Raw genomic sequence first — 48,341 nt, 5'->3', positions numbered from 1 at the left:
TGTGCTAACCTCGTCAGGCGTTGAGCTTCCCGGCCGGTGATCCGTGCAGTCCGATGACAACAGGGAGGAACAGCGCGTCCTGCTCTGGTCGATCGCCGTCACCGTCGTCGACGCCGCCATCGGGATCACGGTCGGCCTCCTGATCAATTCCGGCGCGATCGTGTTCGACGGCGTCTATTCCGTGGTCGACGCGGTGATGACGGCCATGGCGCTCGGGGTCTCGGCGCTCCTGGCCAGGGGCAGCACCCGGCATTTCCAGTTCGGCTTCTGGCATCTCGAGCCGATGCTGGTGCTCCTCAACAGCGTCGCCCTGTCGCTCTCCTGCGGTTACGCCTTCCTCGGCGCCCTGAACGACCTCTTCAGCACGGGGCGGCAGGTCTCGTTCGGACCGGGCGCGCTCTATGCCCTGGGCGCCGGGCTCCTGGCCCTCGCCGCCGCCGTCCTGGTGGGGCGGGAGGGCCGCCGGCTCGGCTCCGAGCTGATCGCGGTCGATGCCCGGAACTGGCTCGTCTCCGGCCTCCTCAGCGTCTCCCTCGGCATCGGCTTCCTGATGGCGGGGGTGATGCGCGGCACGCGCTACGATCATCTCGTGCCCTATCTCGACCCGACGGTCCTGGCGGCGCTCAGCCTCGCCATGCTGCCCCTGCCGCTCGCGGCTTCCTGGCGGGCGGCGAAGGACGTCTTCCTCGTGGCCCCGGGCGATCTCGACGAGGAGGTGCGCCTTCTCGCCCGGGACATCCAGCAGCGCTACGGCTTTCAGGATTTCAGCAGCTACGTCTCGAAAACGGGCCGGGCGCGCTTCGTGGACCTGACCTTCCTCGCCCCGCCGGGATTCGGCCCCCATCCGGTCGGCTTCTTCGACGCCATCCGCGACGAAATCGCCGCGAGCCTCGAAGCCGCCCCGCCCAGCCATTGGCTGAACATCGAATTCACCAGCGATCCGCGCTGGCTGTAGATCCTCCCGGCGCTCACGCCGGCTTCAGCACCATCCGCCGCACGGTGGCGTCCTCGACCGCTGCGCGGGAATAGACGAGCGGATGATAGCCGCCCTTCGACCAGATGGCGGCGAGATCGTCGTAATGGGGAGAGCGGGGATCGCCCGACTGGCCCGGAGCGTTGATGAACCGGCTTGCATCCCAGTTGCCGACATCGATCACGGTGCGGAAGGAGGCGCCGGTGATCGCCCGGTAGTCGTCCGGCCGATAGCGGGACATCATCACGGTCGAAACCGAGCCGCCCTTCGGCAAGGGCCCGACATCGCGCAATCCGGCCTTCGGAAAAGCCCGGTTCAGCGGATGCTCGAAATAGCCGTGGTGCAGGCGCCCCCAGCGCCAGCTCGCCGGATCCTCGCCGAGCAATGCTCCGCAATGCGCGAAGGCCGCCGCGAGCGTCTCGGCGAGGCAGGCATCGCGCGCGCGCTCCGTCGCGAGCCAGGGCGCCGATCCGGGCTTCTCCAGCGCACCGATCAGGGTCTCGTGGTCGCCCGGCGCCAGGAGAGCGGCGAGGGCGGCATCTCCCCCGGCCGCCTTCATCAGCAGGGCGGGCTTCAGATGATGCGTCCACCAGACCTCGAACAAAGCCGCCGCCGCGCTGTCCTCCAGGAGCCGGAAATCCCAATTCTGGAGGAGCGCCGAAGCCCGGCCGCCATCCTCCTTCAGGAGCGCCACGATGCGCCGCGCCGGGAGCGAGAGGGCGTCCGTCTGAAGGGCCGTCGCGGCCTCGACCGAATGGGCCGCATCGGCACCCAGCACCTCCGCGATGCGGTCGGCGCGCGAAGGCTCGAGGAATTCGAAGCCGAGCCTGCGCTCCTCGTAGGGATAGCCGGCGGGGATGTTGTTCTGGTTGGAGGTGGCGACCCATCCGCGCGCCGGGTCGAGCGAACGCGGCAATTCGCCGGGACCGAAGAACCCGTCCCATTCGTGGCGTCCGTCGCCGGGAACCGGCAGCAGGCCGTCCCAGCTCCCGCGCCTCGGCACCTTGGCGGCGACGAACCAGGCGATGCGCCCCGCCGCATCGGCATAGACGTGGTTCGCCCCCGGCGCCCCCCAGCCGCGAAGCGCCTCGCCATAGGCTTCGGGCGTCCTCGCCTCCATGGCCGCAAGGCTCGCGAGATAAGCCGCCGTGCCCGGCTCGAGCCAGACGGTGCGGACCGCGACCGCACGGCGGCGCGCCGCGTCCCGGGCGATCACCGGCCCGTGTCGCGTGAAGGCGAGCGCAACCTGCTGGTCGGGCGCGCCCTTGACCCTGATCGTTTCGGTGACGATCCGCATCGCCTCCCATCCCTCGCTGTAGCGATAGCGCATCGGATCGGCGGGATCGGTCTCGTAGACGTAGAGATCCTCCTGGTCGGCCGGGAAAATGGTCATGGCGAAAGCGGCATGGCCGTTATGGCCGAAGGAAATGCCGGGGAGCGCCGGCTCGCCGGTCCCTACGACGTCGAGGCCGGGGCAGGAGAGATGGACGACGTAGCGCAGCGAGGGCATGGCGTAGGCGCGATGGGGATCGCTCGCGAGCAGGGCGCGGCCGGTCGCCGTCCGGGCGGGGGCGACGGCCCAGTTGTTGGAGCCATCGGTGATCCGCGCCTCGTAGACCTCGCCCAGGGCGTTCACGCGCCGCCAGTTCCCCGCCTCGGCAAGGGTCGCGGCCAGGCGCTCCGGCGGAAAATCGACCGGCGCGGTCGCGAGCTGGAGCAGGTCGAGGGTGCCGGCGGGCAGGTCGGCCGGATCGAAGCCCTCGGGCACCTGCAATTCGTGCGGCGGATCGATCGAGCGCCGGACGAGGTCCGTGTCGGGCCCGGCCTTGGCCAGGACCTGCGCCCGCAATCCCTCCGACAGTACGTTGTGGACGAGCGCGTGGCTGCGAATGCGCAGGACGTCCTCGGGCGCCCATCTGGCGGGGCGCGTCCCCGTCGCGGCGAATTCCGGCGGCAGCGCCTCGGGATCGCGCAGCGCAAGGTCGATATGGGCGTTCAGGCCGCCCACGAAGGCGGTCACGATCTCTTCCAGGCCCTCGACGCCGTAGGCCGCCCATTCGGCCGCCATCTCGCCCCGGTAGAGAAAGAGACGCGCGGCCCGATCCTGCTCCAGGTAGCCGGGCCCGAAATCCTCGGCCAGAAGGCCCAGGCCGCGCTTGCGCCAGATGTCGAGCTGCCAGAGGCGGTCGCGGGCGGCGTTGAATCCCTGCACGAAGAACAGGTCGCGCCGGCTTCCCGCCCGGATATGCGGCACGCCCCAGCGATCGACGCGGATCTCCGCCTCCCCGGCGAGGCCCGGCACGGCGATCTCGATCGTCTCAACCCCTTCTGACGTCACGCGAAACCTTCCTCGATACAGTGAAACGATCTGGCGGTCCCATGCAGACCATGTGCTCTTTGCGTCAGAATAGCATCTGAACATCACCGCAGACGGAAATCGCCTGCCCGGAGATCGTCCTCCCGCGTGGCGAGCACAGGAACAGGATCGCATCGGCAATCTGCTGGGACGTGACGGTCGTCTTCATCGACACATAGGAGACGAACTCCGCTTCCGCTTCGGCGAAGGTGACGCCGCGACTTCTGGCATTCGCGTCGATCACGCGCCGCAGGCGGTCGCCCTCCACGAGACCGGGCAATACAGAGTTGACCCTGATGCCTTCGGGGCCGAGTTCGACCGAGAGCGATTTGGTGAATCCGATCACTGCCCATTTCGACGCGCAATAGGGGCTGCGGCGCGCCATTCCCAATCGGCCTGCGATCGAGGACAGATTGACAATCGACGGGTTCTTGCTCCCGCGCAGATGCGGGACGGCCAGCCGCGCGCAATTGAACTGCCCCGTGATGTTGATCGCGATAGTTCGATCCCAATCATCGGGCTCGATTGAATCGACCCTGCCGGTGGGGCCGGCTATCCCTGCGTTATTGATCAGCGCATCCAGCCCTCCAAGCCGACTGAGGGCGGTTTCAAAGAGCCTGCCGACCTGCTGGCGATCGGACACGTCCGCTCTGCTCGACGTGATCCCAGGACGCGCGACGGCGAGGTCGGCGAGAGCCTTGTCGTCGACATCGCAGACGTGAACCTTCGCGCCTTCACTCTCGAACGCCCTGGCGATGCTGAGCCCGATGCCATTGGCCCCGGCGGTGACGAGGACTCTCAGCCCTTCGATTCCCAGATCCATGGCATCCTCCTTCCCCGTCGTTCCCCGGCGAGTATAGGAAGCCTTTCGGGCTTTAAGAAACATCGCACCATGCGGAGTTCCGAAACCTGTCCTGGCTGCATCGGGAGGGGATCATGGCAGATTCAGCAGAGCTTCTCGGCACATGGAAAATGCTTTCCTGGACACGCACGTCCATCGCCACCGGAGAGGTCCAGGACGCGCTCGGCCCCGATCCTGTCGGCTACATTGCGTATCATGCCGACGGCCGGATGATGGCATTCGTCCAGCGACGGGACAGGCCAATCCCGGACGGCCCGCTTACCCAAAAGCAAAAGGCGGATTTGTTCGATTCGATGCTGGCATATACTGCTTCTTATACCATCGAAGACGAGACGGTGATTCATACCGTCGATGGAAGCTGGAACCCGGTCTGGGGCCGTGAGCCACTGGTCAGGCCGTTCAAGCTCGCCGGCAATAAGCTTGTGATCAGCGGAGCCCCCGGCCGGGACCCGGTGACCGGGGACGACGTGATTTACCGGATGATTTTCGAGCGCGTGCGAGGCGCGCCATCATCTTGACCACAGTGGAACATTTGCGATCCCTCCCAAGGAAACATGACCACCGGGATCATGCTCTAGAAAAAGCTCATCGGATCGACATCCACCGCGACGCGGACCGAGCCGCGCGGCTTGCCGGCGCGGGCGAGCCAGGCGCGCAGATAAGCCTGGATGTTCACCTCCCGCTCCGTCTTCACCAGCAGGCGGAAGCGGTAGCGCCCGCGGATCAGCGCGAGCGGCGCCTCCGCCGGGCCGAGCACCATGATGCCGGACGGCGGCTCGGCGCAGCGGGCGAGCATCCGGCCATGGGCCTCGGCGGCGGCCCTGTCCTCGCCCGAGACGACGAGGGCCGCAAGGCGCCCGAAGGGGGGCAGGCCCGCCGCCTCGCGGGCGGCGGTCTCCTCCGCGTAGAACCGCTCCGCCTCGCCCGAGACGAGGGCGGCGATGACGGGATGGTCCGGCTGGTAGGTCTGGACGAAGGCCCGGCCGGGCTTCGCGCCCCGCCCCGCCCGGCCCGTGACCTGCTGGAGAAGCTGGAAGGTGCGCTCGGACGCTCGTGGATCTCCCGAGGTCAGGCCGATATCGGCGTCGAGCACGCCGACCAGCGTCATGGCGGGGAAATTGTGGCCCTTGGCCACGAGCTGGGTGCCGATGACGATGTCGACCTCCCCTGCCGCCACCGATTCCAGCTCCGTCCGCAGCCTCTCCGTGCCGCCGGGAAAATCGCTCGACAGGACGATCCGCCGCGCCTGCGGCAGGAGCCGCGCCACCTCCTCGGCGATGCGCTCGACCCCCGGCCCGCAGGGCACGAGCGATCCGACCGTGCCGCAGGCCACGCAGGCTTCCGGCACCCGCTCCGTGTGGCCGCAATGATGGCAGACGAGCGCGCGCCGGAACCTGTGCTCGACGAGCCAGGCCGAGCAGTTCGGGCAGGAGGAGCGGTAGCCGCAGGCCCGGCACAGCGTCAGGGGCGCGAAGCCCCGCCGGTTGAGGAAGAGCAGGGCCTGCTCGCCCGCCGCGAGGGCCTGCTCGATCTCCCGGACCAGCCGCGGCGACAAGAAGCGGCCGGGCGGCGGGGGATCGCGCCGCATGTCGAGCGGCGTGATAGAGGGGAGCGTCCGGCCGCCGAAGCGCTCGGGCAGGACGAGGCGGGCATAGCGCCCCCGGCTCGCATTGACCCGCGTCTCGATCGAGGGCGTCGCCGAGGCGAGGATCACGGGCGCGCCTTCCAGGCGCCCGCGCATGATCGCCATGTCGCGGCTGTGATAGGCGACACCGTCCTCCTGCTTGTAGGCCTGCTCGTGCTCCTCGTCGACGACGAGGAGGCCGAGATCCCGGAAGGGCAGGAACAGGGCCGAGCGGGCGCCTGCCACCACCGCGACCTCCCCTTCCTCGACGCCCGCGAGGATGCGCTCGCGCCGCCGCGCCCCCACGGCCGAATGCCAGGCCGCCGGCCTCGTCCCGAAGCGCGCGGCGAAGCGCTCCAGGAAGGCGCCGGTGAGCGCGATCTCCGGCATCAGGATCAGCGCCTGGCGCCCGCGCCGGATGCATTCGGCAACCGCCTCGAAATAGACCTCCGTCTTGCCCGATCCCGTGACGCCGTCGAGGAGGATCACGGGGGGCGGTCCGCCCTCCCCTTCGGCGGCCGTCGCGACGGCTGCGGCCAGAACCTCCGCCGCCGCGCGCTGGCGCTGGGAGAGATCGGGCGCGGCGAAGGCGGGATCGGGCGGCTCGGCGACGGGTGCCGCCGCCAGCGCCAGGGTCTCCAGCGTGCCGGCATCGACGAGGCCGTCGATGACGCCCATGCTCACATCGGCGAGCTTGGCGAGATCGCCCTTGCCATGGACGAGCCCCCCCGCGGCAGCCTCGACGACGCGGCGGCGGGCCGGCGTCATGCGCTCCGGCAGGGGGCCGGCGAGGCGCACCCCGAGACGTACGGTTTCGGGCGCCCCGCCCGGAAGGCGCAGGGCGAGGGCGAGCGCCGATCCCCTCGGCGCGAGGGTGTAGCGGGCGATGAAATCGACGAGCTTGCGCAAAGCGGGCCGCATCGGGGGCGCCTCGATCCGCCCCTCGACCGCCTTGAGATTGCCGCTGCCCCCCGCGCGCGTCTCCCAGACCACGCCGACGCGGCTGCGCGGCCCGAGCGGCACCGCGACGACATCGCCGGGCGCGAGCGCCATCTCGGCAGGAATCGCGTAGCTGTAGGTCTGGTCGAGGGCGAGCGGAATCAGCACCTCGGCGACGCGCGCCGTCATTGTCGAAACACTAACCTCGAAGGCCCAGATTGGGGCAAGGTTCGATCATGATTCCCCCGGGCGGCGCCACCTCGCGGATCGGAGCATGCGAGCCCGGCCCCGGGCAGCGTCCGAAAGGTCCGGGGCGGATCGCAAAGGCGGGGACGAGGCCGGAAAATGGTGAGTTCGCGATGAGCGCGCAAGCGGGGAGATCCCCCGCCCCGCCCCGCCCGGGCCGTGCCGCGGCGCGCCTGTCCGGGACCGGGCCGGCGCCGGTTGCCGGCGGGGAAGCCCCCGCCGGGCTCTTCGGCACGGCCTCGCTGCGCGAGGCGACCTCCTCCTGGCTCACGGTGCTCGCCTCCGAGCGGCGCCTCTCGCCGAAGACCGTGGAAGCCTATGGGCGCGACCTGCGCCAGTTCGTGACGTTCCTCGCCGGCCATCTGGGCGAGGCGCCCTCCCCTGCCCTGGTCGTCGGTCTGAAGCCGCTCGACATCCGCGCCTTCCTGTCCGCCCGGCGGCGCGAGGGAATCGAAAGCCGGTCGCTGATGCGCCAGCTCGCGGCCTTGCGCTCCTTCGCGCGCCATCTCGAGCGCGAGGGCCACGGCACGCCGGCCGCCTTCTCGGCCGTCCGGGGCCCGCGCCTGTCGAAATCCCTGCCGAAGCCGGTGGCGGCGAGCGCCGCCCTCGCCATGACGGAGGAAACGACGCGGGCGGGCGAGGAGCGCGAGCGCTGGGTGCTCGCGCGCGACGCGGCCGTCCTCTCGCTTCTCTATGGCTGCGGGCTGCGCATTTCCGAGGCTTTGGGCCTCCTGCGCCGCGACGCCCCGACCGGAGAGACGGACAGCGTGCGGGTGCTCGGCAAAGGCGGGAAGACGCGCGCCGTGCCGGTGATCCGGCCCGTCCGGGACGCCGTCGAGGCGTATCTCGCAGCCTGCCCCTACCCCCTGCCGCCGGAGGGGCCGCTTTTCGTCGGCCAGAGGGGAGGACCGCTCTCGCCGCGAATCATCCAGCTCGCGGTGGCGCGGCTGCGCGGCGCGCTCGGCCTGCCCGACAGCGCGACCCCGCATGCGCTCCGCCATTCCTTCGCGACCCATCTCCTTGCGCGCGGGGGCGAGTTGCGGGCGATCCAGGAACTCCTCGGCCACGCCTCGCTCTCGACGACCCAGATCTACACGCAGGTCGATTCCTCCCGCCTCCTCGCCGCCTACCAATCGGCGCATCCGCGGGCACGAATGGCCGGCTAGCGACATCCGCGCCCGCTTGACCTCGCCGGCCGGAGCGGGAATGTCGACCTTCCCGGATCTCGCGACGACCCCGCCATGCCCGTCACCATCCTCCGCCTCGCCGTCGCCTGGGCGAGCGTCGCCGCCTTCATCTTCGCGGGCAAGCCCCTTCTCGCGCAGATGGAGGTCCCGTTCTCCTCGTTCCTGATCTTCGACTGGCTCCTCGTCGTGATCGTGTGGTCCGCCTTCGGCGTCGTGCACGAGGCGGAGGAACTCGCCCACCGGCTCGGCGAGCCCTACGGCACCCTGATCCTGACCCTCGCCATCGTGATCATCGAGGTCGCGCTGATCTCGGCGGTGATGCTGGGCGCGCACGGCTCGCCGACGCTCGGGCGGGACACGATGTTCGCCGTGCTGATGATCGTGCTGAACGGCGTCGTCGGGTTCGGGCTCATGCTGGGCGGGATCAAGCATTTCTCCCAGCGCTACAACCTGAAGGGCGCCTCGTCCTATCTCGCGGTGATCATTCCGCTCTCGGTCATCCCCCTGATCCTTCCCAATTTCACGACCTCGACCGCCGGCGGCACGCTGACCCAGACGCAATCGATCAGCTTCTCGCTCTTCACCGTCCTGCTCTACGGGGCCTTCCTCGCTCTCCAGACGGGGCGGCACAGCGAGTTCTACCGCGAGCCGCCGGACGAGGGACAGGCCGGGCCGGGCGCGGCGGCCGCCCATTCTCCCGAGGGGACGGAGGCGGAGAAGCAGAAGGCGTCCATCCTGCCGCATGTCATCCTGCTCCTGGCGAACATCCTGCCGATCGTCATCCTGTCGAAGAGCCTCGCCAAGGTGCTGGATTACGGCATCACCCGCCTGGGCGCGCCGCCGGCCCTCGGCGGCATCCTGATCGCGATGGTGGTCTTCACGCCCGAATGCATCACCGCGCTGCGGGCGATCACGGCGAACCAGCTCCAGCGCGCCATCAACCTGTGCCTCGGCGCCGCCGCCTCGACGCTGGGGCTCACGGTGCCGGCCGTGATCGGCATCGGGCTTCTCACCGGGCAGCAGGTCGTGCTCGGCCTGTCGCCGACCAACATGGTCCTGCTCGCCATGACCCTGATGCTCTCGACGCTCACGTTCACCGGCACGCGCACCACCATGCTCGAAGGCGCGGTGCATCTGGGCGTGTTCTTCGTCTTCCTGACCCTGGTCTTCAGTCCCTGACGCCCCTCCTTCGGTCGCGCTGGACTCGCGGCCCGGAACGCGCTGAAAAAGACGCGGCAGGGAAAGGAAATTCATGTTTCTCGAGCTGCGTCACCTCGATTTCGAGGACCTGTCGATCGGACTCGTCGAGACCCTCGAGAAGAAGATCGAATCTTCCGACGTCGTCGGCTTCGCCGAGGTGACGGGCGACCGCAACCCCATCCATCTCTCGGAGCATTTCGCGGCGAGGACGCCTTTCGGCGGCCGCATCGCGCACGGCCTCTACACGGCGAGCCTGATCTCGGCCGTCCTCGGGACGCGCCTGCCGGGCCCCGGCGCGATCTATATCTCGCAGACGCTGAACTTCCGCGCGCCCGTCCGCATCGGCGACACCGTCAAGGTCGAGGTCGCGGTGGCCGAGCTGATCCCGGAGAAGCACCGGGCACGCCTCCACTGCACCTGCACGGTGGACGGCGAAACGGTGCTCGAAGGCGAAGCCTGGGTGAAGGTGCCGAGCCGGGTTCCCAGGGCTCGCACCGTCGTCGAATCGGCAAGCGCCAAGCCGGGCTAGGCCCGCTTCCCGCCCGTCATCCGATCGGGGCTCTGTTCCAGCGAACCGGAACCGGAGGCCGAGGCCCCTCAGGCCGCCTGGAGATCGGCGATCTCTTTCTTCAGGCGGCGGGCCTTGAGCGACAGCTCGCCGTCGGCCGCCTTGGCGAGATAGGCGTCGAGCCCGCCGCGATGCTCGACCGAGCGCAGGGCGTGGGCGGTGATGCGCAGGCGCACCGAGCGGCCGAGCTTCTCCGACTGCAAGGTGACGTTGACGAGGTTCGGCAGGAAGCGCGTCTTCGTCTTGCGGTTGGAGTGGCTGACGAGGTTGCCGACGAGCACGGCCTTACCGGACAGTTCGCAGCGGCGGGACATGATGGTGTTCCTGATCTCGCGGCCGGGAGCGCGGGCGGTCAAGCCGCCGCGTCCGTCCGGCCGGGGCGCGTTCGTGAAGGGCTTGCCTATAGGGGAAGGAAGAGGCGCGCGTCAACCTCGGGCGGGAACGATCCCCGCCTGTTCAAGACCCTCCCAGCAGCGAGGCGCCGATATTGATGGCGAGCGCGAGGACAGCCGTGTTGAACAGGAACGAGACGATCGTATGGGCGAGCACGAAGCGCCGCATGCGCGGCGATTCCACCTGCACGTCTGAGGTCTGGGCGGCGGCGCCCAGGTTGAAGGAGAAATAGAGGAAGTCCCAGTAATCGGGCGGAGCCCTGCCCGGAAATTTCAGCCCCTTCCGATCCTGCTTCCCGGCATAATAGTCGTGGGCGTAATGGATCGCGAACATCGTATGCGCGAACAGCCACGAGAGCAGGATCGTGGCGCCGGCGAGAACACCGTTGCCGAGGGCGAGAGCGCCGGCATCGGCCCGGACGTTCCGAAGCTCGACCGCGATCGCCCCGAGGCTCGCCAGCGCCGCCAGGGCGAAGAAGGCGAGGACCAGAGCGGCGCCCGCCTCCTCGCGGGCCGCCCGGCTTTGGAGGTCGTCCTCGTCCGCCCGCACCATCATCGCCGCGACGAGGAGGAGATGGACGAGGATTCCGCAATCCCAGCCGACCAGGAGCCGCGTCGTCGCGCCACCCGGAAAGAGGATGCCGGCCACGAGGCCCGCCGCGACCCCGGCGAGCAGGCGCGGCCGGCTCGCGAGCGCGCGAAGGGGCAGGACCACGGATCGCTCAGGCCGGGAAGGCGCCCTCGAAGGCGGTCTCCGCGAGCGGCCTGCGATCGTTCGGCGCCTCGCGGGCCCGCAGGGGCTCGGAGAGCTTGGCCGGATCGTCGCGCCGCCCGATGGCGAAGGCCATGTCCAGGTGGAAATTCTCCGGCACCCCCAGCACCTCGGCGGCGGTCTCGAAATCGACCCCGATCATGCCGTGCGTATGCCAGCCCAGGGCGTGGGCCTGCATCGACACGGCCATCCAGGCCGCCCCCGCATCGAAGGAATGGGTGCGGGAGGGCACGGGCTCGTCCTTGCCCGCGACCGTCATCGTCTTCGAGGAGGCCACGAAGACGAGGGCCGAGGCATCCTTGCACCAGGCCTGGTTGCCCGGCAGCAGCAGCTTCATGAAGACGTCGAAGGCCGGCGTGCCGCGCCGCGCCCAGATGAAGCGCCAGGGCTGCGAATTGTAGGAGGAGGGGGCCCAGCGTCCCGCCTCCAGGATGCTCATGAGGGTTCCGACCGGGATGTCCTCCCCGGTGAAGGAGCGCGGAGACCAGCGCTCGGTGAAGATCGGCTCGATCGGATGAGCGGCCTTGCGGGGATTGGCGATCGGCTGGGCCATGCATTCCTCTGTCAGATGGTGAGCGTGCCGGCCTTCGCGGCCGCGTAGCGCTCGGCGATCCTGGACCAATCCACCACGTTCCACCACGCCGCAAGATAGTCGGGGCGCCGGTTCTGGTATTTCAGGTAATAGGCGTGCTCCCAGACGTCGTTGCCGAAGAGGACGCGCTTGCCCTCCATGAGCGGCGTGTCCTGGTTGGGCCGCGCCGTCAGCGCGAGCTTGCCGTCCCTGTCGACGGTGACGAAGACCCAGCCCGATCCGAAGACCCGCGCCCCGGCGCCGTTGAAATCCGTCTTGAGCTTCGCGAAGCCGCCGAGGTCGCGCTCGATCGCGGCCGCCACCTCGCCCGCAGGCTCGCCGCCCTTGCCGCCCATCACCTGCCAGAACATCGAATGGTTGGCATGGCCGCCGCCATTGTTCCGAATCGCGGTGCGGACCGATTCGGGAACCTTGTCGAGCCCCGCCAGGAGCTGCTCGAGCGGCAATTTGGCCAGCTCTCCCTGGTCCTTCAGCGCCGCGTTCAGGTTGGTCACATAGGCTTGGTGGTGCTTGCCGTGATGGATCTCCATCGTGCGCGCGTCGATATGCGGCTCGTTGGCATCGGCCGCATAGGGGAGCGGCGGCAGGGAATAGGGCCCCGCCTGCGCGGCCGCGCCCCGCGCGGAGCCCGCGAGGGCAAGGGCCGCGAAGCCCGTGAGGACGGAACGGCGATGAAGACGGGCATGCATGGCTTTTCTCCGGTGGATGCCTGCGCTAACGCGCAAGGCCCCTCCGGGGTCGGCGGAAATTGCGACGAAGGAAAGTCATGACCGGGCCGGACAAGGAGCGCGAAGGGAAGACGGAGCGCAGGCAGGCGGGCCGCCGGGGTCGCATTGCACTTGCTCTCGGCGCCTTCGCGCTCGGGGCGGCCGGTTTCGGGCTGGGCTGGGCGCTGCGGCCGGCGCCGCATATCAGCGCCGTCGTCTATGGCAACGAGCGCCTCTTCGCGATCAACGCCCATCTTGCGGATGCGCCCCCCGGCTATGTCTTCCTCGCCGGCGATTCCTATATGGAACTCTATTCGCCCGAGCCCCTTCCCTGCGGCCGCGAGATCGTCAATGGCGGCGTCGGCGGGGCAAAGGCGGGCGACTACCTGCGCTTCCTCGATTCGATCAGGTTCCGGTCGCCGCCCTCCGCGGTGCTGCTCTCGGTCGGGCTCAACAACCTCCTGAAGAAGCCGAATCCCGGCGGCCCCGCCTCGCTCGCCGCCCTCCGCGCCTCCGCCGTGGCGCTCATCCCCCGCCCCGGCGAGACCGGGGCGCCGGTCGTGGTCGTCGCCGTGCCGCCCGTGCCGCTTCAGACGGCCAAGTATTTCGACGTCGATTCGATCGAGACCTATACGCAGGTCCTGCGCGACATCTGCGCCGCGCAAGGCTGCACGGTGAAGGACGTCTTCGCCGAGGCTCGCGACGGGGCGTTCTGGCAGGCCAAGGCCGGCCTCTCGGCGGACGGCCTGCACCTCTCGAACCTGCGCCGGTACTATCGGGGTGCCTATGAGGAGCTGTGCCGGTAGGGCTGCGGGAGTTCAGCGCGACCTGCGCTTCTCCCCCGGCTCCTCGTCGATGAGGATCCGCTCGGCGGCGCCGTCCATGTCCTCGTACTGGCCGCTCCTCAGCGCCCAGAGGAAAGCGCCGAGACCGCCGAAGCCGAGGAGCAGGGCGGCCGGCAGGAGATAGACGAGAACGCTCATGCCTCGACCTCTCGCGATGCGGGGCCCATGGCCGGGGCGGTGTCGGCCGCGCCGGAAGCCCCCTCCCGCATTCCGAGCAGCCGCAAGGCATTGCCGATGACCAGAAGCGACGAAGTCGACATCGCGATCGCGGCGATCAGGGGCGTGACATAGCCCAGAATGGCGATGGGAACCGCTATCACATTATAGAGAATGGCGAGAGCGATATTCTGGCGGATCAGCCCCGCGGCCCGCCTGGAGATCCCGGCGGCGAAGGGAACCACGTCGAGGCTGTCGCGCAGGAACACGAAATCGGCGGCGTTGCGGCCGATATCGGCGGCGGTCGCGGGCGCCATCGAGACATGGGCGGCGCCGAGCGCGGGCGCGTCGTTCAGCCCGTCCCCGACCATGAGCGCCTTGCGGCCGCCTTCCGCGATCTCGGCGATGCGCGCCACCTTCCCGGACGGAACCAGGGCGGCGGCGTAGCGGGGAATGCCGAGGCTTTCGGCGACCTGGCGGCAATTCGCCTCGATATCCCCGGACAGCATCTCGACCGACTTGCCCGCCTGCCGCAGCGCCTGGACGGCGAAGGCCGCGCCCGGCCTCGGCGCGTCCTCGAATCGGAACCGCGCGCAAAGCCGGCCGTCGCGCGCGAGCACCGTGCCGGACAGATCCGAGGCCGCGGGATCGCCGTCCGGACCCAGCGCCCAATCGGCCCGGCCGAGCCGCCAGAGCGAGCCCTCCGCCCGGCCTTCCATGCCGAAGCCGGGAACTTCGCGGATCTCGTCGAAATCGCGGATACCGGCCCGCCCGCCTGCGGCCTGCGCGATCGCCTGCGAGAGCGGATGACGCGAATGGGCGCCGAGGCTCGCGGCAAAGGACAGCATGTCGGGCGCGATCTCCGCCCCGTTGACCAGCCAGGGGCGCCCCATCGTCAGGGTGCCGGTCTTGTCGAAGGCGACCGTGTCGATGTCCGACAGCCGCTCCATGGCCGAGCCGTCCCGCACCATCACGCCGCGCTCGAACAGGCGGCGGGCGGCCACCACCTGGACGATCGGCACCGCGAGCCCGAGAGCGCAGGGGCAGGTGATGATCAGCACCGCGATGGCGATGGTCAGCGCCTTGTGCCAGTCGCCGTCGACCGCCATCCAGCCGAGGAAGGTCAGGAGCGCCGTCAGGTGGACCACCGGCGCGTAATAGGCCGAGACCCGGTCGGCGATGCGCCTGTAGCGCGAGCGCCCGCCTTCGGCCGCCTCCATCAGGCGCACCATCTCCGCGAGGAAGGAATCCTCGGCGCGGGCCGCAGCCTCCAGCAGCAGCGGGCCAGTGAGGTTGAGCGTCCCGGCCCGCACGAGCCCGCCCGGCTCGATGCGCTGGGGCCGGCTTTCGCCGCTGATCAGCGAGCAGTCGAGGTCGGAGATGCCGCTCTCCACCCGGGCATCGACCGGAATGCGCTCGCCGGCGGCCACCAGGAGGCGCATGCCCGGCGCGATCTCGCGAACCTCCCGGTATTCGCGGCTGCCATCGGCGGCCATCACCACCGCCCCGCGCGGGGCGAGGCGGGCCAGCCCCTGCACGGCCGAGCGCGCCCTGTCGCGCATCATGTGGTCGAGCGTGCGGCCGATCAGGAGGAAGAACAGGAGCGAGACGGCCGCGTCGAAATAGGCGTGCTCGCCGTGGTGGACGGTCTCGTAGAGGCTCATCGCATAGGCGAGCGTCACGCCGATGGCGATGGGCACGTCCATGTTCATGCGCCCGTGGCGCAGCGCGCTCCAGGCCGAGCGGTAGAAGACGCCGCCCGCATAGGCCAGGGCCGGCAGGGCGATCAGCGCGGAGATCCAATGGAACAGGTCCCGCGTCGCCGCCTCCGCCCCGGACCAGACCGAGACCGACAGGAGCATGATGTTGCCGGCGGCGAAGCCGGCCACGGCCACGGCCCGCACCAGCTCCTTCAGCGTCCGGTCGCTTTCGAGGGCGCTGTCGTCGAAGAGGTGAGGCGGATAGCCGAGCCGGGTCAGCGTCTCGGACAAGGGCGGCGGCGCCTCCTCCTCGAAACGGACCGAAACCCGCCGGGTCGACAGGTTCACGCGGGCGCTGACCACGCCGTGGAGCCGTGACAGCTCCTGTTCCACGGCATGGATGCAGGCGCCGCAATGCACGGCCGGCACCGACAGCTCGACCTGGGCGGTTCCGTCCCCGAGGCTGCGCGCGGCGTGGCGCAGCTCCTCGGAGGACAGAATGCCGGCGCCCGGATCGGCCGCCGGCGCGCAGCAGCTCATGAGGCGGCACCGTTGCGCAGGACGAGCCGCCGCCGGTCGCGATAGGGCTTGGCGAGGCCGGCATCGGCATGGATCTCGATGATCCACACGCCGTCGTGCAACTCGACGGGCGCGGATAGCGATCCGTCCGGCTGGCGGGCCAGGAACGCGTCCCGGTCGTCCACCACGGTCGCCGGCCGGCGCAGGCTCGCGGTCGCGCGCGCCACCTTCACCATGGCGCCCCGTCGGTCCCTCAGCCGATAGGTGATCTTGCCGTCGGCGATGGCCAGCTCCGATGTCCAGCCGAGCGCCGCCTGGGTGCGGTCCTCCTCCGCCCGGTCGTTGAACTCCCGGCTCGCCACATAGACGTTCTCGACGACGAAACCCGTCCAGCTCGCGCGGGCCAGATAGGCCATCGTCAGGTTGACGGCGATGACGACCGAAAAGAAGGCGACCAGGATCGCCAGCACATGCCGGCCGGTCAGTTCCCGGCCTCCGTCCGCGGCTCTCATTTGCTGATCTCCGGTGCCTCGAATGTGGCGTCGTAGCGGTCGCTTTCGGACCCGGCCTTGTCCTCGACCACGAAGCGGAAATGCTGCGCCCGGCCGGCGACGTTCTCGCGCGGCTGGCGCACGAAGACCTTCAGCGTCTTCAGCCTGTCCGGCTCCACCTCGACCGAGAAGGAGCGGCCCGGCGGATGGTCCATGCCCAGAACGCTCATTTCCGCGCCTTCCAGGCCCTGGAGGCTCACCTCGAGCGTGCGCAATTCCGGGATCATGTTGAGCAGCTTGACCGTGAAGCCGTTGCGGATCGAGCCGTCCGAGAGGACCACGTATTGCGGATTGCGGTCGGCCAGGACGTTCACCTGGAGCCGCTCGCGCGTCATCAGCGCGACGAGCAGGCCGAGCCCCACCGCCAACCACGCCCCGAGATAGGCGAGCGCGCGCGGCCTCAGCAGCTTGCGCAAATGGAAGGTGCTGATCTTCTCCGACAGCTTGCCGTCCGCGTCGTGCACCCTCCTCGGATCGACGGGAGAGGTTCCGCCCGCGGTCGCCAGCGCCATGTTGGAATCGTATTCCGCGAGCGTCGCGTAGGCGATGAGCCCCCGGCTTCGGCCGAGCTTGTCCATCACGCCGTCGCAGGCATCGATGCAGAGCGCGCAGGTGATGCATTCGAGCTGCTGCCCGTCCCGGATGTCGATGCCCATGGGACAGACCGCGACGCAGGCGTTGCAATCGACGCAGTCGCCCACCGCCTGCCCCGCCGCGGCGGCCTTCTTCGCATGGCGCGAGCGCGGCTCGCCCCGCCAGTCGTTATAGGTGACGGTCAGCGAATTCTCGTCGAGCATCGCCGCCTGGATGCGCGGCCAGGGGCACATATAGGTGCAGACCTGCTCGCGCATCAGGCCGCCGAACACGTAGGTGGTCCCGGTCAGGATCATCACCGTGATATAGGCCACGGCGGCGGCCTGCCCGGTCACGAGCTGGCGCAGCAAGGTCGGCGCATCGGCGAAATAGAAGATCCAGGCGCCGCCCGTCGCCACCGCGATGGCGAGCCAGATCGCATGCTTGGACACCCGCTTGACCACCTTGTCGCGCGTCCAGGGACCGTGATCGAGCTTGATGCGCGCATTGCGGTCGCCCTCGATGGCGCGCTCGACTACGAGGAAGAGATCGACCCAAACGGTTTGCGGGCACGTATAGCCGCACCATGCCCGCCCGATCGTCGATGTCAGGAGGAAAAGCCCGAAGCCGGCCATGATCAGGAGGCCGGCCACGTAGTACAATTCCTGCGGCCAGATCTCGATCGGGAAGAAATAGAAGCGCCGGTTCGCGAGGTCGACCAGGACGGCCTGGTTGGGGGCATAGGGGCCGCGGTCCCAGCGGATCCAGGGCACCAGATAATAGATGCCCAGGGTCACCGCCATCACGATCCACTTGAAGCGCCGGAAGCGGCCTTCGGCGCGCTTCGGAAAGATCTTCTTTCGCGGAGCATAGAGCGGCTGGCGCACTTTCGCGGCATTCACCGCCGTCGCATCAAACGTCTCGACTTCCGACGTTTTGAGCATGTCATGGTCTCCTAACCGCGCCCCGGTGAGGCGCCGGCTATTCTTCCATGCGTCTCCCGCCATCCCTGATCGTCACGAGCCTCGCCCGTGGCGCCGTCGAACCCGCCTTCTTCCGGCGGACCGAAATCCCGGCGCCGCAGGACCTATGCCTTCAGTCCCACAACCGGCCTATTGACCTCCTCCGAGCGAATGAACATAGGCTGCCAGTTCCTTGACGGTGGTCGGGCCGAGGCGCGCGCCCCAGGCCGGCATAACGCCGTGCCTCGGCGACCTCACTTGTGCGGCGATGGCGTCCACCGTCGAGCCGTAGAACCAGATCGCATCCGTCAGGTTGGGAGCGCCGAATTCGTGGTTGCCCTTGCCCTCGGGGCCGTGGCAGGCGGCGCAGTTCTCCGCGAAAATCGTCTTGCCCGCGGCAAGATCCTCGGGCTTCACGCTGTCGGCCTTGTTCGACAGCGAATGCACGAAGGCGGCGACCTGCTTGACCTGCTGCGGCTGGAGAATGCTGCCGAAGGCCGGCATGTCCACCGCCCTGGTTTCGGGATCCTCCGCGTAGCGGATGCCGTGCGTGATGGTCTGAAGGATGTCCTGCGGACGGCCGCCCCACAGCCAATCGTCGTCGTTGAGGTTCGGATAGCCGGGAGACCCCTGCGCGCCGGAGCCGTGGCACTGCACGCAATTGACCTTGAAGGCGGCGGCGCCCGCCGCGACGGCGAAGGTCCGCAGCTTCTCGTCGGCGAGGATCTCGTCGATCGACTTGGAGGCGATCGCCGCGGTGTAGCCCGCCTTGGCCGCCTTCGCCGCCTCCAGCTCCGTCGAGATCTCCTTGCGGCTGGAATAGCCGAGCAGGCCCGTAGTCGCCGTGCGGATGAGCGGCCAGGCCGGATAGGCGAACATGTAGAGGACGGCCCAGACGACGGTCGCGTAGTAGACGATGAGCCACCAGCGCGGCATCGGATTGTCGAGTTCCCTGATGCCGTCCCACACGTGGCCTGTCGTGGAGACCCCGGAAAGCTCGTCGACGTCCTTCTCGCTCATGTCAGTCGTCCTTGAAAGGAATGCGGGCGGCCTCGTCGGCGAGGGAGCGGCTGCCGGGACGGAACGCGAAGATCACGGCACCGACGAAGAACAGGGTCATGCAGAGCAGGCCCCAGACATCCGCGAAATGCCGCATGGCGGTGTAGGCTTCCATCGGCGCCTCCTCAGCGGTAGCCGGAGGTTTCGTTATAGGTCGAGAAATCGACCAGCGTGCCGAGCATCTGGAGATAGGCGACCAGCGCGTCCATTTCCGTCAGGACCTGCTTCTTCCCGTCGAAATTGGCCGCCTTGGCCTTGGGATAGCGCGATTCCAGCCCGGAGAGGTCCCCGTCGGGATCGGCCTGCGCCCTCATATCCGCCTCGGCATTGGCGATCATCTCGTCCGTATAGGGAACGCCGACCCGCCGGTTGGCGACGAGATGGGCCTTGATCCCGTCCACGACGAGCGGCGTCTCCTGGAGGAAGGCATAGCTCGGCATCACCGATTCCGGCACGACCGCGCGCGGCTCGATCAGATGCTGGACATGCCACTCGTTCGAGTAGCGCTGGCCGACGCGGGCGAGATCGGGGCCCGTGCGCTTGGAGCCCCATTGGAAGGAGTGATCGTACATCGACTCCGCCGCGAGGCTGTAGTGCCCGTAGCGCTCGACCTCGTCGCGGAACGGCCGGATCATCTGCGAATGGCAGGCATAGCAGCCCTCGCGGACATAAATGTTGCGCCCGGCGAGTTCGAGCGGGGTGTAGGGGCGCATGCCCTCCACCTTCTCGATCGTGTTCTGCAGATAGAAGAGCGGCGCGATCTCCACCATGCCGCCCACGGTGACCACCGCGAGCGAGGCGATCAGCAGCAGGGTCGCGTTCTTCTCGAGCGCCGTGTGTTTTTTCAGGATGGACATGTGGCGTTCCTCACTCCGCAGGCTGCACGGCCATGCCGTCCGGCGTCGGCTGCGCCTTGCCCATGGGCGTCTCGTCGCGCACCCGGCCCGCGATCGTCTGGAAGACGTTCCACGCCATCAGGATGCCTCCGGACAGGTAGAACAGCCCGCCCGTCACGCGCATCACGTAATAGGGATGCATGGCGGCGACGGTTTCGGCGAAGGAATAGACCAGGAAGCCCTGCGAATCGTATTCCCGCCACATCAGGCCCTGCATGATGCCGGACACCCACATGGCCGACGCGTAGAGGACGATCCCGAGCGTCGCCAGCCAGAAATGCCAGTTGACCATGCGCACGGAATACATGCGCTCGCGGCCCCAGAGCTTCGGCGTCAGGAAATAGACCGCGGCGAAGGTGATCATGCCGTTCCAGCCGAGCGCGCCGGCATGGACGTGGGCGATGGTCCAGTCGGTATAATGCGAGAGCGCATTGACCGACTTGATCGACAGCATCGGGCCCTCGAAGGTCGCCATGCCGTAGAAGGCCATGGCTCCCACCATCAGGCGCACGATCGGGTCGGTCCGGATCAGGTCCCAGCGGCCCGACAGCGTCATCAGGCCGTTGATCATGCCGCCCCAGGAAGGCATCCACAGCATGATGGAGAACACCATGCCGAGCGTCTGAGCCCAGTCGGGAACCGCCGTGTAGTGCAGGTGATGCGGGCCCGCCCAGATGTAGAGGAAGATGATCGACCAGAAATGTACGATGGACAGCCGGTAGGAATAGATCGGCCGGTTCACCTGCTTCGGCACGAAGTAATACATCATGGCGAGGAACGGGATCGTCAGGAAGAACGCCACCGCGTTATGGCCGTACCACCATTGCGTGACGGCGTCCGGCACGCCCGCGAAGGCGGAATAGCTCTTCGAGCCGACGAACGACACCGGCATCGCCAGGTTGTTGATCACGTGCAACATGGCGATCGTGATGATGAAGGACATATAGAACCAGTTCGCCACATAGATATGCGGCTCTTTCCGGCGAAAGACGGTTCCCATGAACACGACGAGATAGGCGACCCAGACGATCGTGAGCCACAGGTCGACATACCATTCGGGCTCGGCATATTCGCGCGACTGGGTGATGCCGAGCAGATAGCCCGTCGCGGCCATGACGATGAAGAACTGGTAGCCCCAGAAGACGAACCAGGCGAGATCTCCGCCGAAGAGCCTTGCGCGGCACGTCCGCTGGACCACGTAGAACGAGGTTGCGATCAGCGCATTGCCGCCGAAGGCGAAGATGACGGCCGAGGTATGCAGCGGGCGGACCCGGCCGAAATTCAGGAACGGCTCGAGATTGAGGCTGGGAAAGGCGAGCTGCGCGGCAACCACCACGCCCACCAGAAAACCGACGACGCCCCAGAAGACCGTGGCGATCACGCCGTAGCGGATCGGCGCGTCCATGTAAGTGCCTTCATCATCCGAGGCAGACGAAGCGGCATGCGGCATGCGGATCAGGAGGATGGCGAAGGCCAGGAGCACGAAAACCGCGATCCCCATATGCTGCCGGAACGCCTCGTCGACTGCGAATGCAGCGGCTAAAAGAGCGATGAAAGCCAGCGCTACGGTGAGGACGACCCCTGTCCCGTGCTGCATCGAAGTAATCTCCCCTCTTCGACCCGGCGTATAGTCGCTCTGCGCCTATACGGAATCGCCGCTTCGAGCGTTACGTTCACTTATTCCAAAGAACAAACACCGGACGGCCGTCAAGCTCGTTCCGAACGACGTCCGGCTTCGCCGGCAGCCAATGCCGCCGGCGGCGAATCGCGGGCGGGAGCGCGGCAATCGGTGCAGCCGCATGAACTTGCCGGGACGGCGCATCGGAACGCACGACAGTCGCGAGCTTCATGTTCGGCCTTTTCCGCGGCGTGCAAAATCGCATCCGGCAGGGCCTTGTTAGAGTGGCCCCCGGGGGATTGCTTTGCGCTGGCGCAATCTGGCTGTTCGCGGTTCCAAAACGGCGGGACGGCCGCGGGAAAAGCGGGAGCGCGGCAGAGGCACCCGGGACCCCATCGCCGCTCTGCGCCTCTATCTCATTGCTTGCGCAGGATCTTTCCGAAGGGAGCCCGCTTCGGCGAAAGCCGCCTCTCCTCTTTCTGGATCATGCCCTAATCGAGCGCGGACACGGTGTAGCCCGCCTTCTGGAGCCGGGCGATGAGCCCGTCCGATCCGGGCAAGTGGGCGATCCCGATCGCGACGACCGCATTGCCGCGCTCGAGATAGGGCTGAAGACGTTCGGCCATGCGCGCCGTCCGCACGTCGAGCAGGCGTTCGAGAAATTCGGGCGGCGTGCGCGAGTCGGGCGTCTCGGGATTCGGGCCGATCCGCATGAGCGCGACGATGCCTCCGGCATCCCGCGCGAGGAAGCGCCCGATCTGGCTCTCGACGACGCTCGCGCCGAAGGAGGCCTGCCGCAGCACCGAGACGAGGAGCGCGCGCTCGCTCTCCGGCGACAGGCCGTCGAAGACGCCGAATTGCTCGGCGAGCGTTTCCAGTCCCACGATCTCGACTCCGTGGCGGCGGGCGAGCTGCACGACCAGGGAATCGAGATAAGGTTGCTTCCCGGCCGTCGCGCAGGGGGGAAGATCGAGCAGGAGCGCGAGCACCGGAGCCTTCCAGAACCGCGCCGCGGCGGGCGGCAATCCGCGTTCCTCGGCAAGCTGCTCCAGTGCCTCGTAGTCGGAAGGGTCGAGCAGGGTGCCGGCGCGCCGGCCGTTCGGGGCCCGGATCGAAGCCTGAAGCTCCCTGCGGGCCTGCTGGCCCAGGCGTCCGGCGCCGAGCGAGGACACCTCGGTGGTTTCCACGGCAAGGATGGAGGCGTCCCGAATGCGCTCGGCGACGTCCGGGGGAATCGAGGCCAAGCGCGGATCCGAGAGGTGGAGCGTGCCGAACACGTAGGACGGCGCCCCCGTTCCCCCGGAGATCTTCCAGAACCGGCCCTCGCGATGAGGCAGGGAGGCGGCGCTGCGGCGCAACTCCTCTCCCCAGTTCCAGCCCTTTTCGCGCACCGCGAAGAGGTCGTCGCCGAGGCATCCGGGCCAGGCAGCCTCACGCCCGGCGATCCAGAAGCACAACGACAGGCAAAGGCAGGCTGCGAGCTTGAACGAACCGGGCATCGTACGCTCCGATGCCGCCGGAGCCGCGTTCCGGCCGGGAGAAGTCCCGGCCGGAAGCCCGGGACGCGGCAGGCCGCCGACGGCGGGAGGAGCCCGGACTCAACCGGCCGCGCCTCCCGCCTTCATCCCATATAGTGTCTTACCACTGGTAGCGGATCCCCCCCTTGCCGCCGGCACCGAAGAGGTCCTTGCCGCCCCGGACGTCGCCCTGGACGAAGGCCGTCCAGCCGCTGCCGAGATCGGCAACCACCGTCAGGATGCCCTGGCCGCGCAGCAGGCCCTGCTGGCGGATGTTGATCACCGAGGAGCCGGCCACGCCGATCTGGGAGGTCGTCGCTCCGAAAGCCCCGTTCGGCGCGAAATCGACGAAGCCGCCCGTCACCGTCACGTCGCTATAGGCGAGGCCCGTGAGGATCGGCGTGATCCGCATGCCGGCATATTCGAATTCCCAGCCGAGGCGCGCGCCGCCCTGGACGCGGAGGAGATGGCCGTTGGCGAGGCCCAGAGCCGAGGCGCTGGAGGAGTAGTCGGTCCAGCGGGCCTGGATGCCGGCCGTCGGCTCGATCCAGAAGCTGTCCCACAGCGGCACCCGATAGTTGATGTTCGCGACGAGGCTGTGGTTCACCAGCGACGTCTTGCCCTGGCCGGCGACGAGCGCATTCTGCGGGGCATTCTGCGTCAGCGCGCCGTTATAGTCGAAGGTCGCGCTATAGGCCTGATTGTCGGTGAAGCGTTCCGTGAGGTTGAGGAAATCCGCCTTGTACAGGACGTCGAGCGACACAGGCCCGTTGAAATAGGTCGCGAAGCCGCCAACCGAGCCGCCCGACGCGTGGGCGCTCAAGGAGCTCGAGCCGCCATTGGCCAGCGACGCGTCGAAAGACAGGATCTGCGACGAGATCTTGACATTGCTCTGGAGGAAGCCGCCGAGCACGCCGACGATCAGGCCGTCGTCCTGGCTGAAGATGCCGCGGGTGGTATGGTCGATCCCGCCGATCGCGCCGAAGGATGTCGCGTTGCTCTTGCTCACGATCTGCAGCGGCACGACGAGGGTGGGGCCTTGGCCCGGATCTCCGAGCGGGCCAGGCATGACGTACCGCAGCGAGGATCCGGAGGTACCGTTGCGCTCCTCGTAGTCACCGAAACCCTGTCCGAAAACGCCGAAGCTCGGCGCCAGCTCGGCCTGGACGAAAGCGGGAACGGCGACAAGACCGCTATCGACCGGCTCCTCGGCGACGGGCGTCCGCACGCGAACCATCCTATTGCCGCGCTTGACGACGCGGGTCTCCATCCGCTTCCGGGCGCGGGCCGGGCCGGCCTCGCTGCGGGCGCGCACGGAGTCCGGGATCCGGGTGCGGGCCGGAAGCTGGGAATCCCCGCGGGACTGCGCTCTCGGGGGCGCCTGGCACTGCCCTCCGATTCGCACCGTTCCAGCCGGGCAGGCGAACTGCGCCCCCTGGCGGCGCTCGGTGACCATCCCGCTCGCGGCGCGATTCGTGGATTCGGTGCTGCCCGAGGCGAGGTCGCTGAGGCTCTGGCTCCCGAGCGCTGCTCCCGAAAAGGCGCCCGTGCCGTTGTCGCCGTTGGTGCAGCGGCCGGTGGCCATGGCGAAGGCGGCCCCGCTGCCCCCAGGCGGCACGCCGGGATTCGCCGGGCAGAACAGGGATTGGGCATGCGCCTCGCCCCCGGCGAATGACCCGGCCAAGAGCCCCGCCGCCACGAGCAAGGCCTGCCCGCTTCCTCGCCCCAACTTCGCCATCTCGCCGCCCCCGCGTTCCTTGAGTCGCCACCTCCATAGCCGAGTTCCGCCACATTTGGCGTCATCCGCATGCAACACTGCCGAAGCAATCGTGCGGTATAGGGCAGACGGGAACGTTGGAGGCGCGGAAGCCGGACGCGATCGACCAGTTGTCGTCTGCCCATTCCAGACACCTCGTGAGGCAGCCGCCAGGATCGCCCCGACCGGCCCGACGGGCCGCCGCCACGGGGGCCGACCGGTGATCTGCCGCGCCGGGTCGGATACGGGAACTAAACTGGCGCCGGCGGGTTGACGCGGCGGAATTCGCCCGCAGAAGGTTCATCACAGCCTCTAAGGCGGAAGGCCATGATACCCTGGTTTTCGATCGGCGCCCTCCGGTCTGTGTGCGGATGGCCTTCCCGGTGCGGCTCGGCCCTTCGCGGGATCGCCGCCGCGGCGACGCTTGCGGGACTCGTGGCGTTGCCGGAAATTGTCGTGCCGCCGGCCCTTGCGGCAAGCCCGGCGAGCGACGAGGCGGCCCTTTGCGCGCGAGCCGTCGCCGACCCGGATGTGGGAATCCCGGCCTGCACCCACCTGATCGACAATCCACCTCCGGGCACGCCCCTCGCCGACCTCTATCTGCGGCGTGGAGGCGGATGGTTCGCCAAGGGTGATTTCGCCGCGGCGATCCGCGACTACGACCAGGTCGTCCAGCGCGCGCCGAATTCCTATATCGGCTACCAGAACCGGGGCCTGGCCCGCCACCGGCTCCGGCAGTTCGACGGCGCCCTGGAGGATTTCAACCGGGCGCTGCGGCTCGCGACCGTCAAGGCACCGCTCTACAACGCCCGCGGCGCCGTCCTCAACGACCAGAGCGAGTTCGACCAGGCGATCCTCGACTTCAACCGGGCCATCGCGGCCGATCCGAAATTCGTCCGCGCCTATCTGAACCGGGGCTGGGCCTATCACCGCAAGCGCCAGCTCGACCGCGCGCTCGACGATTACGGGAGAGCCGTCGAACTCGCCCCGAAGGAGACGCGCGGCTACATCAACCGCGCGGGCGTGCGCATCGACAAGGGGCAATTCGAGGAGGCCGTGGCGGATTGCAGCACGGCGCTCGAGATCGATCCGTCCTCGGCCGAGGCGCTCACCTGCCGGGGCGAAGCCTACCGCCTCATGGGCTCCTACGACCGCGCGCTGGCCGATCACACCAAGGCCATCGAACTCGATCCCGACGGATCGAGCGCCTACAACAATCGCGGCCTCGTCTATCGCGACAAGGGAGACCTCGAGCACGCGTCGGAGGATTTCGGCGCGGCGCTCCTGCGGGACCCGCGCGACGACCGCGCCTATGCCAATCGCGGCGAGATCTGGCGGCTCCGGGGCGATCTCAACCGCTCGCTCGCCGATCTCGTCAAGGCGGTCGGCATCAACGGCGCCTCGCCCGTCTCGCTGACCTTGCGCGGCGACACCTATCGCGAGCGCGGCGAGTTCGACCGCGCCTTCGCCGACTACAACGCCGCCATCCAGCTCGTCGGCGACTATGTGGCCGCCTATACGGGGCGCGGGCTCACCTACGAGGCGAAGGGCGATCTCGCCAAGGCACGGGCCGATTTCCAGAAGGCTCTCTCCTTCCCCTCCAATATCGATGCCGAAAAGGCGAAGCCGGCCCAGACGGTCGCCCGCGCCCGCCTCGAGGCCATCGCCAAGGCCGAGGCCGAGCAGGCCGAGGCCGCCAAGCTCGAGGCGGCGAACCGGGAGGCCGCGCGCGCCCAGGAGGCCCGCAAGGCCGCCGAGGCGAAGGCCGCGCAGGCCCGCGAGCGGGAGGCGAGCCTCTCCCGCCGCAAGGCCACCAAGTCGGAGATCGAGGCCGCGCGCCGTCAGGCGAAGGAGGAAGCGGAGCGGGCGATCGCGGCCGCCAAGGAGGAGGCCAAGAAGGCCAGCGAGGCCCAGATCGCCGCCTACCGGGCGGAGGCCGCCAAGCGCGAGGCCGAGCTGAAGGCGGAATACGCCCGCATCCTGGCCGCCCAGGCCGGGGCCGGCGCCAAGAGGCGGGCCGCTCCGCGCGACCCGGGCCGGCGCGTGGCGCTCGTCATCGGCAACTCGAACTATGCGCAGTTCAACCCGCTGCCCAATCCCGGACGCGACGCCCGAGCCATCGCGGCGGCCCTCAAGAAGGTCGGCTTCCAGAGCGTGAAGCTGGTCGAGAACGTGGGCCGCGAGGCCATGCTGAACGCGCTCAAGGATTTCGAGGACGAGGCCGAGAAGGCGGATTGGGCCGTCATCTACTTCGCCGGCCACGGCATCCAGATCGGCGGCGACAACTACCTCATTCCCATCGACGCCAAGCTGAAGGCCGATCGCGACGTGCAGGACGAGGCCGTCTCCCTCGACCGCATGCTCTCGACGGTGGCGCAGGCCCGCAAGCTGCGCATCGTCATGCTCGACGCCTGCCGGGACAATCCCTTCGCCACCCAGATGCGCCGGACCCTCGCCTCGCGCTCGATCACGCGCGGGCTCGCCATGATCAACGAGCCGCCGGGCGGCACGCTGATCGCCTATTCGGCCAAGGCCGGGCAGACGGCCCTCGACGGAACGGGGGCGAACAGCCCCTTCGCCGAAGCGCTCCTGCGGCGCATGGCGGAGCCCGACCTCGAGATCAACATGCTGTTCCGGCAGGTGCGCGACGACGTCATGCGGGCCACCGACATGCGCCAGGAGCCCTTCGTCTACGGCTCGCTTCCGGGAGAGGATTTCTACTTCCGGGTCAATTGAGCCGGAGCCGTCCCTACCGGCTCTCGACCGACCGGATCGGGGCGGGGATCGGCGCGACGCGATCGCCCTCGCGCAGGAAAGGCCCGGCCCGCTGGACGACCTGGTCGGAGGCCGTGAGCCCCGACCGGATCTCGACCTCGTTGGCCGAGGACGAGCCGGTCACCACTTGGCGCGCCTCGATGACGTCGTTCACCGCGACATAGACCACCGTCGCCTCGCCGTCATGCATCACCGCGGCGGTCGGGACCGCGAGGCCGCAGCTCTCTCCCACCTGCACGGTGCCGCGTCCGAACAGGCCCCATTGCAGGTCCGGGTTGCGGCCGACGCCGATGGTCGCGCGGCCGAGCTGGCTCGCGATCTCGACCGATCTCGAAATGAGCGCCACCTTGCCGGAGACCGCCGTGCCGCCCAGGGGCTTGATCTCGGCCGGCTGGCCCACTTTCAGCCTGTCGAGCCCCTCGGCCGGGATATCGGCGGCGAAGTCCATCTTTCCGTCGGCGATGATCGTGAAAAGGGGCGGCGCCGAGATGCCGGCCGGCATGCCGACCATCGCCGTGCTCTTGCCGACGACCCCCGCCACCGGCGCGCGGATCGCCGTCGCGGCGCCCTCGCCCAGTCCGATCGGAGCCACCTTGGCCAGCGTGTCGCCGGCCCGAACCTCGGCCATCGGCTTCACGTCCACCTGCAGGACCTGCACGCCGTCCGCCTCGGGCCGGACCTCGACCTCGCGATGGGGAACGAAGCGCCCGGTGACGCGGACGACGTCGTTGAAGCAGCGCTGGGTCGGACGCGCGACCGTGATCGCGAGCGCGACCCGAGGCGGCGCCGGCACGGCATCCGCCTTCCGCTCCCGTTTCAGGAACGGGGCGATCTCGGGGAGCTTGTCGCGGTAATAGAAGGCGGCGCCCCCTCCCCCGAGCAGGAGAAGGAGGACCGCGAGGGCGAGAAGGGGCCCGCCCACGCCCCCCTCCTCGGGATCGGTGGGCAGGCGCACGCGATACACTTCCACGGGCTTGGCGATGTTCTTCAGCCGCTGGCGGCCCATGAACCGCATCCGGGAGGGAACCTTGTTCCCGACGGCATCGTGCACGGAGCGCGAGATGGAGATGCCGCCCGGCTCGGCGATGCCTTCGAGCCGCGCGGCGATATTGACGCCGTCGCCGAGGAGATCGCCGGCGCTCTGGACGACGTCTCCGACATTGATCCCCATGCGGAACTGAAGCCGCTCGGTCGGCGCCAGGCTCTCGTTGAGGGCGCGATGCGCCGTCTGCACCTCGAGCCCTGCGCGGAGCGCCGCGACGGCGCTCGGAAACTCCGCCAGGATCGCGTCCCCGGCGGTGTTGAACACCCGCCCCCTGTGCCGCTCGATCGTATCCCTGAAGATGCGGCTGTACTCGCCCATGCGACGAAGAGTGCCCTCCTCGTCATTGGCCACCATGCGCGAGAACCCGGCTATGTCCGCAGCGAGAATCGCAGTGATGGTGCGCGGCAGCGATTCGTCTTCGAGGAGGCCGGGCTGCGCGGGACCGCTCGCAGGATCAGGATCGTCATTCACGTCGGACGACACACCTTCGATAGGGCCGCAAGGCTCGAAGCCGAAGTTGAAAAGAGTTACGTCTCACGAGAGCGGCGAAGTCAATCTTCGATTGGTCTTTCCGTCTCCGTCGGGTCTCAGGGACAAAATGACACGGATCGGAGGCGCACGGTCCCCTTGCCCCCGGGGAGCACGGCTGCAAAGCTGTTGCGACCGGCGCGGTCGGAGAGCGGCTGTGAGATTTTTTGCCGTTGGCTTGGCTCTCGTTCTCTCGGCCACGACTTCTGCCGAGAGTCCGGCGCAGCCGACCGTGGAACAGCAGCGGAGGGCCTGCACGCCCGACGCGCTGCGGCTCTGTGCGCACGAGATTCCCAATCTTGCGCGCATCATTCAGTGCTTGCGCGACAACAAGCCGAACCTCAGCGCGGAATGCCGCTACATGTTCGATGTCGCGGAAAAACGTCAGCCCGCCGCGCGGCGCTCGCTGTCGAGAGCCGAGGACGGCCGGGTGTGGTGCACCCCTGCGATCCCCGGCGAGCCTCCGTCCGATGTCTGGTCCGCATGGTGCGCGGAAGCGGGCGCTGCGCGCTAGCAATCCGCGACCGAAGCTCGGAGGGGGCAAATCATTCCGCCGCGGCGGAGCCATTTCATCTCGGCCGAAAGGCGCAGCGCTCCCGGCCGCGGGCGGCGCCGCTTTCTCTCGCAAGTCGCCACTCGCGCCAAAAAAGCTTCTGGCCCTCTTCTGAGATTTCTTCTCCAAAGCTGTATAGCAGAATCCAGTGTGCGTCCCTGAAAATGGGAAACCTGCCTTCGGAAAAGACCATGATCAACTGAAAACCAGCGCCATAGTGACGATGCAACGACACGCCATCATGGCCAGAAACCCATCACGACTCTTGGGCAGAGCCCAAGAGCAGGGAGGCGATCGAGAGAAACACCGCTCCCGCGGTCTGCGTGGCCGGGCGCGCGAAGGGTTTCTTGTGGCTCGAAATCCGCTAGAGAACGTCTCGGGGCGAGAGCGCCCGCCTCGGCGGAGCGTTCCGAAACACCACCTGCCCGCACAGCGAGGCGGGATTTCGGGAGGACGAGATGACATTCACCCGGCGGCACATCCTGGCGGGCGGCCTGGCGGCTCCCGCGCTGGTCGGCGCCGCGGGCCGCGCGCAGGCGGCACGCACGCTGAAGATCTCTCACCAGTTTCCGGGCGGCACGATCGACGAGGGCGATTTCCGCGACCGCGCCTGCCGCATCTTCGCGCGCGACATCGCCAAGCGGACCGGCGGCTCCCTGACCGCGGAGGTCTTTCCGAATTCCTCGCTGATGAAGACGAACGCGCAGTTCTCCGCCATGCGCAAGGGGGCGCTCGACATGAGCCTCTACCCGATGCCCTATGCGGGCGGCGAGGTGCCGGAGCTGAATATCGGGCTCATGCCCGCGCTCGTGACCTCCTACGAGCAGGCGGCGGCCTGGAAGAAGGCGCCGGTCGGGCGGATGCTGACGAAGATCCTCGAGGACAAGGGCATCGTCATGCTGTCCTGGATCTGGCAGGCGGGGGGCGTGGCGGCACGCGAAAGGGCCATCGTCGTGCCCGACGACGCCAAGGGCCAGAAGGTCCGCGGCGGCTCGCGGGAGATGGACCTGATGTTCCAGCGCGCGGGGGCGGCGGTGCTCTCCCTGCCCTCGAACGAATCCTACGCCGCCATGCAGACCGGGGCGGCCGACGCCATCCTGACCTCCTCGACGAGCCTCATCTCCTTCCGCCTGGAGGAACTGGCGAAGCACCTGACGACGGGGCGCGGCAAGTCCTATTGGTTCATGTGCGAGCCGCTGATGATGTCGAAGGCGGTCTTCGACAGCCTGACCCCGGCCGAGAAGGAGGCCGCCATGGCGGTCGGCGAGGAGATCGAGGCGTTCGGCTTCAAGGGCGCGAAGGAGGATGACGAGCGCGTCGCGCAGGTCTTCGCCAAGGCGGGAGCCAAGACGCACGACCTCGACGCCGCCACGATCGAGAAATGGCGCGTCATCGCCCGCGAGACCGCCTGGAAGGACTACGCGGCCAGGAATGCGAGAAGCGCGGAGCTGCTCAAGCTCGCCGAAGCCATGATCTGAGGTTCCGCGCAGATGAAGGAAGCGGCCGCAGCCCCGCCCGCGGGCGAGGGGGAAGCTCTCGCCCATGTCCCGGTTCTCGCCGGCTTCGCGCGCGCCTTCGCGATCTTCGAGCGGCTGCTCGTGATCCTGTGCTCGCTCGCGCTGGTCGGGGCGAGCTGCATCCTGTCCTACAGCGTCATCGCGCGGCACTTCTTCCAGGCGGCGACCTATTGGCAGGACGAGGCGTCGGTCTTCCTCATCGTCGGCGCGACCTTCCTGTCCGCGGCCCATGTCCAGGCGCGGCGCGGGCATGTCGGGATCGAGGCGCTGGCGGAGATCCTGCCGCCGGCCGCGAACCGCATCCGCTCGTTCCTCGTCGATCTCGCGAGCTTCGCCTTCTGCGCCTTCTTCGCCTGGAAATCCTGGACCCTGTTCCACGAGGCGTGGGTGGACGGGCAGACCTCGTCCTCGACCTGGGGTCCGCCGCTCTGGGTCCCCTACAGCCTGATGGCGCTGGGCATGACGCTTCTGTCGATCCAGATCCTGCTGCAACTCGTCGCCGCTCTGCCGGGGGGAGAGAAGCGATGAGCACGCTCGCCGTCAGCCTCCTCTACGGAGGGGCGACCTTCGCCGTCATGTTCTCAGGGATGCCGATCGCCTTCGCGCTGGGCGCGGTCGCGGTCCTGTTCATGCTGTTCTTCATGCCGGGCGCCTCGCTCGATACGGTGACGCAGAACGTCTACGAGGAACTGGCTTCCATCACGCTGCTCTCGATCCCGCTCTTCATCCTGAAGGGCGCGGCGATCGGCAAGTCGCGGGCCGGGCAGGATCTCTATTCGGCCATCCATGCCTGGATGTACCGCATCCCGGGCGGACTCGGCATCGCCAATGTCTTCGCCTGCGCGCTCTTCGCCGCGATGGCAGGCTCCTCGCCCGCCACCTGCTCGGCCATCGGCTCGGCCGGCATCCCGGAAATGCGCAAGCGCGGCTATTCGGGCAGCTTCGCGGCGGGGCTGATCGCGGCGGGCGGGACGCTCGGCATCCTCCTGCCGCCCTCGATCACGATGATCCTCTACGCGGTCGCGGCGGAGCAGTCGCTGGGCCGGCTGTTCCTGGCAGGGATCGGGCCGGGCCTGCTCCTCGTCAGCCTCTTCGCGGGCTATGCGATGATCCGCTACCGCCGCGAATACGCCGCCGCGCAGGCCGTCGCCGAGGCCGGGGGAGAGCGTTCCGAAATCCTGCGCGACGAGAACCTGACCTTCCGCGAGCGGCTGGGCGCGCTGCCGCGCGTCCTGCCCTTCGTGATCCTCCTGACGGGCGTCATGGTCGCGCTCTACGGCGGCTTCGCGACCCCTTCCGAAACCGCAGGGCTCGGGGCCATCATGGCGCTCGCCCTGATCGCCATGATCTACGGCGTCTGGACACCGCGCGACCTCGCCCCGATCCTGACCTCGACCTTGCGCGAATCCACCATGCTGATGCTGATCATCGGCATGTCGCTCCTCTATTCCTATGTGATGAGCTACTTGCAGATCAGCCAGTCGGCGGCGGCCTATATCGTCTCGCTCCAGCTGTCTCCCTGGCTGCTTCTGGCGACAATCCTCGTTCTCGTCGTCGTGCTCGGCTTCTTCCTGCCGCCGGTCTCCATCATCCTGATGACGGCCCCGATCATCCTGCCGCCGCTCAAGGCGGCAGGGTTCGACCTCATCTGGTTCGGCATCGTCATGACCATCGTGATGGAGATGGGGCTGATCCATCCGCCGGTCGGACTCAACATCTTCGTCATCCGCAACATCGCGCCCGACATCCCGCTCGGCTCGGTGATGCGCGGGACGCTCCCCTTCGTCGGGCTGATGATCCTCGCCGTCCTGATCCTGTGCTTCGTGCCCGCGATCTCGACCGGCTTTCCGGACCTCGTGATGGGCCGGCCGGGACGCTGAGGGCGAGGCGGAAGCCGCCGGATGCGATAGAGCGTGACGACGATTCGACGAAGCGTCGTCACGCTCCAGAGGCAGACCATGTCGCAGCTTGCAGCCGCCACCGGGCCGGAGGCCCCGGACCGCGCGGGGACCGCAAACGTCGTCAGGCTCGCCGTGGCCCAGGCGCTCGCGGGCGCCAATTCCGTGGTCGCCTATGCGACCGGGGCGATCATCGGCAGCATGCTGGCGCCGAGCCCGGTCCTCGCGACGCTGCCCCTCTCCGTCTTCGTGGTGGGCATGGCCGCCTGCACGCTGCCGGCCGGGGCCATCGCCCGGCGCCACGGCCGCCGGGCCGCGTTCCTCGCGGGGACCGCCTGCGGCGTGATCGTCGGCCTCTTCTCCGCCCTGGCCGTTTTCATCGGCTCGTTCTGGCTGTTTTGCCTCGGCGCCTTCTTCGGCGGGGCCTATGCCGCGGTGGTCCTGTCCTTCCGCTTCGCCGCCGCCGATTGCGTCCCGCCGGAGCGGCGCCCCCGCGCGCTCTCCGCCGTCATGGCCGGAGGCGTCTTCGCCGGCGTGCTCGGCCCGCAGCTCGTCACGCACACGATGAACCTCTCGCCGCCCTACCTCTTCGCGGCCACCTTCCTGGCGCAGGCCGCCGTGGCTGCCGTCTCGGCCCTGGTCCTGCTCGGCGTCCGGCTGCCGAAGCCGACCGCCCATGAACTGGCGGGCGGGCGTCCCCTTTCGATCATCGCCCGCCAGCCCCGCTTCGTCACGGCGGTGATCTGCGGCGTCGTCTCCTACCTGCTGATGAACTTCCTGATGACGGCGGCGCCCCTCGCCATGCACCTGTGCGGCCTGTCGCAGGAGGATGCCAATCTCGGCCTCCAATGGCACGTCATCGCCATGTACGCGCCGAGCTTCTTCACGGGCCGGCTGATCACGCGGTTCGGCGCGCCGCGCGTGGTGGCGAGCGGCCTGGCCCTGACCGCCGCTTCCGCGGCCGTGGGCCTCACCGGCATCGACGTCGCGCATTTCTGGCTGACCCTGACCCTGCTCGGCCTCGGCTGGAATTTCGGCTTCGTGGGCGCCTCCGCCCTCGTCCTGGAATGCCACCGCCCCGAGGAGCGCACGCGCGTGCAGTCGCTCAACGATTTCCTGGTCTTCGGGACCATGGCGCTCGGCTCCTTCTCCTCAGGCGGCCTGCTGGCCCGCTACGGCTGGGACGCAGTGCTCTGGATCTCGTTCCTGCCGCTCCTGCTCGCCGTCGCCGCACTCGCCTGGGCGAGGACGGGACGCATATCCGAGGCCGACCCGCCGTGAAGGCCCGGCCGCGCCGGACCGTCGCGCCCGGGCCGGCAATGCATTAACGTCCCGTTCGAACCACCAGGGAGCGGACGGCCAAGCAACATGACCCACTGGCTCGATACACCGACCCGCTACGGACGCATCAGCCGCGGATTCCACTGGCTCATGGCGGTGCTTTTTGCGTGGCAATTCGCAGGCGCCCTTCTCTACGTGAGCCTCGGCGATACCCCGCTCACCCGTTTCGTCGGGGGAAGCCATTTCACGATGGGCTTTGTCCTTTTCGTCCTCGTGCTGCTCCGCGGGAGCTGGGGGCTGATGAACCTGAAGCGGCGCCCGGGGCATGAAGGTCCGCTCGGGCGGGCCGCGGCCGCCGGACATGCGGCGCTCTATGCGCTGATGATTTTCGTGCCGGGCCTCGCGCTGCTGCGCCAATATGGCTCGGGAAAGGGATTTTCACCCTTCGGCATCACGCTCATGTCCCCCCGTCCCGAGAAGATCGAGTGGCTGATGGCGCCCGCCAACCTGCTCCATTACTGGCTCGGCTTCAGCCTCATGGCGCTCATTGCCGGTCACATCGTCATGGGTTTCGTCCATCATGCGCTTCTGAAGGACGGCGTCCTGAAGCGCATGGCGTGATTGCCACTGCCGCGGCGGCGACAACCCGCGCGGGAAGGAGCGGAGAAAATATGCCGATTGCGTCCACGGGACCGATGGAATCGGAACCGATGCCGCGTGCGGGTGACCATTCGACCGACGCGGTCGCCGGCCGGAAGGAGTTCGAGCGCTTCTTCGGCAGCCTCGAGCAGAGCCTGGGCGGCCTCGCGGACGAGGTTCCAGACCTCCACGGGTCTTTTCCGTCCGCCGCGATCGACAGGCTTCGCGCGGCGGGAATTCTCAGCGCCACCCTTCCCGAGGCCGCAGGCGGCCTCGGGCTCGGAGAACCCCGCAGATCGGATCTTCTGAAACGCCTCCTCGTCCGCATCGGACGCTGCGACCAGATCCTGGGGCGTCTCTACGAGGGCCATGTGAACGCCCATCTCCTCGCGTTCCGCTTCGGCGACGAGGAGACGCGCGGGCGCGTCGCGGCGGATACGAGGGAGGGACACCTCTTCGGCGTCTGGAATACCGAACCCTCTCCGGGAGGCGTCGAAATCGATTCCGGGTCCGGGGTTCTGCGGGGACGGAAGATCTACGCCTCGGGCGCGGGCTTCGTCACGCGGCCCCTGGTGACGGCCTCGGCGAAGGGACGAGGCCAGATGCTGATCACGCCCCTCGAAGAGGGCGAGAGGGCGGATCTGAGCGGCTGGCGCGCCAGGGGCATGCGGGCGAGCGCCACAGGACAGGTCTCGTTCGACGGCTACCCGCTCGATCGGGCGATCCGGGTCGGAAAGCCCGACGATTACGTCGAGCAGCCGTTCTTTTCCGCCGGCGCCTGGCGCTTCCTGGCCGTGCATCTGGGAGGGATCGAGGCGGTTCATCTGGCGCACAAGGCTCATCTCGTCCGGCTGAGCCGTCATGAGGATCCGCATCAGCTGGTCCGGCTGGGCCAGTCGGCCATCGCGGTCGAAACCGCACGCGCCTTCGTCGGCCATGCCTGCTCCCTCGCCAACGGAACGGGATCGGCCGATGCCCGCTCGACCATCGCCTATGTCAACCTCGCCCGCGCGGCGGTAGAGCGCGCAGGACTCGACGCGATCGAGCTTGCCCAGCGCTCGGTCGGCCTCGCTTCGATGATCGAGAACCATCCGCTCGAACGCGTCACGCGCGATCTCGCGACCTATCTGAGGCAGCCGGGCCCGGATCACGCCCTCACCGAAGCGGCGCGCCACCTCTTCGAGATCGAAGGCTGCTATCTGCCGCCCGAGCGGCGGTGATCGGGCGAAATCAGATAGATCAGCCCGGCCCGTTCTCTCTCCCGGTCGTCATCAGGGCTATCGCATCTGGCGGTTTCCGCCAGATGCGATAGCCCTACGATCGTCATGGCCCGAAGCGGGATCAGGCGGAGGCGCGCACGACGTCGATGACCGTGCCGTCGCGGTATTCGACCACGGCGACGATCCGCCCCCCGCCGGCTCGCGGCGGAGACGGATCGCCTCCGGCCCGCCGCTGCGACTTGCTCCTCAATTCCTCGATCGTGCAGAGCGGCAAGCCCGCCGACGCGAGGCGGTCCCGCAGGTCGGCGCGGCGGGGATTCACCGCCACGCCCTCTTCGGTCACGACCGCGTCGATGGTCTCTCCGGGCGTCGTGACCGAGGCCACGCAATCGACGATCTTGGGATGGTGGCGCGCCGCGAGCTGCGTCGTCACGAGCGCGAGCTTCGCTCCGGCCGCCGTGTCACTATGGCCGCCGGACCCGCCGATGATGACGCCGCTGGAGCCGAGCGTCACGTTCACGTTGAAGTCGAGATCGACCTCCGCGGCGCCGAGGATCATGACGTCGAGAAGATTGACGACTGCGCCCCGGTTGTGCGGGTTGGCGTACATTGAGGCCGACATGGCCTGGTGCGCGGCGTCGCGCCGGTAGGATTCGACGGCCTTCAGGTCGAAGCACTGGACGTTGAAAAGGGAGCGGAACAGGCCGGCCTCGAACATCTCGACCAGGGTTCCGGTGATGCCCCCCGCCGCGAAGCTGCCGGTGATCCTCTTCGCCGCCATGCGCTCCCTGAGGCAGGCCGCGACCGCCAGCGACACCCCGCCGGCGCCGGTCTGGAACGAGAAGCCGTCCACGAGGAGCCCCGACGCCTCCACGACATCCGCCGCGGTCGCGGCGATCTTCAGCCCTTCCGGCTTGTCGGTGACGCGGGTCGTCCCGGAGACGATCTGGCGCGGATCGCCGATCGAGGGCACCTCGACGACGAAATCGACATCGTCCTGGGTGATGTCGATCGGGCAGGCCGGATAGGGAACGAGGCAATCCGTGATCGCGACGACGCGGTCGGCGTATTTCACGTCCACCATGGGATAGCCGAGCGTCCCGCAGGCTGATTTCCCGCCGACGCCGTTGAGGTTCCCGTAGATGTCCGCTGTCGGCGCCGCGACGAAGGCGACGTCGATATGAATGTCGCCCGCCTCGATGGCCCGGGCGCGGCCGCCATGGGTCTGCATGACGAGGGGCCTTTGCAAGAATCCCCGCGCGACGGCCTCGGCGACCGGGCCGGACAGATAGGCGGTGGCGAGGCCCGTCACGACGCCGCTCTCGATATGGCCCGCCAGCGGCGCGTGGACGGGGAAGACCGAGCTGGCCGCGACCCGGATGTCGCGAAGCCCGAGCGAGGCGATCTCGGCCATGACGGCCCGCAGGACGTCGTCGCCGTTCCTGAGGTGATGATGGAAGGAGATCGTCGCGCCGTCCCTGAGCCCGCATGCCCGGATCGCCGCGCGGATGCTCGGCAGGACCTTGCCGATTCCGGGCCGGGCGCTGCACACCTTGACCGCCGCACGCGTCGCGAGGCCGATATGGGCGAAAGCGCCCGTGAAATGCTTCACGGGTCCATAGCCTTCGATGAAATCGGGAACCGGCGGCTGGGTCACAAGGAGGTCTCCGGCATCGGCATGTCCAGGCTGGCCAAGCTCTCACAATGCGCCCCGGCCGCATAGACGTTCGGCAGTTTGCGGCTCAGCCGGGTTGCGCCCGGGAGACCGGATCCGCTTCCTTCATCCTCAGGAGGATCTGGTCGTGGCGCCAGAGCTGCTCGACGAAATCCCGGATCGAACTCTGCGGCCGGAGATGGACGGCGAGGCTCCGCGCCGTCCGCCGCCCGTCGATCGCCTCGACGAAGCGCTTCTGCCCGGCATCGATCGGCAGGTAGATATCCGTATCCGTATGGCTGCGGTTCAGCAGCACGCCCGCCTTTCCCGGCGGCAATTTCTCCTCGATGCAGACCGAATCCACGACCCGTAAGGGGACGGCGTCGAGCCAATCGTCGCCCGCGAAATCAATCTTCCGCCCACCCGAGTGATCGTCGTCCCGGCAGAGGACCGCGCTGTGCCGGAGCATCGTGCCGCGATACAGCTCCATGGCCGCATATTGCGTCTCCGGGCCGAGTTGCGCGAGCCGGGCATAATGCGGCGTGCCGCGCGGGGCGCCGCAATGGGGCAGATAGGGCGCCTGCCGTCTCCATCGGCTGAAAAGCAGGCGGTTCCGCGCCGCGAAGGCGAGGAATTGCGGCACGGAATACGGACGGTCCCGCGGGTGCAGCAGCGCATCCGCGAGGCCCGCATCGTAGCGAAAATCCGGCGAGTTCCTGAGGAGCGGCCAAAGCGGATGCCCGGCGGGCAGCAGCCTCAGGGCCGAGGCCAGGTCCCGGATGCCGGCGGTCGTCGCCTCGATCCCGATGAGCCTGCCGTATTCCTGAAGCAGGTAGATGCCCGCACGTCCGTAGGGCGCATAGACCATCAGGAGCATCCGGCCCTGCGGCGCGAGCGCCTCGCGCAAGGCGCGAAGGCCGGCATCGGGATCGGGCAGATGGTGCAGCACGCCGGTGCAGACGATCTGGTCGAAAGTCTCGCCGAGCCGCCCCGCCTCCTCGACGGGAAGGCGTCTCAGCTCCAGGTTCGCGAGCCCGTGCTTCTCCTTGAGGGCCCGCGCATGGGCGATGCTCGCCTCGCTGACGTCGATTCCGACGACGCGCGCCCTCGGCCAGCGCAGCGCGTGCCTCGCCGCCTGGGCCGTCCCGCAGCCCGCGACCAGGATGGAGCGCTCTTCCCGAAAGGCGCGGGACGGCCAGAGAAGATGATATTCCTCCAGCCTCTCGGCCTCGCTCTCCGCGTCGGGCCGCAACTCCTCCACGGGCCGCGGATAGGGATGGCGCTCGTAGAAGTCGCGCACGGCCGTCGCGACCGCTTCCGCATCGGGGCTCGGGGACATCGCTTCACGTTCCGGCGCCGGATGGCGGGGCCTCTTCTTCCCCTATTTCCGGCTCCCGAGCCACCGGATCGCATCGTCGATTCCGCCCGCCCCCATGACGCGGAAGCGCTTCGGGCTGCGCGGCCTGCCGCATGCGATGCACGGCCCCATCCTCGGGGCGACCTTGGAGCATGCTGCGCTTCCTCGGACTCTCTAAACCCTCAGACCTGTTCCGGGAGCCGGTCGAGCAGCTTGTCGAGCGTGATCGGGTAGTCGCGCACGCGGATGCCGGTGGCATTGTAGACCGCGTTGGCAACAGCGGCACCGACTCCGCACAGCCCGAGTTCGCCGACCCCCTTGGCCTTCATCGGCGAGGAATAGGGATCGGCCTCGTCCAGGAAGATCACCTCCTGGTGCGGGATATCGGCATGGACCGGCACCTCGTAGCCGGCGAGGTCGTGATTGACGAAGAAGCCGCGCCGCGTGTCGACGGCCAGCTCCTCCATCAGCGCCGCGCCGACGCCCATGGTCATCGCCCCGATCACCTGACTGCGCGCCGATTTGGGATTGATGATCCGGCCGGCCGCGCACACCGCCAGCATGCGCCGCACGCGCGTCTCGGCGGTATGCATGTCGACGCCGACCTCCACGAAATGGGCGCCGAAGGTCGATGACTGGCGGCTCTGGGCGAGGTCGCCGTATTCGATCCGATCCTCGGCGACCAGCTCGCCTTCGGATGCCGCCGACGCCAGCGGCGCCGATCGGTTGCCCGACCGGACCTCGCCCTCCGCGAACACCGCATCGGCCGAATTGAAGCCCAGCCGCCGCGCGACGCGGTCCCGCAGCTTCACGCAGGCCGCGTAGACTCCGGAAGTCGAGCTGTTGGCGCCCCATTGGCCTCCCGATCCCGACGAGACGGGGAACGAGGAATCGCCGAGCCGGACCGTCACCCGTTGCAGCGGAACGCCCATCATCTCGGCGGCCGTCTGCGCGATGATGGTGTAGGAGCCGGTGCCGATATCGGTCATGTCGGTTTCGACGGTGACGACGCCGTCCCGATCCAGCCGAACCCGGGCGCCGGAGGGGCTGACCAGATTGTTCCGAAATGCCGATGCGACCCCGATGCCGACCAGCCAGCGGCCGTCCCGCACTCGGCCCGGCTTGGGGTCGCGCCGGCTCCAGCCGAAACGCTCGGCGCCGATCCTGAAGCACTCCGCGAGGGCGCGCTGCGAGAAGGGGCGCGCCGGGTTTTCCGGGTCGACCTGAGTGTCATTGCGCAGGCGGAACTGGATCGGATCGAGGCCAAGCTTCTCGGCCATCTCGTCCATCGCGACTTCGAGGGCCATCATGCCGGGCGCCTCGCCGGGCGCGCGCATGGCATTGCCTTCGGGCAAATCCAGATGGGCGAGCCGCATCGAGGTCATCCGGTGAGCCCCGGCATAGAGCAGGCGCGTCTGTCCCACCGTCGTCTCGGGCGAGCCGCCCGGCAGATTGCCCGACCAGCTCTCATGCCCGATCGCGACGATCCGGCCGTCCCGCGCGGTGCCGATGCGGATCCGCTGGATGGTGGCGGGCCGGTGGGTCGTGTTGTTCGCCACGAGCGGGCGCTGCATCGCCACCTTGACGGGGCGCCCCGCCGCACGGGCCCCCAGCGCCGCCAGGATGGCATCGGCGCGCACGAAGAGCTTCGATCCGAACCCGCCGCCCACGAAGGGCGACATCAGGCGCACGTTTCCGGCCGGAACGCCCAGGGTCCGGGCCACGTCGCGTGTCCCCCAGGCGATCATCTGATTGGACGTCCACAGCGTCAGCTTGTCGCCGGACCAGACCGCGAGCGATGCATGGGGTTCCATCATCGCGTGGCTTTCGTCCGCGGTCGTGTAGGTCGCGTCCAGCCGCGCCGGGGCGTTCCTGAACGCGCCGTCGAAATCGCCGACATGGGTGGCCGGCGGGCCCCAATAGCCCGTGCCCGCCATCGGCGCATCGCTCCTGCCGGCGGCCAGGTCGAAGCGGCCCGGCTCCTCGACGTAATCGATCTCGATCCGGGCGGCCGCGTCGCGCGCCTGCTCGAAGGTCTCCGCCACGACCAGCGCCACCGCCTGATGGTAATGGTCTATCTGCGGACCGCCGAGCAGCTTCGCCGCGTTGGCAGCCGCCTTGCCGAGCCTGCCGGCGCTGTCCGCCGTGACGATGGCGAGGATTCCGGGCATTGCCCGAGCCGCCGCGAGGTCCATCGCGCGGATGCGTCCCTTGGCGATCGTGGCGCCGACGATGACGCCATAGGCCGGGTTCGGCGCCGCATCGTGCCATTCATAGGCGTAGTGCGCGCGGCCGGTAACCTTCAGCGGGCCTTCGATCCGGCTCGTCGCCTTGCCGACGACCTTGAGCTGGTCGATCGGGTTGGTGCCGGCGGGGGTGTCGAATCTCATGGCTCAGCTCCTCGCCTCGGTCAGCACGGCCTCGAGCGTGCGCTCCGCGAGCTTCAGCTTGAACGCGTTGTCCCGCGTCGGATTGGCGCCGGCGAATACGGCGGCGGCCGTGGGGCGGGCGCCGCGAGGCAGATCGGCCTCTGCCGCCTCCACGCGCCAGGGCTTGGGCGCCACGCCGCCGAAGGCCACGCGGCCGCTGCCGTCCCTCTGGATGATCGCGGCGACCGAGACCAGCGCGAAGGCATAGGAGGCGCGGTCGCGGACCTTGCGGTAGATTTGCTTGCCGCCGGCGGGCTTGGGCAGCGTGACCGCCGTGACGAGTTCGCCGGGGGCGAGCGCGTTTTCGACCTGCGGCGTCTCGCCGGGCAGCTTGTGGAATTCCGCGACGGGAATCCGCCGGGTGCCCCCTTCGGGCGCGACCGTCTCGACGACGGCGTCCAGCACCCGCAGGGCCACGGCCATGTCGCCGGGATTGGTCGCGATGCAGGCGCCGCTGGTGCCGATCACCCCGAGCGGCCGGCTGAACCCGCCGATCGCGGCGCAGCCCGAGCCGGGCCGGCGCTTGTTGCAGGGCTGGCCGGGATCGTAGAAATACGGGCAGCGGGTGCGCTGAAGGAGGTTGCCGGCCGTGGTCGCGCGGTTCCGCAACTGCCCGGAGGCGCCAGCCAGGATCGCCCGCGACAGCACCCCGTAATCCCTCCGCACGCGCATGTCCGCGGCGAGATCCGTGTTGCGCACCAGCGCGCCGATCCGAAGGCCGCCCTCGGGCGTCTCCTCGATCCGGTCGAGATCGAGGCCGTTCACGTCCACGAGATGCGCCGGCGTCTCGATCTGAAGCTTCATCAGGTCGAGCAGATTGGTGCCGCCGGCGATGAACTTGGCGTCCGGCCGAGCGGCAACCGCCTTCGCGGCCTCGGCGGGGGTGGCGGCGCGTTCATAGGTGAAAGGCTTCATCCCTGCCTCCCGGCCACCTCGGCAATCGCCTCGACGATGTTGGAATAGGCGCCGCAGCGGCAAATGTTGCCGCTCATCCGCTCGCGGATCTCCGCGTCGCCGAACTCGACGGGAGCGTTGAGATCGGCCGTGACGTGGCTCGGGATGCCGGCCCTGATCTCCTCCAGGACGGCCACCCCCGAGCAGATCTGCCCCGGCGTGCAGTAGCCGCACTGGAAGCCGTCATGCCTGACGAAGGCGTCCTGCATCGGATGCAGGGCCTCCGGCGAGCCGAGCCCCTCGATCGTGGTGATCCGGCTCCCCGGATGCATCACCGCGAGCGTCAGGCAGGTATTGATGCGGCGGCCGTCGACGATCGCCGTGCAGGCGCCGCATTGGCCGTGGTCGCAGCCCTTCTTGGTGCCTGTCAGGTGCAGGTGCTCCCGCAGCGCGTCGAGGAGCGTCGTCCGGGGATCGAGCCGGAGGGCTCGGGCCTGACCGTTGACCGTGAAGGCGATCTCCATGACCTGTCCCTCCGAGGAAACGCGCTCTCCCTCGGCCGCCGCCGGCAGCCCCACAGCCACGGCGGCGCAGGTCGCCGCCGCAAGCGACGTCCGCCGGGTCATTGCGGTTGGATCCTTGTCGTGCGGCATAATCCTTCCTCTCGTCGAATGAAATTGGCCGCCGCCATGCCGGCCCGGAGGGCGCTCGCCTGGCGGTGACGCATGAAACTTGGTCTTGTTCCAAAATATGCCGCATCGACTCGTCGCACGAGGTGCGCAATCGCGCAGCCGTGCTCGCCGACCATCGGCAGCGTCATGGCGCAAAGCTCTCCGATCCTGTCGCGATCGCGTCGTCCGGCCGGAGCGGAAAAGCTTCGCGCGGCGTGCCCGTCATGGCGTTCGGATCGCATGCTCGAAAGCCTGCCCGCGCGGATCTCAGGGCGTGACCGGAAGACGCGCCGCACTGTCGCCGCAATCGAGGTCGATGCGGGGCATGTTATTTTATAACATGCCCACATGCGAATCTGCGCTTCAGGACCGGGGAAGGTCTCCCTGCCCAATCGGATCGATCCGCTTCATCGAGGCCTCGAACGTCCAGAGGCTCGTGCGGCAGATTGCGGCAGCGGCGGGAGCACGTCCCGGCGGCGGGCTCCCTGCCGAAGGCTTGTCGCCCACGTCCGGACCTGATCCAAGCTATCTCCGAGTGTTCCGGCACAAAATCGATCAGATTTTACAGGAAACGACGACGCCGTAAAGTCGACACGGCGGATTACGCCCTTCTATCATCGACCAAATACATTGTCGTAATTATGCCACCCTTGAGGTAGATGGCACCCGCTACTCCGCTCGAGAGATTCCATGACATTTCCAGGACGACTTTGGAATGCATGCACGATGCTTGCGGCCTCGCTCTGCGCGGCGAATGCCGCGATGGCGGAACCGCTGCGGGTCGGGGTCTCCGAGCATGTCTATGGGGATCTGGCCCAGCAGATCGGCGGCCCCGCGATCTCCGTCGTGTGGCTTCGGCCGAATCCGGCTTCGCCCCTGCCGCATCTCGACCTCGTCATATGCGGCTGCGCGGGGAAGGACGCCTGGCTGCGCGACGCCACCCGGCGAGCGTCCGGGCCGCCGGGCCTCATCGAGGCGTCTCCTCCCTCCGCGGGCGGCCGGTCCGAGCCGGAATTTCCGTGGTACGACCCTCCGACCATGGAGAAGCTGGCGCGAAGGCTGGAAGCGGAGCTGGCGCACCGCATTCCACGCGAGGCGCCGCGGATCGCCGCGAACGCCGCCCAGGCCATGGCGGCATTCGAGACCCTCGATCGCCGGATCGGCGAGGTCGCGAGAGACTATGCCAATTCCGACGTCATCCTCGCCGACAACCTGTACCGGGGCATCACCGAGCGGCTGCGGTTCAAGATCCGCGACGAGGACTACCTCCAGACCGTCGAGGCCGGCAAGCCGCCTTCCACGTCGTCGCTCGCCGGCCTGAAAAAGGCCCTCCAGCGGCAAACCGGCGGCATCCTTCTGTACGACAAGGATCGGGCGGGACCCGCCGTCGAGGAACTGGTCGCCGCCGCGGGCGACGACGGGGTTCCGGCCGTCGCCTTGCGGGAGCGGCTGCCCAAGGGCCTGCACTACCAGCAATGGATGCTGCGGCAGGTGAACGCCGTCCACGGCGCCCTGAACGAGGCTGCTCCATGAAATCCGACACGACGTTCCCACGCGCCGGGACGGTGCTCCGGGGGATCGCTGCGAGCCTCCTCGCGGCCGCGATGCTTCCGGCTTCGACTGGCCCGGCCAGCGCCCATCCTCATATTCTGGTCGAAGCGCACGCCGAGATTCTGTTCAATGCGCAAGGCCAGATGGTGGCCGTGGCCAATACCTGGGATTTCGACGACGCCTTTTCCGCCTTCGCGATCCAAGGCTATGACAGCAAGGGTGACGGCATCCCCACAAGGGCCGACTTGCAGCCCTTGGCCGAGGTCAACCTCCAGTCTCTTGCCGAATACGGCTATTTCACGAAATTGAAGGTGGCCGGCGCTTCGGTCTCTTTCGGCGATCCGAAAGACTATTACGACGTTTTCGCGAACGAGAAGCTGACGCTGCATTTCACCCTGCCGCTGGTGAAACCCCTGGATGTCCGCGGCAAAGCCGTCGAGATCGACGTCTACGACCCGGATTATTTCGCGGCGATCACCTTCGGCAAGGAGCAGCCGGTGAAGCTCGGGGGCCACAGCGCAGGCTGCGAGAGTTCCGTTCACCGCCCGGAACCGCTCGATTCCGGGATCGCCAGCCAACTCGCCGTGATCCCCGCCACTCAGCGCAAGCTTCCTCCCGGATTGTTCGCGGTCACGAACAAGCTCGTCAATGCGACAAGGGTCACGTGCAAATGACGTCTCGACGTTCCCGGACTATCGCCGCGCCCTCCGCGGCGACGTTCCTGCGCGGGGCGGCCTTGGCGCTGGCATGCCCCTCCTTCGCGTGGGCGGGCGGGGCGAGCCCGTTCGGCGCCGGCCTTCCCGATGGCGGCATTCCGGGGGCGGCCTGGTTTCCGCGCCTGGCAGGCACGCTGATCTCGCTCCAGTTCTATTTCAACCAGCATATCACCGCCGCGGTCCGCGACATGCGCCACGACGGGCGAGCGCTCTGGACGCTGCTGGGCCTGTCGTTCCTCTATGGCATCGTCCACGCCGCGGGGCCGGGCCATGGCAAGGCCGTGGTGTCCTCCTATATCCTGGCCAACCGCCAGACGCTGCGCAACGGCATCGCGCTCGCCTTCCTCTCTTCGCTCGCCCAGGCGGTCTGCGCGATCGTGCTCATCCTGCTGGCCACGCTGGTCCTGCGCATGACCAGCGTCTCGATCACGAACACGACTTTTCGATTCGAGATCCTGTCCGACATCCTGATCGTGCTGCTCGGTGTCTGGCTGATCTGGAGCAAGGTCCTGCGGCCCGCGCGGTTTCCGAAGCTCGATGTCGTGCCGGCAGGCGCGGCATGGCAGGCGGGACGCGTTTCGGATCGATCCGCATCTTCGGCAAGGCCGAGATGTCAGGCCGTCGATCTGGACGATCCGGCGGTGCTCGCCGCGCAAGCCGAGAGCATGCATCGTGCGTCGCCGGCCGATGATCGTGACGGCCGCCTCCATCTCCGATGCGGCTGCGGCCATGCGCATATGCCCGATGCCGGCGTTGCGGCCGGATCGCTCGATTGGCGAAAGGCCTGGACCGTCGTTGCCTCGACGGCTTTGCGGCCCTGCACGGGCGCGCTGATCGTCCTGGTGTTTTCCATCTCCCAGAAGATGCTGTTCGCGGGAATCGCGGCCACTCTCGTCATGGGCCTCGGCACCGCGATCACGGTCGCCTCGCTGGCGGGCCTCGCCGTCTCCGCCCGCCACACCGCATCGGTGCTGACCCGCGCCGATGGTCCGCGCGGGCGCCGGGTCGTCCGCGCCGTCGAAGCCTGCGGCTCGATCGCCGTCTTCCTGTTCGGCACCTTGCTGCTGCTCGGCAACGTCCTTCCGTAGCCCAGTGCGCCCGGGACATGGCCCGGATGGCGAGGCCGAGGCCGCTCGCGGCCTTCTTCAGCCCATCGCGCCTATTCCTTCCGGCGCGAGGGAAGCATGATCGACATGGTGGTGCCGCCGTCGCTGTTGCGGCGGGCCGACAGCCGCCCTCCGAACTCCCTCACGATCCGGGCAGCCAAGGCCAGTCCGAGGCCGAGCCCCTTGCCGGGTTTCTTCGTCGTGAAGAACGGCTCGAACATGAGGCGGGCGATCTCCGCGTCGATCCCTTGTCCCGTGTCGATCACTTCGATGGTCCATCCGTCCTCCGTCCCGGTCGAGGAAAGGACAAGATCCCTGCGCGGCGACGTCTCCATGGCGTCCAGGGCGTTGGTGATGAGGTTGATCATGACCTGTTCGAGCCTGACGGGCTCCGCCTCGACGATCGCGGCCTTGTCGATGACATTCTCGACCCGGACATTCTCCTTGCGGATGCGGCTCGCCAGCAACGTCAGCGCCTCGGCCGTGATCGCGGCCACATTGACGGGCTCCAGCCGGCCGGGCGCGCTTTTGCGCGCGAAGGACCGCAGATGGCTGGTGGTCGTGGTCATCTTCTGGGCGAGGCGCTCGATGTTGCGCAGGACGGCTTCGACCTCGCCGTGCTCCTTCTGCTCGGCCAGGCGCTGCCCGCTCTTGGCGAAGGTTCGGACGGCGGAGATCGGCTGGTTGATCTCGTGACAGATCGCGGCCGCCATCTGCCCGAGCGCGGACAGCTTGCCGGCCTGGATGACCTCCTCCTGCGCGGCCGCCAGGGCGTCCGCCGCGCGCTGGCGCTCGAGCATCTCCGCGACGAGCCGGCGATTGCTCTCCCTCAATTCCTGCGTTCTCTGGTCGATGCGAAACTCGAGCATCCGCTGATGATCGCGCTCTTCGCGCAGGCGCAGGACGCGCTGCCTCCAGGCCGCCAGCAGGGCGAGGAGGGCGACCAGCGTCACGCCGGCGAGGGTCGTCACGAAGGCGGCGCGGATGCGGGCCTGGGCGACGGGGACCATGTACCGCAACGTCCAGCCGAGCTCGGGGATCGGCATCGAGACCAGGCGAAATTCGCGGATCCCCTTTCCCGGAACGTCGAGCGGGATCGTCTCGTCCCCGGAGCCGAGCCGGTCCACCGTCGAGACGGGGGACAGGGAACTGGCCCCGTATTGCCGCGACTCGCGCAGCCGCACGAGAACGCTTTCGGGGAGAGGCGTCAGGGGGCGGTACTTCCAGTTGCCCACATTCGTCAGGAAGATGACGCCGTTCTCGTCGGTGAGGGCGACGCTGTCGGTGGAGGCGGACCAGTCCGCTTCAAGCGGCTCGAGGTCGACCTTGACGACGATCACCCCGATGACCTGCGTGCCGTTCCGCAGGGGCGAGGCGAGAAAATAGCCCGGCGCCCCCGTCGTGACGCCGACGCTGAAATGGCGCCCGCGGCCATGCAGGAGGGCATCGCGGAAATAGGGACGGAACGAATATTCCTCGCCGATGAGGCTGCCCGGCGTGTTCCAGTTGCTCGTCGCCCGGGCGACGCCCTTGGCGTCGAGGATATAGATCTGGGCCGCTGCGGAGAACTCGCCGATGAGTTCGAGCCTGCGGTTGAGCTTCTCGACCAGGGACGGATCATCCCGCTCGTGCAGCAGGGATTGCAGATCCCGGTCGGTGGCCAGCACCGCGGGAAGATAGTCGAAGCGGGAAATCTTGTTCCTGAGGCTGCTGGCATAGATGGCCAGCCGGCTCCGTCCCTCGGACGAGAGCCGTTCCAGCCCGTCGCGAAAAGCCAAGAGATAGCAGGCGGACAGCGCCGCGACCGCCGCCGCGACGAGAGCGGCGATGGCAAATGCGCGCTGCCGGGGCCGCTCCATCGCCTCCTCCCGTCATCGCTCCTGAAGGAGCTTGTCTGCGATCATCTTGCCGATGGGAATGGCGGATGTCGCGGCGGG

At 68.4% G+C, this 48,341-nt stretch carries 41 protein-coding genes; 17 read left to right on the top strand and 24 right to left on the bottom strand.

Annotation, left to right across the window (positions count from 1 at the left end; genetic code table 11):
• Window positions 1–43 precede the first annotated feature (43 nt).
• On the top strand, window positions 44–955 hold the full coding sequence (locus PKD06_RS06955) for a cation transporter (protein WP_324378953.1): 912 nt from the start codon (window positions 44–46) through the stop codon (window positions 953–955).
• A 13-nt stretch (window positions 956–968) separates the two neighbouring features.
• On the opposite strand, the gene PKD06_RS06950 is transcribed toward PKD06_RS06955, so the two are convergent.
• Together PKD06_RS06950 and PKD06_RS06945 are read right to left on the bottom strand one after the other, a co-directional pair.
• Complete coding sequence (locus tag PKD06_RS06950) at window positions 969–3,311, bottom strand: penicillin acylase family protein (protein ID WP_324378951.1); 2,343 nt, start codon at window positions 3,309–3,311, stop codon at window positions 969–971.
• Between the two features lie 64 nt (window positions 3,312–3,375).
• Window positions 3,376–4,152 (bottom strand): SDR family oxidoreductase, encoded by a 777-nt coding sequence (locus tag PKD06_RS06945; protein WP_324378948.1) that lies wholly within the window; start codon window positions 4,150–4,152, stop codon window positions 3,376–3,378.
• Window positions 4,153–4,265: 113 nt separating this feature from the next.
• Here PKD06_RS06945 and PKD06_RS06940 point away from each other — a divergent pair, with 113 nt between their 5' ends.
• Window positions 4,266–4,709: a lipocalin-like domain-containing protein gene (locus tag PKD06_RS06940; RefSeq protein WP_324378946.1), complete on the top strand. Its 444-nt coding sequence runs from the start codon at window positions 4,266–4,268 to the stop codon at window positions 4,707–4,709.
• Between the two features lie 56 nt (window positions 4,710–4,765).
• On the opposite strand, the gene PKD06_RS06935 is transcribed toward PKD06_RS06940, so the two are convergent.
• Window positions 4,766–6,943: a primosomal protein N' gene (locus PKD06_RS06935; protein WP_324378944.1), complete on the bottom strand. Its 2,178-nt coding sequence runs from the start codon at window positions 6,941–6,943 to the stop codon at window positions 4,766–4,768.
• A 170-nt stretch (window positions 6,944–7,113) separates the two neighbouring features.
• On the opposite strand from PKD06_RS06935, the gene PKD06_RS06930 reads away from it, so the two are divergent.
• The 3 genes from PKD06_RS06930 (at window position 7,114) to PKD06_RS06920 (ending at window position 9,916) form a co-directional block, all read left to right on the top strand.
• Complete coding sequence (locus tag PKD06_RS06930; protein ID WP_324378942.1) at window positions 7,114–8,166, top strand: tyrosine recombinase XerC; 1,053 nt, start codon at window positions 7,114–7,116, stop codon at window positions 8,164–8,166.
• A 75-nt stretch (window positions 8,167–8,241) separates the two neighbouring features.
• The gene (locus PKD06_RS06925; protein WP_324378940.1) at window positions 8,242–9,366 is read left to right on the top strand and encodes a calcium:proton antiporter; all 1,125 of its coding nucleotides are present in this window, start codon (window positions 8,242–8,244) and stop codon (window positions 9,364–9,366) included.
• Window positions 9,367–9,439: 73 nt separating this feature from the next.
• Window positions 9,440–9,916 carry a MaoC family dehydratase gene (locus PKD06_RS06920; RefSeq protein ID WP_324378938.1) on the top strand — a complete coding sequence of 159 codons (477 nt, stop codon included), beginning with the start codon at window positions 9,440–9,442 and terminating at the stop codon, window positions 9,914–9,916.
• Window positions 9,917–9,984: 68 nt separating this feature from the next.
• Here the strand turns inward: PKD06_RS06920 and rpmB are convergent, their stop codons facing one another.
• The 4 genes from rpmB to PKD06_RS06900 form a co-directional block, all read right to left on the bottom strand.
• Window positions 9,985–10,269, bottom strand: coding sequence for a 50S ribosomal protein L28 (rpmB, locus tag PKD06_RS06915; RefSeq protein ID WP_324378957.1), 285 nt, complete (start codon window positions 10,267–10,269; stop codon window positions 9,985–9,987).
• A gap of 142 nt (window positions 10,270–10,411) precedes the next feature.
• The gene (locus tag PKD06_RS06910; protein WP_324378937.1) at window positions 10,412–11,062 is read right to left on the bottom strand and encodes a DUF1345 domain-containing protein; all 651 of its coding nucleotides are present in this window, start codon (window positions 11,060–11,062) and stop codon (window positions 10,412–10,414) included.
• 7 nt (window positions 11,063–11,069) lie between these two features.
• On the bottom strand, window positions 11,070–11,672 hold the full coding sequence (locus PKD06_RS06905) for a nitroreductase family protein (RefSeq protein WP_324378935.1): 603 nt from the start codon (window positions 11,670–11,672) through the stop codon (window positions 11,070–11,072).
• A gap of 11 nt (window positions 11,673–11,683) precedes the next feature.
• On the bottom strand, window positions 11,684–12,400 hold the full coding sequence (locus PKD06_RS06900; protein ID WP_324378933.1) for a superoxide dismutase: 717 nt from the start codon (window positions 12,398–12,400) through the stop codon (window positions 11,684–11,686).
• Window positions 12,401–12,477: 77 nt separating this feature from the next.
• Here PKD06_RS06900 and PKD06_RS06895 point away from each other — a divergent pair, with 77 nt between their 5' ends.
• On the top strand, window positions 12,478–13,224 hold the full coding sequence (locus tag PKD06_RS06895) for a GDSL-type esterase/lipase family protein (protein ID WP_324378931.1): 747 nt from the start codon (window positions 12,478–12,480) through the stop codon (window positions 13,222–13,224).
• Between the two features lie 12 nt (window positions 13,225–13,236).
• Here PKD06_RS06895 and ccoS read toward each other — a convergent pair whose 3' ends face one another.
• From ccoS to PKD06_RS06845, 10 genes are all read right to left on the bottom strand, one after another.
• The gene (gene ccoS / locus PKD06_RS06890) at window positions 13,237–13,401 is read right to left on the bottom strand and encodes a cbb3-type cytochrome oxidase assembly protein CcoS (RefSeq protein WP_324378929.1); all 165 of its coding nucleotides are present in this window, start codon (window positions 13,399–13,401) and stop codon (window positions 13,237–13,239) included.
• Window positions 13,398–15,659, bottom strand: a complete 2,262-nt coding sequence (locus PKD06_RS06885; RefSeq protein ID WP_324378927.1) for a cation-translocating P-type ATPase — start codon at window positions 15,657–15,659, stop codon at window positions 13,398–13,400. Before PKD06_RS06885 ends, ccoS begins: the two co-directional genes overlap by 4 nt.
• Window positions 15,656–16,150 carry a FixH family protein gene (locus PKD06_RS06880; RefSeq protein ID WP_324378925.1) on the bottom strand — a complete coding sequence of 165 codons (495 nt, stop codon included), beginning with the start codon at window positions 16,148–16,150 and terminating at the stop codon, window positions 15,656–15,658. Before PKD06_RS06880 ends, PKD06_RS06885 begins: the two co-directional genes overlap by 4 nt.
• Window positions 16,147–17,706, bottom strand: coding sequence for a cytochrome c oxidase accessory protein CcoG (gene ccoG, locus PKD06_RS06875; RefSeq protein WP_324378923.1), 1,560 nt, complete (start codon window positions 17,704–17,706; stop codon window positions 16,147–16,149). The genes PKD06_RS06880 and ccoG overlap by 4 nt, the downstream gene beginning before the upstream one ends.
• Window positions 17,707–17,874: 168 nt before the next feature.
• Complete coding sequence (gene ccoP, locus PKD06_RS06870; RefSeq protein WP_324378921.1) at window positions 17,875–18,744, bottom strand: cytochrome-c oxidase, cbb3-type subunit III; 870 nt, start codon at window positions 18,742–18,744, stop codon at window positions 17,875–17,877.
• Window position 18,745: 1 nt separating this feature from the next.
• Entirely contained in the window at window positions 18,746–18,898 is a 153-nt protein-coding gene (locus PKD06_RS06865) for a cbb3-type cytochrome c oxidase subunit 3 (protein WP_324378919.1), read from the bottom strand.
• Between the two features lie 10 nt (window positions 18,899–18,908).
• Window positions 18,909–19,640 (bottom strand): cytochrome-c oxidase, cbb3-type subunit II, encoded by a 732-nt coding sequence (gene ccoO, locus PKD06_RS06860; protein WP_324378917.1) that lies wholly within the window; start codon window positions 19,638–19,640, stop codon window positions 18,909–18,911.
• 10 nt (window positions 19,641–19,650) lie between these two features.
• Entirely contained in the window at window positions 19,651–21,276 is a 1,626-nt protein-coding gene (gene ccoN / locus PKD06_RS06855; protein ID WP_324378915.1) for a cytochrome-c oxidase, cbb3-type subunit I, read from the bottom strand.
• A 512-nt stretch (window positions 21,277–21,788) separates the two neighbouring features.
• Window positions 21,789–22,796 (bottom strand): TraB/GumN family protein, encoded by a 1,008-nt coding sequence (locus PKD06_RS06850; RefSeq protein WP_324378913.1) that lies wholly within the window; start codon window positions 22,794–22,796, stop codon window positions 21,789–21,791.
• A 139-nt stretch (window positions 22,797–22,935) separates the two neighbouring features.
• A complete protein-coding gene (locus PKD06_RS06845; RefSeq protein ID WP_324378912.1) occupies window positions 22,936–24,498 on the bottom strand; it encodes an autotransporter outer membrane beta-barrel domain-containing protein in 1,563 nt (520 codons plus the stop codon).
• A gap of 528 nt (window positions 24,499–25,026) precedes the next feature.
• Between PKD06_RS06845 and PKD06_RS06840 the strand changes: the two genes are divergently transcribed.
• Entirely contained in the window at window positions 25,027–27,306 is a 2,280-nt protein-coding gene (locus PKD06_RS06840; protein ID WP_324378910.1) for a tetratricopeptide repeat protein, read from the top strand.
• Between the two features lie 13 nt (window positions 27,307–27,319).
• Here PKD06_RS06840 and PKD06_RS06835 read toward each other — a convergent pair whose 3' ends face one another.
• Complete coding sequence (locus tag PKD06_RS06835; RefSeq protein WP_324378907.1) at window positions 27,320–28,861, bottom strand: adenylate/guanylate cyclase domain-containing protein; 1,542 nt, start codon at window positions 28,859–28,861, stop codon at window positions 27,320–27,322.
• A 214-nt stretch (window positions 28,862–29,075) separates the two neighbouring features.
• Here PKD06_RS06835 and PKD06_RS06830 point away from each other — a divergent pair, with 214 nt between their 5' ends.
• The 7 genes from PKD06_RS06830 (at window position 29,076) to PKD06_RS06800 (ending at window position 36,026) form a co-directional block, all read left to right on the top strand.
• Window positions 29,076–29,432 (top strand): hypothetical protein, encoded by a 357-nt coding sequence (locus tag PKD06_RS06830; RefSeq protein WP_324378905.1) that lies wholly within the window; start codon window positions 29,076–29,078, stop codon window positions 29,430–29,432.
• 497 nt (window positions 29,433–29,929) lie between these two features.
• Window positions 29,930–30,949, top strand: coding sequence for a TRAP transporter substrate-binding protein DctP (gene dctP, locus PKD06_RS06825; RefSeq protein ID WP_324378903.1), 1,020 nt, complete (start codon window positions 29,930–29,932; stop codon window positions 30,947–30,949).
• A gap of 12 nt (window positions 30,950–30,961) precedes the next feature.
• Window positions 30,962–31,516 (top strand): TRAP transporter small permease, encoded by a 555-nt coding sequence (locus PKD06_RS06820; RefSeq protein WP_324378901.1) that lies wholly within the window; start codon window positions 30,962–30,964, stop codon window positions 31,514–31,516.
• The gene (locus PKD06_RS06815; RefSeq protein ID WP_324378899.1) at window positions 31,513–32,868 is read left to right on the top strand and encodes a TRAP transporter large permease; all 1,356 of its coding nucleotides are present in this window, start codon (window positions 31,513–31,515) and stop codon (window positions 32,866–32,868) included. Before PKD06_RS06820 ends, PKD06_RS06815 begins: the two co-directional genes overlap by 4 nt.
• A 78-nt stretch (window positions 32,869–32,946) precedes the next feature.
• Window positions 32,947–34,167, top strand: a complete 1,221-nt coding sequence (locus PKD06_RS06810; RefSeq protein WP_324378955.1) for an MFS transporter — start codon at window positions 32,947–32,949, stop codon at window positions 34,165–34,167.
• 87 nt (window positions 34,168–34,254) lie between these two features.
• The gene (locus PKD06_RS06805) at window positions 34,255–34,788 is read left to right on the top strand and encodes a cytochrome b (protein WP_324378897.1); all 534 of its coding nucleotides are present in this window, start codon (window positions 34,255–34,257) and stop codon (window positions 34,786–34,788) included.
• Between the two features lie 89 nt (window positions 34,789–34,877).
• On the top strand, window positions 34,878–36,026 hold the full coding sequence (locus PKD06_RS06800; RefSeq protein WP_324378895.1) for an acyl-CoA dehydrogenase family protein: 1,149 nt from the start codon (window positions 34,878–34,880) through the stop codon (window positions 36,024–36,026).
• A gap of 121 nt (window positions 36,027–36,147) precedes the next feature.
• Here the strand turns inward: PKD06_RS06800 and citF are convergent, their stop codons facing one another.
• The 5 genes from citF to paoA all read right to left on the bottom strand — a co-directional run bounded on the left by citF (window position 36,148) and on the right by paoA (window position 42,986).
• Window positions 36,148–37,683 (bottom strand): citrate lyase subunit alpha, encoded by a 1,536-nt coding sequence (gene citF / locus PKD06_RS06795; RefSeq protein WP_324378893.1) that lies wholly within the window; start codon window positions 37,681–37,683, stop codon window positions 36,148–36,150.
• Window positions 37,684–37,768: 85 nt separating this feature from the next.
• On the bottom strand, window positions 37,769–39,019 hold the full coding sequence (locus PKD06_RS06790) for a class I SAM-dependent methyltransferase (RefSeq protein ID WP_324378891.1): 1,251 nt from the start codon (window positions 39,017–39,019) through the stop codon (window positions 37,769–37,771).
• A 200-nt stretch (window positions 39,020–39,219) separates the two neighbouring features.
• Window positions 39,220–41,427: an aldehyde oxidoreductase molybdenum-binding subunit PaoC gene (gene paoC / locus PKD06_RS06785; RefSeq protein WP_324378889.1), complete on the bottom strand. Its 2,208-nt coding sequence runs from the start codon at window positions 41,425–41,427 to the stop codon at window positions 39,220–39,222.
• A gap of 3 nt (window positions 41,428–41,430) precedes the next feature.
• Window positions 41,431–42,381 carry a xanthine dehydrogenase family protein subunit M gene (locus tag PKD06_RS06780; RefSeq protein WP_324378887.1) on the bottom strand — a complete coding sequence of 317 codons (951 nt, stop codon included), beginning with the start codon at window positions 42,379–42,381 and terminating at the stop codon, window positions 41,431–41,433.
• Window positions 42,378–42,986 carry an aldehyde dehydrogenase iron-sulfur subunit PaoA gene (gene paoA, locus PKD06_RS06775; protein WP_324378885.1) on the bottom strand — a complete coding sequence of 203 codons (609 nt, stop codon included), beginning with the start codon at window positions 42,984–42,986 and terminating at the stop codon, window positions 42,378–42,380. The genes PKD06_RS06780 and paoA overlap by 4 nt, the downstream gene beginning before the upstream one ends.
• A gap of 771 nt (window positions 42,987–43,757) precedes the next feature.
• Between paoA and PKD06_RS06770 the strand changes: the two genes are divergently transcribed.
• The 3 genes from PKD06_RS06770 (at window position 43,758) to PKD06_RS06760 (ending at window position 46,386) form a co-directional block, all read left to right on the top strand.
• Complete coding sequence (locus PKD06_RS06770; protein WP_324378883.1) at window positions 43,758–44,564, top strand: zinc ABC transporter substrate-binding protein; 807 nt, start codon at window positions 43,758–43,760, stop codon at window positions 44,562–44,564.
• A 71-nt stretch (window positions 44,565–44,635) separates the two neighbouring features.
• Window positions 44,636–45,256 carry a DUF1007 family protein gene (locus PKD06_RS06765; protein WP_324378881.1) on the top strand — a complete coding sequence of 207 codons (621 nt, stop codon included), beginning with the start codon at window positions 44,636–44,638 and terminating at the stop codon, window positions 45,254–45,256.
• Window positions 45,253–46,386, top strand: coding sequence for a nickel/cobalt transporter (locus PKD06_RS06760; RefSeq protein WP_324378879.1), 1,134 nt, complete (start codon window positions 45,253–45,255; stop codon window positions 46,384–46,386). Before PKD06_RS06765 ends, PKD06_RS06760 begins: the two co-directional genes overlap by 4 nt.
• A 71-nt stretch (window positions 46,387–46,457) precedes the next feature.
• On the opposite strand, the gene PKD06_RS06755 is transcribed toward PKD06_RS06760, so the two are convergent.
• The gene (locus tag PKD06_RS06755) at window positions 46,458–48,263 is read right to left on the bottom strand and encodes an ATP-binding protein (protein WP_324378876.1); all 1,806 of its coding nucleotides are present in this window, start codon (window positions 48,261–48,263) and stop codon (window positions 46,458–46,460) included.
• Window positions 48,264–48,341 lie beyond the last annotated feature (78 nt).

Origin of the sequence: Enterovirga sp. (genome assembly GCF_035325185.1) — a bacterium.
In the GTDB taxonomy this organism is placed as follows: Bacteria; Pseudomonadota; Alphaproteobacteria; order Rhizobiales; family Beijerinckiaceae; genus Enterovirga.
Note: the sequence above shows the minus strand (reverse complement) of the source record. Positions and strands in the feature narration are given on the sequence as shown.

What these genes read in the sequence shown, in the direction of transcription:
- PKD06_RS06925 (WP_324378940.1), top strand. Translation starts at nt 8,242, where the DNA reads ATGCCCGTCACCATCCTCCGCCTCGCCGTCGCCTGGGCGAGCGTCGCC.
- PKD06_RS06885 (WP_324378927.1), bottom strand. Translation starts at nt 15,659, where the DNA reads ATGAGCTGCTGCGCGCCGGCGGCCGATCCGGGCGCCGGCATTCTGTCC.
- PKD06_RS06945 (WP_324378948.1), bottom strand. Translation starts at nt 4,152, where the DNA reads ATGGATCTGGGAATCGAAGGGCTGAGAGTCCTCGTCACCGCCGGGGCC.
- PKD06_RS06905 (WP_324378935.1), bottom strand. Translation starts at nt 11,672, where the DNA reads ATGGCCCAGCCGATCGCCAATCCCCGCAAGGCCGCTCATCCGATCGAG.
- ccoO (WP_324378917.1), bottom strand. Translation starts at nt 19,640, where the DNA reads ATGTCCATCCTGAAAAAACACACGGCGCTCGAGAAGAACGCGACCCTG.
- ccoP (WP_324378921.1), bottom strand. Translation starts at nt 18,744, where the DNA reads ATGAGCGAGAAGGACGTCGACGAGCTTTCCGGGGTCTCCACGACAGGC.
- PKD06_RS06930 (WP_324378942.1), top strand. Translation starts at nt 7,114, where the DNA reads ATGAGCGCGCAAGCGGGGAGATCCCCCGCCCCGCCCCGCCCGGGCCGT.
- PKD06_RS06920 (WP_324378938.1), top strand. Translation starts at nt 9,440, where the DNA reads ATGTTTCTCGAGCTGCGTCACCTCGATTTCGAGGACCTGTCGATCGGA.
- PKD06_RS06880 (WP_324378925.1), bottom strand. Translation starts at nt 16,150, where the DNA reads ATGAGAGCCGCGGACGGAGGCCGGGAACTGACCGGCCGGCATGTGCTG.
- PKD06_RS06895 (WP_324378931.1), top strand. Translation starts at nt 12,478, where the DNA reads ATGACCGGGCCGGACAAGGAGCGCGAAGGGAAGACGGAGCGCAGGCAG.
- dctP (WP_324378903.1), top strand. Translation starts at nt 29,930, where the DNA reads ATGACATTCACCCGGCGGCACATCCTGGCGGGCGGCCTGGCGGCTCCC.
- ccoN (WP_324378915.1), bottom strand. Translation starts at nt 21,276, where the DNA reads ATGCAGCACGGGACAGGGGTCGTCCTCACCGTAGCGCTGGCTTTCATC.
- ccoG (WP_324378923.1), bottom strand. Translation starts at nt 17,706, where the DNA reads ATGCTCAAAACGTCGGAAGTCGAGACGTTTGATGCGACGGCGGTGAAT.
- PKD06_RS06770 (WP_324378883.1), top strand. Translation starts at nt 43,758, where the DNA reads ATGCTTGCGGCCTCGCTCTGCGCGGCGAATGCCGCGATGGCGGAACCG.
- PKD06_RS06865 (WP_324378919.1), bottom strand. Translation starts at nt 18,898, where the DNA reads ATGGAAGCCTACACCGCCATGCGGCATTTCGCGGATGTCTGGGGCCTG.
- PKD06_RS06765 (WP_324378881.1), top strand. Translation starts at nt 44,636, where the DNA reads ATGCTTCCGGCTTCGACTGGCCCGGCCAGCGCCCATCCTCATATTCTG.
- PKD06_RS06935 (WP_324378944.1), bottom strand. Translation starts at nt 6,943, where the DNA reads ATGACGGCGCGCGTCGCCGAGGTGCTGATTCCGCTCGCCCTCGACCAG.
- PKD06_RS06820 (WP_324378901.1), top strand. Translation starts at nt 30,962, where the DNA reads ATGAAGGAAGCGGCCGCAGCCCCGCCCGCGGGCGAGGGGGAAGCTCTC.
- PKD06_RS06900 (WP_324378933.1), bottom strand. Translation starts at nt 12,400, where the DNA reads ATGCATGCCCGTCTTCATCGCCGTTCCGTCCTCACGGGCTTCGCGGCC.
- PKD06_RS06780 (WP_324378887.1), bottom strand. Translation starts at nt 42,381, where the DNA reads ATGAAGCCTTTCACCTATGAACGCGCCGCCACCCCCGCCGAGGCCGCG.
- PKD06_RS06790 (WP_324378891.1), bottom strand. Translation starts at nt 39,019, where the DNA reads ATGTCCCCGAGCCCCGATGCGGAAGCGGTCGCGACGGCCGTGCGCGAC.
- PKD06_RS06810 (WP_324378955.1), top strand. Translation starts at nt 32,947, where the DNA reads ATGTCGCAGCTTGCAGCCGCCACCGGGCCGGAGGCCCCGGACCGCGCG.
- rpmB (WP_324378957.1), bottom strand. Translation starts at nt 10,269, where the DNA reads ATGTCCCGCCGCTGCGAACTGTCCGGTAAGGCCGTGCTCGTCGGCAAC.
- paoC (WP_324378889.1), bottom strand. Translation starts at nt 41,427, where the DNA reads ATGAGATTCGACACCCCCGCCGGCACCAACCCGATCGACCAGCTCAAG.
- PKD06_RS06805 (WP_324378897.1), top strand. Translation starts at nt 34,255, where the DNA reads ATGACCCACTGGCTCGATACACCGACCCGCTACGGACGCATCAGCCGC.
- PKD06_RS06800 (WP_324378895.1), top strand. Translation starts at nt 34,878, where the DNA reads ATGCCGCGTGCGGGTGACCATTCGACCGACGCGGTCGCCGGCCGGAAG.
- PKD06_RS06940 (WP_324378946.1), top strand. Translation starts at nt 4,266, where the DNA reads ATGGCAGATTCAGCAGAGCTTCTCGGCACATGGAAAATGCTTTCCTGG.
- paoA (WP_324378885.1), bottom strand. Translation starts at nt 42,986, where the DNA reads ATGACCCGGCGGACGTCGCTTGCGGCGGCGACCTGCGCCGCCGTGGCT.
- ccoS (WP_324378929.1), bottom strand. Translation starts at nt 13,401, where the DNA reads ATGAGCGTTCTCGTCTATCTCCTGCCGGCCGCCCTGCTCCTCGGCTTC.
- PKD06_RS06760 (WP_324378879.1), top strand. Translation starts at nt 45,253, where the DNA reads ATGACGTCTCGACGTTCCCGGACTATCGCCGCGCCCTCCGCGGCGACG.
- PKD06_RS06850 (WP_324378913.1), bottom strand. Translation starts at nt 22,796, where the DNA reads ATGCCCGGTTCGTTCAAGCTCGCAGCCTGCCTTTGCCTGTCGTTGTGC.
- PKD06_RS06755 (WP_324378876.1), bottom strand. Translation starts at nt 48,263, where the DNA reads ATGGAGCGGCCCCGGCAGCGCGCATTTGCCATCGCCGCTCTCGTCGCG.
- PKD06_RS06815 (WP_324378899.1), top strand. Translation starts at nt 31,513, where the DNA reads ATGAGCACGCTCGCCGTCAGCCTCCTCTACGGAGGGGCGACCTTCGCC.